General features: G+C 39.0%; 51 protein-coding genes (2 of these 51 cut by a window edge). 22 read left to right on the plus strand and 29 right to left on the minus strand.

The features are described from left to right. The 3 genes in view from IQ236_RS04490 to IQ236_RS04500 are tightly spaced (at most 3 nt apart) and all read left to right on the plus strand, a layout consistent with a single transcriptional unit that may run on beyond the window. Nucleotides 1–4747 carry the 3' portion of a PAS domain S-box protein gene (locus IQ236_RS04490; protein WP_193868152.1) on the plus strand. Its footprint begins 401 nt before the window's first position, so 4747 of the gene's 5148 nt are visible here — the last part of the coding sequence; the start codon falls outside the window, past its left edge; the stop codon is at nucleotides 4745–4747. Between the two features lie 3 nt (nucleotides 4748–4750). Then, a complete protein-coding gene (locus tag IQ236_RS04495; RefSeq protein WP_193868153.1) occupies nucleotides 4751–5764 on the plus strand; it encodes an ABC transporter substrate-binding protein in 1014 nt (337 codons plus the stop codon). After that, a complete protein-coding gene (locus IQ236_RS04500; protein WP_193868154.1) occupies nucleotides 5761–7500 on the plus strand; it encodes an ATP-binding protein in 1740 nt (579 codons plus the stop codon). The genes IQ236_RS04495 and IQ236_RS04500 overlap by 4 nt, the downstream gene beginning before the upstream one ends. Here IQ236_RS04500 and IQ236_RS04505 read toward each other — a convergent pair. Then, entirely contained in the window at nucleotides 7448–10294 is a 2847-nt protein-coding gene (locus tag IQ236_RS04505; protein WP_193868155.1) for a beta strand repeat-containing protein, read from the minus strand. The genes IQ236_RS04500 and IQ236_RS04505 overlap by 53 nt on opposite strands. A 57-nt stretch (nucleotides 10295–10351) precedes the next feature. Beyond that, a complete protein-coding gene (locus tag IQ236_RS04510; protein ID WP_193868156.1) occupies nucleotides 10352–11881 on the minus strand; it encodes an ATP-binding protein in 1530 nt (509 codons plus the stop codon). Between the two features lie 235 nt (nucleotides 11882–12116). Here IQ236_RS04510 and IQ236_RS04515 point away from each other — a divergent pair, with 235 nt between their 5' ends. Next, complete coding sequence (locus IQ236_RS04515) at nucleotides 12117–13025, plus strand: GUN4 domain-containing protein (protein WP_228041419.1); 909 nt, start codon at nucleotides 12117–12119, stop codon at nucleotides 13023–13025. Nucleotides 13026–13283: 258 nt separating this feature from the next. After that, nucleotides 13284–13877, plus strand: a complete 594-nt coding sequence (locus IQ236_RS04520) for an REP-associated tyrosine transposase (RefSeq protein WP_193868157.1) — start codon at nucleotides 13284–13286, stop codon at nucleotides 13875–13877. A 53-nt stretch (nucleotides 13878–13930) separates the two neighbouring features. Here the strand turns inward: IQ236_RS04520 and IQ236_RS04525 are convergent, their stop codons facing one another. The 3 genes from IQ236_RS04525 to gcvH all read right to left on the minus strand — a co-directional run bounded on the left by IQ236_RS04525 (nucleotide 13931) and on the right by gcvH (nucleotide 16054). After that, a complete protein-coding gene (locus tag IQ236_RS04525) occupies nucleotides 13931–15004 on the minus strand; it encodes a class I SAM-dependent methyltransferase (RefSeq protein ID WP_193868158.1) in 1074 nt (357 codons plus the stop codon). A 52-nt stretch (nucleotides 15005–15056) separates the two neighbouring features. Next, nucleotides 15057–15593, minus strand: a complete 537-nt coding sequence (locus IQ236_RS04530) for a hypothetical protein (protein WP_193868159.1) — start codon at nucleotides 15591–15593, stop codon at nucleotides 15057–15059. A 71-nt stretch (nucleotides 15594–15664) separates the two neighbouring features. Further along, nucleotides 15665–16054, minus strand: coding sequence for a glycine cleavage system protein GcvH (gene gcvH, locus IQ236_RS04535; protein ID WP_193868160.1), 390 nt, complete (start codon nucleotides 16052–16054; stop codon nucleotides 15665–15667). 91 nt (nucleotides 16055–16145) lie between these two features. On the opposite strand from gcvH, the gene IQ236_RS04540 reads away from it, so the two are divergent. The 3 genes from IQ236_RS04540 (at nucleotide 16146) to IQ236_RS04550 (ending at nucleotide 17729) form a co-directional block, all read left to right on the plus strand. Then, entirely contained in the window at nucleotides 16146–16967 is an 822-nt protein-coding gene (locus IQ236_RS04540; protein WP_193868161.1) for an alpha/beta hydrolase, read from the plus strand. An 82-nt stretch (nucleotides 16968–17049) separates the two neighbouring features. Next, the gene (locus IQ236_RS04545) at nucleotides 17050–17307 is read left to right on the plus strand and encodes a hypothetical protein (protein WP_193868162.1); all 258 of its coding nucleotides are present in this window, start codon (nucleotides 17050–17052) and stop codon (nucleotides 17305–17307) included. Continuing rightward, the gene (locus IQ236_RS04550) at nucleotides 17304–17729 is read left to right on the plus strand and encodes a type II toxin-antitoxin system VapC family toxin (protein ID WP_193868163.1); all 426 of its coding nucleotides are present in this window, start codon (nucleotides 17304–17306) and stop codon (nucleotides 17727–17729) included. The genes IQ236_RS04545 and IQ236_RS04550 overlap by 4 nt, the downstream gene beginning before the upstream one ends. A 16-nt stretch (nucleotides 17730–17745) precedes the next feature. Here the strand turns inward: IQ236_RS04550 and IQ236_RS04555 are convergent, their stop codons facing one another. The 3 genes from IQ236_RS04555 to IQ236_RS04565 form a co-directional block, all read right to left on the minus strand. Beyond that, nucleotides 17746–18564 carry a hypothetical protein gene (locus IQ236_RS04555; protein WP_193868164.1) on the minus strand — a complete coding sequence of 273 codons (819 nt, stop codon included), beginning with the start codon at nucleotides 18562–18564 and terminating at the stop codon, nucleotides 17746–17748. Between the two features lie 5 nt (nucleotides 18565–18569). Then, complete coding sequence (locus tag IQ236_RS04560) at nucleotides 18570–19919, minus strand: DNA methyltransferase (RefSeq protein ID WP_193868165.1); 1350 nt, start codon at nucleotides 19917–19919, stop codon at nucleotides 18570–18572. Between the two features lie 172 nt (nucleotides 19920–20091). Continuing rightward, a complete protein-coding gene (locus IQ236_RS04565; protein ID WP_193868166.1) occupies nucleotides 20092–20724 on the minus strand; it encodes a glutathione S-transferase family protein in 633 nt (210 codons plus the stop codon). Nucleotides 20725–21097: 373 nt separating this feature from the next. Between IQ236_RS04565 and IQ236_RS04570 the strand changes: the two genes are divergently transcribed. The 5 genes from IQ236_RS04570 (at nucleotide 21098) to IQ236_RS04590 (ending at nucleotide 27617) form a co-directional block, all read left to right on the plus strand. Continuing rightward, nucleotides 21098–22933: an NAD(P)H-quinone oxidoreductase subunit F gene (locus IQ236_RS04570; RefSeq protein WP_193868167.1), complete on the plus strand. Its 1836-nt coding sequence runs from the start codon at nucleotides 21098–21100 to the stop codon at nucleotides 22931–22933. Between the two features lie 53 nt (nucleotides 22934–22986). Next, nucleotides 22987–23691, plus strand: coding sequence for a carbonic anhydrase (locus tag IQ236_RS04575; protein WP_193868168.1), 705 nt, complete (start codon nucleotides 22987–22989; stop codon nucleotides 23689–23691). Nucleotides 23692–23783: 92 nt separating this feature from the next. Next, the gene (locus tag IQ236_RS04580) at nucleotides 23784–24506 is read left to right on the plus strand and encodes a carbonic anhydrase (protein WP_193868169.1); all 723 of its coding nucleotides are present in this window, start codon (nucleotides 23784–23786) and stop codon (nucleotides 24504–24506) included. Between the two features lie 213 nt (nucleotides 24507–24719). Next, nucleotides 24720–26213 (plus strand): NADH-quinone oxidoreductase subunit M, encoded by a 1494-nt coding sequence (locus IQ236_RS04585; protein ID WP_193868170.1) that lies wholly within the window; start codon nucleotides 24720–24722, stop codon nucleotides 26211–26213. A 111-nt stretch (nucleotides 26214–26324) separates the two neighbouring features. Beyond that, the gene (locus IQ236_RS04590) at nucleotides 26325–27617 is read left to right on the plus strand and encodes a CO2 hydration protein (protein ID WP_193868171.1); all 1293 of its coding nucleotides are present in this window, start codon (nucleotides 26325–26327) and stop codon (nucleotides 27615–27617) included. Here IQ236_RS04590 and IQ236_RS04595 read toward each other — a convergent pair. From IQ236_RS04595 to IQ236_RS04615, 5 genes are all read right to left on the minus strand, one after another. Continuing rightward, entirely contained in the window at nucleotides 27614–28819 is a 1206-nt protein-coding gene (locus IQ236_RS04595; RefSeq protein ID WP_228041420.1) for a DNA cytosine methyltransferase, read from the minus strand. The two genes, IQ236_RS04590 and IQ236_RS04595, sit on opposite strands and share 4 nt — an antisense overlap. Nucleotides 28820–28921: 102 nt before the next feature. Next, complete coding sequence (locus tag IQ236_RS04600) at nucleotides 28922–29323, minus strand: fasciclin domain-containing protein (RefSeq protein WP_190521733.1); 402 nt, start codon at nucleotides 29321–29323, stop codon at nucleotides 28922–28924. A 95-nt stretch (nucleotides 29324–29418) separates the two neighbouring features. Beyond that, nucleotides 29419–31104: a hypothetical protein gene (locus tag IQ236_RS04605; RefSeq protein WP_193868172.1), complete on the minus strand. Its 1686-nt coding sequence runs from the start codon at nucleotides 31102–31104 to the stop codon at nucleotides 29419–29421. 35 nt (nucleotides 31105–31139) lie between these two features. After that, nucleotides 31140–32804 carry a hypothetical protein gene (locus IQ236_RS04610; protein WP_193868173.1) on the minus strand — a complete coding sequence of 555 codons (1665 nt, stop codon included), beginning with the start codon at nucleotides 32802–32804 and terminating at the stop codon, nucleotides 31140–31142. A 415-nt stretch (nucleotides 32805–33219) separates the two neighbouring features. Further along, complete coding sequence (locus IQ236_RS04615) at nucleotides 33220–33507, minus strand: hypothetical protein (protein WP_190521730.1); 288 nt, start codon at nucleotides 33505–33507, stop codon at nucleotides 33220–33222. Between the two features lie 246 nt (nucleotides 33508–33753). Here IQ236_RS04615 and IQ236_RS04620 point away from each other — a divergent pair, with 246 nt between their 5' ends. Beyond that, nucleotides 33754–34545, plus strand: a complete 792-nt coding sequence (locus IQ236_RS04620) for an MlaE family lipid ABC transporter permease subunit (RefSeq protein WP_190521728.1) — start codon at nucleotides 33754–33756, stop codon at nucleotides 34543–34545. 145 nt (nucleotides 34546–34690) lie between these two features. Then, complete coding sequence (locus tag IQ236_RS04625; protein WP_193868174.1) at nucleotides 34691–35086, plus strand: DUF3119 family protein; 396 nt, start codon at nucleotides 34691–34693, stop codon at nucleotides 35084–35086. A 107-nt stretch (nucleotides 35087–35193) separates the two neighbouring features. Here the strand turns inward: IQ236_RS04625 and msrP are convergent, their stop codons facing one another. Both msrP and IQ236_RS04635 read right to left on the minus strand, forming a co-directional pair. Further along, nucleotides 35194–36174, minus strand: coding sequence for a protein-methionine-sulfoxide reductase catalytic subunit MsrP (gene msrP, locus IQ236_RS04630; RefSeq protein WP_193868175.1), 981 nt, complete (start codon nucleotides 36172–36174; stop codon nucleotides 35194–35196). A gap of 184 nt (nucleotides 36175–36358) precedes the next feature. Beyond that, a complete protein-coding gene (locus IQ236_RS04635) occupies nucleotides 36359–37591 on the minus strand; it encodes an RNA-guided endonuclease InsQ/TnpB family protein (RefSeq protein WP_193868225.1) in 1233 nt (410 codons plus the stop codon). A 255-nt stretch (nucleotides 37592–37846) separates the two neighbouring features. Between IQ236_RS04635 and IQ236_RS04640 the strand changes: the two genes are divergently transcribed. Continuing rightward, complete coding sequence (locus IQ236_RS04640) at nucleotides 37847–39838, plus strand: serine/threonine-protein kinase (protein WP_193868176.1); 1992 nt, start codon at nucleotides 37847–37849, stop codon at nucleotides 39836–39838. 54 nt (nucleotides 39839–39892) lie between these two features. On the opposite strand, the gene IQ236_RS04645 is transcribed toward IQ236_RS04640, so the two are convergent. The 3 genes from IQ236_RS04645 to IQ236_RS04655 are packed head-to-tail and all read right to left on the minus strand — an operon-like array spanning nucleotide 39893 to nucleotide 42198. Continuing rightward, nucleotides 39893–40690 carry an SDR family oxidoreductase gene (locus IQ236_RS04645; RefSeq protein ID WP_193868177.1) on the minus strand — a complete coding sequence of 266 codons (798 nt, stop codon included), beginning with the start codon at nucleotides 40688–40690 and terminating at the stop codon, nucleotides 39893–39895. 44 nt (nucleotides 40691–40734) lie between these two features. Beyond that, entirely contained in the window at nucleotides 40735–41502 is a 768-nt protein-coding gene (gene hdhA / locus IQ236_RS04650; protein WP_193868178.1) for a 7-alpha-hydroxysteroid dehydrogenase, read from the minus strand. A 45-nt stretch (nucleotides 41503–41547) separates the two neighbouring features. After that, a complete protein-coding gene (locus IQ236_RS04655) occupies nucleotides 41548–42198 on the minus strand; it encodes a permease (RefSeq protein ID WP_228041421.1) in 651 nt (216 codons plus the stop codon). Between IQ236_RS04655 and IQ236_RS04660 the strand changes: the two genes are divergently transcribed. Further along, on the plus strand, nucleotides 42165–43364 hold the full coding sequence (locus tag IQ236_RS04660) for a response regulator (protein ID WP_193868179.1): 1200 nt from the start codon (nucleotides 42165–42167) through the stop codon (nucleotides 43362–43364). The genes IQ236_RS04655 and IQ236_RS04660 overlap by 34 nt on opposite strands. A gap of 327 nt (nucleotides 43365–43691) precedes the next feature. Here the strand turns inward: IQ236_RS04660 and IQ236_RS04665 are convergent, their stop codons facing one another. Continuing rightward, nucleotides 43692–45098, minus strand: coding sequence for a serine/threonine-protein kinase (locus IQ236_RS04665; RefSeq protein ID WP_193868180.1), 1407 nt, complete (start codon nucleotides 45096–45098; stop codon nucleotides 43692–43694). Between the two features lie 100 nt (nucleotides 45099–45198). Between IQ236_RS04665 and IQ236_RS04670 the strand changes: the two genes are divergently transcribed. Further along, complete coding sequence (locus IQ236_RS04670) at nucleotides 45199–45588, plus strand: hypothetical protein (protein ID WP_193868181.1); 390 nt, start codon at nucleotides 45199–45201, stop codon at nucleotides 45586–45588. Between the two features lie 293 nt (nucleotides 45589–45881). Then, nucleotides 45882–47132 carry a tryptophan synthase subunit beta gene (gene trpB / locus IQ236_RS04675; RefSeq protein ID WP_193868182.1) on the plus strand — a complete coding sequence of 417 codons (1251 nt, stop codon included), beginning with the start codon at nucleotides 45882–45884 and terminating at the stop codon, nucleotides 47130–47132. A gap of 205 nt (nucleotides 47133–47337) precedes the next feature. Here the strand turns inward: trpB and IQ236_RS27600 are convergent, their stop codons facing one another. Further along, nucleotides 47338–47868, minus strand: coding sequence for a GIY-YIG nuclease family protein (locus tag IQ236_RS27600; RefSeq protein WP_322744084.1), 531 nt, complete (start codon nucleotides 47866–47868; stop codon nucleotides 47338–47340). Between the two features lie 443 nt (nucleotides 47869–48311). On the opposite strand from IQ236_RS27600, the gene IQ236_RS04690 reads away from it, so the two are divergent. Both IQ236_RS04690 and IQ236_RS04695 read left to right on the plus strand, forming a co-directional pair. After that, the gene (locus IQ236_RS04690) at nucleotides 48312–48833 is read left to right on the plus strand and encodes a CAP domain-containing protein (protein ID WP_193868183.1); all 522 of its coding nucleotides are present in this window, start codon (nucleotides 48312–48314) and stop codon (nucleotides 48831–48833) included. A 186-nt stretch (nucleotides 48834–49019) separates the two neighbouring features. Next, nucleotides 49020–49646 carry a ribonuclease D gene (locus IQ236_RS04695; RefSeq protein ID WP_193868184.1) on the plus strand — a complete coding sequence of 209 codons (627 nt, stop codon included), beginning with the start codon at nucleotides 49020–49022 and terminating at the stop codon, nucleotides 49644–49646. A gap of 460 nt (nucleotides 49647–50106) precedes the next feature. Here the strand turns inward: IQ236_RS04695 and IQ236_RS04700 are convergent, their stop codons facing one another. The 5 genes from IQ236_RS04700 to IQ236_RS04720 form a co-directional block, all read right to left on the minus strand. Next, complete coding sequence (locus IQ236_RS04700) at nucleotides 50107–50382, minus strand: type II toxin-antitoxin system HicA family toxin (RefSeq protein ID WP_193868185.1); 276 nt, start codon at nucleotides 50380–50382, stop codon at nucleotides 50107–50109. 9 nt (nucleotides 50383–50391) lie between these two features. Continuing rightward, nucleotides 50392–50724, minus strand: coding sequence for a hypothetical protein (locus IQ236_RS04705; protein ID WP_228041422.1), 333 nt, complete (start codon nucleotides 50722–50724; stop codon nucleotides 50392–50394). 156 nt (nucleotides 50725–50880) lie between these two features. Next, nucleotides 50881–52047: a DHH family phosphoesterase gene (locus IQ236_RS04710; RefSeq protein WP_193868187.1), complete on the minus strand. Its 1167-nt coding sequence runs from the start codon at nucleotides 52045–52047 to the stop codon at nucleotides 50881–50883. A 141-nt stretch (nucleotides 52048–52188) separates the two neighbouring features. Further along, nucleotides 52189–52497, minus strand: coding sequence for a DUF760 domain-containing protein (locus IQ236_RS04715; RefSeq protein WP_193868188.1), 309 nt, complete (start codon nucleotides 52495–52497; stop codon nucleotides 52189–52191). 128 nt (nucleotides 52498–52625) lie between these two features. After that, nucleotides 52626–53063 (minus strand): DUF2358 domain-containing protein, encoded by a 438-nt coding sequence (locus IQ236_RS04720; RefSeq protein ID WP_193868189.1) that lies wholly within the window; start codon nucleotides 53061–53063, stop codon nucleotides 52626–52628. 251 nt (nucleotides 53064–53314) lie between these two features. Here IQ236_RS04720 and IQ236_RS04725 point away from each other — a divergent pair, with 251 nt between their 5' ends. Then, complete coding sequence (locus IQ236_RS04725) at nucleotides 53315–54871, plus strand: cation:proton antiporter (protein ID WP_193868190.1); 1557 nt, start codon at nucleotides 53315–53317, stop codon at nucleotides 54869–54871. A gap of 182 nt (nucleotides 54872–55053) precedes the next feature. On the opposite strand, the gene IQ236_RS04730 is transcribed toward IQ236_RS04725, so the two are convergent. From IQ236_RS04730 to IQ236_RS04745, 4 genes are all read right to left on the minus strand, one after another. Next, a complete protein-coding gene (locus IQ236_RS04730) occupies nucleotides 55054–55467 on the minus strand; it encodes an AbrB family transcriptional regulator (RefSeq protein WP_190524086.1) in 414 nt (137 codons plus the stop codon). Nucleotides 55468–55683: 216 nt separating this feature from the next. Further along, on the minus strand, nucleotides 55684–56496 hold the full coding sequence (locus IQ236_RS04735) for a radical SAM protein (protein ID WP_193868191.1): 813 nt from the start codon (nucleotides 56494–56496) through the stop codon (nucleotides 55684–55686). A gap of 163 nt (nucleotides 56497–56659) precedes the next feature. Next, nucleotides 56660–57550 (minus strand): CPBP family intramembrane glutamic endopeptidase, encoded by an 891-nt coding sequence (locus tag IQ236_RS04740; protein ID WP_193868192.1) that lies wholly within the window; start codon nucleotides 57548–57550, stop codon nucleotides 56660–56662. Between the two features lie 23 nt (nucleotides 57551–57573). Further along, a protein-coding gene (locus IQ236_RS04745; RefSeq protein WP_072717147.1) for an AbrB family transcriptional regulator crosses the window boundary here: on the minus strand, nucleotides 57574–57671 show its end. It continues 304 nt past the right edge of the window; the window shows 98 of its 402 coding nt (coding positions 305–402); the start codon falls outside the window, past its right edge; it ends in the stop codon at nucleotides 57574–57576.

Here is a 57671-nt window from a genome sequence, read left to right on the forward strand (position 1 = left end):
ATTGGTCGGTTTACTCACCCATCGAGATCTAAGACATTCCCTAGAACCAACGGATTTATTAAAACTCAGAATTATTGAAGAGGTGATGACAACAACCGTTGTGCAAGCACCGACGACAACTTCTTTATTAGAACTGGCTGAATTAATGAGCGCTGCTCAGGTGAGTTGTATTGTTTTAGTTGAGGAAAAAATCTGTAATGAAGAATCCTTAAATATTCCTGTTGGTTTATTGACAGAAGGAGATATTCTCAGGTTTCAAGCCTTGGGTTTAAATTGGAATTTAGAAGCTCAAGTTGTCATGAGTTGCCCCGTTTTTTGCCTCCACCCCCATGATAGTTTATTAGGGGCTCATGTGTTGATGCAGCAACGCTATATTAATCGAATCCCAATTGTAGGCGATCGTGGTGAACTGATTGGAATTATTACGCCCAGCAGTATTTTAAAAGCGATTAATCCCCTTGATTTATTACAGATGGTGGATGTTTTAAAGCAGAAAGTTAATCAATTAGAAGCGGATAAACTTCAGTTACTCCAAAGTCAAAATACCAAACTAGAAGAAAAAATTCACAAACGCACAGAAGCCTTAAGAATTGCGAATCAAAAATTGCAAAGCGAGATCAAAAATCGGAGTTTAATTGAAGCTAAAATTGCTTTTCAAGCTTCTTTGTTAGATCAAGTCAGAAATGCCATTATTGCCACAGATTTCCAGGGTAAAATCATCTATTGGAATCAATATGCTGAACTGTTATATCAGTGGAAAAGGGAAGAAGCTCTGGGAAATAATATTATTAATTTTTTTATTCCGGTAGATTATAAAAATTTAGCCGAAGAAATTGTTAAAGAAGTTCAACATCAAGGATACTGGGAAGGAGAATTTACCATTTCCCGCAAAGATGGTAGCACAGTGCCTATTCATGTTTTTGATACGTTAATTCGAGATCAAGCGGGAAATCCAATCGGTTTAATCGGGATTAGTTTTGATATTAGTGAACGCAAACAAGCAGAACAGAAATTACAGCAGCAGGTACAACGGGAACGGCTATTTTACCAAACGGCACTCCATATTCGTCAATCGTTGAAGTTAACCAATATTCTGAATAATGCCGTCGTTGATATTCGCGCCATTCTCAATTGTGATCGGGTTTTAGTGTATCAATTTGATGCGAAATGGAATGGCACTATTGTAGCGGAATCTATTGCTGAAGGTTTAACTCCTAGCTTGGGAATTTATTTAGAAGATACTTGTTTTAAAACTGGAAAAATTTCACCTTACTTTCAAGGTAAAAAAAGCTTAATTAACAATATTGAGACGGCTGAAATAACAGAATGTCATAAACAACTTTTAGAGCGATTTGATGTTAAAGCAAATCTCGTTGTTCCCATTTTAATTCCCAACAAAAATAGAGAAAACGGAACTGTGCTTTGGGGGTTATTAATTGCTCATCAATGTTTTTCCCCTCGGAATTGGTATCCAACGGAATTAGAATTATTAGATGAAATTGCCGTTCAACTGTCTCTAGGAATTCAACAATCTCAATTATATCAAGCGGTACAAACGGAACTAGAAGAACGCCAGAAAGTCGAACAAGAATTAAGAATTTTAAATCAAGAATTAGAAACCCGAATTCGAGATCGAACCGCTAAATTAGAACGTCAAGAACGCAAATCTCGTTTATTTGCAGAAATCGCTTTAAAAATTCGTCAATCTTTAGATATTGAACAAATTTTACAAACCACTGTCACCGAAGTTCAAAAGATTTTAGGGTGTGATCGCCTCTTAATTTATCGGGTGTTTTCTAATGGCACAGGACGGGCGATCGCAGAAAGTGTATTACCCGGATGGCGTTCTGTTTTGAGTGTTGATTTTCCTGAAGAAGTTTTTCCCCCCGAATATCAACAACTGTATGATCATGGAACGGTAAAAGCAATTGCTGATATTCATCAAACCTATCAAGAGGTAACACCTTGTTTAGTTAATTTTTTGCAGGAATGGTGTGTTAAAGCCAAACTGATTGTTCCGATTTTAAAAAATCATTATTTGTGGGGATTTATGATTGCTCATCAGTGTACTTACCAGCGACAATGGACAGAATTTGAACTGGAATTGATGCGCGAAATTGCCGATCAAGTGGGTGTGGCATTAGAACAAGCTCAATTAGTAAAAACGATTCGAGAACGAGAACAATTTATTGAAAGTATTGCCGATAGTAGTCCGAATATTTTATATATTTATGATTTAGAAGAAAAACGCAGTATTTATAATAGTCGATCCTTAACTCCCATTTTAGGATACACTCCCCTAGACCTCTCGGTCATGGGTGATCATTTCTTAAGAATTTTTCATCCTGATGATCAAAAAGCGGTGTACAAACATCTTCAAAAAACAGCTAAACTCAATGATCGAGAGGTGAGTTATATTGAGTATCGAATTCAGCATCAGAATGGGGAATGGCTATGGTTTTCTAGTCATGCAACTGTTTTTAAACGAGATCCAAATGGAAAAGTTCAACAGATTTTAGGGGTCGCTCAAAATATAACTGATCGCAAACAAACCGAATTAGACTTATATGAAAGTAATCAAATTTTAGAAGCCATTAGCCATGCTCAAGCTCAATTTATTACCAATGGAGATTCCCATCTTCTCTTGGAAAATTTGCTATCTTCAATCTTAAAATTAACCCAAAGTCAGTATGGGTTTATGGCAGAAGTATTCTCTGGCTCTAATGGAGAAAGTTATCTCGAAGACTATTATCTGAAAAAACAAGGAAATCCCCATTTAGAAATCCATCCCATGACTCCTACTGTATGCAGCCTAGAGTGCAACTGTGTTGAGGAGGGGACAAAACAAGCTGAATATTTTAATATAAAAGCCTTTTTTTGTACCGTCATTTTAGCGGGAAAACCCGTTATTATTAATCATTCAATTCTAAGCAACACAAGACACCCAGAATGTTTACCCGACGAAAATCATCTGACTCTAAATAGTTTTTTGGGTCTACCCTTTTATACCCATAAGGAATTATTGGGTGTGGTGGCGATCGCAAATCGACCCGGAGGGTATGACCAAGAACTGATTGATTATTTACAGCCTTTCTTAGCAACTTGTAGTAATATTATTGAAGCCGATCGAACTGAACGTTTACATAAACAAGCCGAAAACAATTTAAAACGTCAATTAGCGGCAGTAGAAGCTTCCATTGATGGAATTTCCATTCTCAAAAATGAAAAATATATTTATGTTAATAATGCTCACTTAGAGCTTTTTGGTTATCGTCATCCTGATGAATTATTAGGGAAAAGTTGGCGACTGCTTTACACCCCCGATGTCGTAGAATGGTTTGAAAATCAGATCTTACCAATTTTAACCCAACAAAAATTTTGGCGGGGAGAAACTATTGCTTTAAGAAAAGATGGCACAACCTTTAATCAAGAAGTGTCCTTGACGTTGACAGAGGACGGGGATTATATTTGTGTTTGTCAAGATATTAGTGAACGCCAAGCGGCTCTCCGGGAACGGAAAAATGCTGAAATTCAACTGCGACAAACCAATGAACAATTAGCGATCGCCAACGCTCAACTTGCTCGTGCATCCCGTCTTAAAGATGAATTTCTAGCCAATATGAGTCATGAACTCCGAACTCCACTCAACTCAATTTTAGGAATGTCAGAAGTTTTGCAAGAAGGAACCTTTGGGGAATTAAATGATAAACAAAATCAAGCTTTAGAGATGATTTACCGCAATGGGAAACACTTACTAGAACTGATTAATGATATTCTCGATCTCTCTAAAATTGAAGCGGGAAAATTAGGCTTAGACTGTTCTCCCGTGTCCGTTAATGAACTTTGTCAACACAGTTTAAGCTTTGTTAAACAACAAGCCCATCAAAAAAATATTCGCCTCAGTTATCAAATTGAAGATGTAACAGAAGCCCTCAATGTTGATGAACGACGAATCCGTCAGGTGTTAATTAATTTACTCAATAATGCCGTAAAATTTACCCCCGAAGGTGGACGGGTGAGACTGGAAGTTCGAGGAGATCTCGACGAACAAACGGTGAGTTTTTCTGTGATTGATAATGGTATTGGCATTGGTCAGGATGATCAAGATCAATTGTTTGAAGCTTTTGTTCAAATTGATAGTCGTTTATCTCGACGTTATGAAGGAACAGGTTTAGGATTAGTTTTAGTTAAAAAACTCGTCGAAATGCACGGAGGGACGGTGAAGATTGACAGTCAATTAGGACAGGGAAGTTGTTTTACGGTGACACTGCCTTGGACTCGTGTATCGTGGAGAGAAACACCCCGATTAACAGCCAGCGAACCGTTAGATCGCTTACCTTTTTCTGGGATAGCTTCTCAGGGATTAAAACGTCCTTTAATTCTACTGGCTGAAGATAATTCTGATAATATTCATACCTTACTCAATTATTTACAAGCCAAAGGATTTGATGTGGAAATAGCCTTTAATGGAATTGAAGCCATTCAAAAAGCTCGGAGTCTGCAACCGCAAGTGATTTTGATGGATATTTCTATGCCAGAAATGGACGGTTTAGAAGCGATGCGCCAAATTCGGCTTGATCCTCAACTCACAACCCTTCCCATTATTGCATTAACAGCTTTAGCTATGCAGGGCGATCGAGAACAATGTTTAGCCGCAGGGGCGAATGAATATCTTCCTAAACCTGTACAACTGCGACAATTAGTTCAGTTAATTCAGAGTCTGATCCATGATTATCACAGGAATTAATTCATGAATTATCACAATATTCACCTGGGAAAAACTCGAAAGCGAATCTATTTCTTTTTAATCGGGATTTTGCTTTGTCTGGGTTTGGGAATCTTAGCCAGTTGTTTTCAACCACCTACAACCCCTCTATTTGTCGGGAGTAATGAGTGGCCGGGGTTCGCTCCTTTATATTTAGCCAAGGAGTTAGGTTACTATCAAAATAGTTCGATTAAAATTGTAGATTATCCTTCCACAACAGAAATTAATCGCGCCATTCGCGGTGGGAATTTACAAGCAGGAGCAATTAGTCTTGATGAAACATTACTATTAGCCGAAACCTTTCCTCAAATTCGGGTGATTCTGCTGGTTGATTTATCCAATGGTGCAGATGTTATCCTGGGAAAACCGCAGTTAAATACCTTATCGGACATTAAAGGAAAAAAAGTCGGGGTGGAAAATACAGCATTAGGAGCTTATCTGTTAAGTCGGGCACTTGATCAAGTGGGGCTTTCAGTGCAAGATATTAAAATTGTTTCTTTAGGGTATTCGGAACATGAAGCTGCCTTTAAACAGGGTGAAATTGATGCCGTTGTTACCTTTGAACCGGTTCGATCTAAGTTAATAGCAACGGGAGCTAAAGTTTTATTTGATAGTAGTAAGATTCCGGGTGAAATCGTTGATGTGTTGGTGGTGCGTCAGGATATTATAGAAACACACTCAAAAGATTTAGAACAGTTAATTCGAGGTTGGTTTATGGCTTTAGATTATCTGAAACAACAACCAGAGAGTGCTGCTCAAATCATGGCAGAACGGGTGGGAATTACACCGAAAGAATTTTTATCTTCTCTGAAACTCCTAAAATTCTTTACTCCGGTTGAAAATCAAACACTCCTCTCCCAAACTGATCCAAGTTTGGTGAAGGCGTCCCAAAACTTGTCTAAATTAATGCAGGAAAAAAAACTGCTCAACTCAGATATCCAATTTTCATCTTTGTTGGATCAGCGTTTTGTGACTCAATTTTATAAATCTAATCCATGAAACGTTTGGCTTTTACTATCCCTCTGCGAGTCGCTATTCCTAGTTTATTACTCTTTTTGGGTAGTGGACTGGGTTTATATGGGTTCATGACAGAGGTAAAAAAAACCTATGAATATCAGGAAACTGAAATTTATCACCAGGCGGATTTTTATAGTGAAAAAACCGTGCAGTTATTAGAATTTATTTTACGCCGATTCACCAGTTATACTAGCAGTTTAGATGGGGCAAAAATCATTATTGGGGAAACAGGAGAACAACCGAATTTAGAATTATCTGCATTTCTGGATGAAAATAATATTATTATCTTTTCCACTCACTATAATTTACAAAAACAAGCTATAAAAGATACTAATTTAGCTTATCTTTACCCCCAGATTAAACAGGTTCAACAAACCCAAATACAACAAAAGATTTGGTCGGATAATCGACAATCGTTAAAATTGATTACTCCCGTTATACTGCCTCCTAAGCCGAATGAATTGCGGTCGAGATTTGGAACTTTTTTATCCATTTATGACCTAACTCAACTCAAAAAAGTCGCTTATCAAGATGCTTTAAATCGATCTCTAAAAATGAATGCTGTAGTCTTAGGCGTTTGTTTGTTAGTTTGGTTATTTTTTGAATTGAGTTTAACGAAACGAGTCTCGCGGTTAGTCTTAGTCAGCCAAAATTTAGCTCAGGGAAATTTAAGCGATCGCAGCCGTTTACCCGGATCTGATGAATTAGCAAAAATTTCTTATGCTTTTGATCAAATGGCTGAAAAAATCGAACAGGATACCTATGATTTACAACAGTCTCAACTCGAATTACAAGAAAAAGCTACCGCATTAGAAACGGCTTTAACGCAATTAAAACAAACCCAAACTCAATTATTACAAAGTGAAAAAATGTCCAGTTTAGGACAACTGGTTGCCGGAATTGCCCATGAAATTAATAACCCGGTTAGTTTTATTTTTGGAAATATTACTTATGCCAAAGAATATACCGATAGTTTACTCCATTTAATTTCCCTGTATCAAACTTATTATCCCCAACCTCTCCCTGAAATTCAAGCCGAAATCGATGATTTAGATTTAGAATTTCTGGAATCTGACCTCCAGAAAATCTTTGATTCGATGCGGGTTGGTAGTCAACGAATTGCGGATATTGTTCAATCCTTACGTTCATTTTCTCGGTTAGATGAAGCCGATCTAAAAACGGTTGATTTGCATGAAAATATTGATAATACCTTGATGATTTTAAAACATCGTCTCAAGGCACAATCTTCTCGCCCAGAAATTAAAGTCATTAAAAATTATGGCAATATTCCCTTAATTAACTGTTATGCAGGTCAACTTAATCAAGTATTTATGAATATTTTAATTAATGCCATTGATGCGTTAGGCTCGGTTCAAGACAATGAGTTTTGCAAAGTCCGAACTTCAACGCCTCCTCAAATTTTAATTCAGACTGAAACCCTGATTGACTCCGAACACAAAACCTGGGTAAAAATTCAGATTTCCGATAATGGTTTAGGAATGTCTGAAACCGTGAGAAACCGAATTTTTGAACCCTTTTTTACGACAAAACCCGTCGGTCAAGGAACCGGAATGGGATTAGCCATTAGTTATCAAATTGTGGTGGAAAAACATCAAGGTCAACTGTTGTGTACCTCTCAAATTGGAGAGGGGAGTACCTTTGTGATCACCTTACCGTTATCGATAATGTCGAACACTGAGGCGGTAACACACCTGTAGGCTGTGGTGTCCCTTGGGGGGGATTGGTGACTAATTCTATCACCCCATGCGCCCTAACAATCCATCCTTGGGCTTCTTGAATTGGGGGGTTAGGGGTTGTTTTTACAGTTCCCGGTAGAGACGCCCCCATAGCCCCCGGTAGAGACGCGCCCATAGCCCCCGGTAGAGACGCGCCATGGCGCGTCTCTACGAGATTAATCCAATTCATGACAGTCGGTTCAGAGGTTAACGCATCATTGGGACTTGGCGGTAAACCTCCCCGTCCGGTAATCACAAATTGATTCCCCTCATTTCCCGAACATCGGGTTGCAATTAAGGTGGTGGGGTCTACTAAATTGGTCGGTAACTCCACTAACCCCGCACTAGGGTCAACTTCTGGACTACTAATTTCCACCGCCCCGCTAAACTCGGCCCCTAACTCACTGGTGGCGGTAATATCACTTTGGGGGGTTTGAAATTCTCGAAATTGTGTGCCAAAAACCCCTTGAGCATTAATAATCACCTGTCCGCCTTTTCCCGCTTCCGCATTCGCCGTAATATCACTATTTTCTAAAGCGACTAAATCCGAAGTCCCCAAGGTAATATTTCCCCCGTCAGCGTTTCCAGCATTGGTGGTAATTTGACTCCCCCGCCGCAGTTCAACGCTTTGCGCTGTGGCGCGAATATTTCCCCCCGTACCCGCAACTGTTGCAGCACTGATGGTTCCTTCATTATCCAATAGAATCTTACCCGCTTGAATTTCTAAGTTACCCGCCGCCCCTGCATTGGTTCCTCGCACCCCAATTTCCGCTCCATTTCGTACCGTTAACCGTCCGGTATTAATCCGCAAATCTCCCGCACTTCCCGCCCCACTGGTATTAGATTCAATGGAACTCGGCACAATTCCATCGCCAACTTTCCCAAAGGAAACCGATTCAACGGATTGATCAATATTAGTGGCAAACCCAACGACATCAATAGATTCCGAAGCATTTAAGGTTAAATTTCCCGCCGACCCTTCTCCTCCGGTGGCTGCGGAAATTTGGGCACCATCCTGTACCACTAACCGTTGGGTATTAACGGTTAAATCCCCAGCGGCGGCTGTTCCTTTTTGTCCCTCGACCGTTAACAGGGAAGAAGAAGTTAATAACCCACTCAAAAACCGTCCATCCTCCGACACTCCCCGCAGTTGTACTGACTCCGCATTTACCGTTAAATTGCCCCCTTTCCCCGCCCCCGCCGCCGATGCAGAGACTTGCGCCCCCTCGGCGACGGTAAGTTGACGAGCGTTAACGGTGAGATCTCCAGCACTTCCGGTTCCCAAGGTAGCGGTAAATAATCCCGTCGGGACGACGACACCAGCACTCACACCCCCAACTTCTACGGTATCGGCATTGAGGTTAAGATCTCCTCCTTTGCCAGCCCCAGAGAGCCCTGGACTGGTAACAATATGGGAATCTTGTAATAGGCGTAATTGGGGAGTAAAAATATTAATCTCTCCGGCGTTTCCCGTACTCACAGTTCCGGTAATCACCAGTGAACCTTGGGTAATATCAGCGAACCGAGAGGCTAACAAGGTAATATTTCCGCCTGACCCACTCCCCAAAGTGGGTGTTAAAATTCCGGCCCCATTCATGATTTGCAATTGGGCAGTATCGAGGGTAACTGTTCCGGCGGTACCTGTGCCCAAACTCAGGCTAAAAATACCATCAGCAAGGCTTTGGGGATTGAACTTTTCTGATACTAATTGTTGTAAAAAAAATTGAGGGCGAGTTCCGACTAAATCAATGGAATTTTTAGCAGTAATATTAATATCACCTGCATTCCCTGTAGCGAGGGTTGATGAGGAGATAAACGCTCGATTATCTAAGCGGAATTGTTCGGCTTGAATTTTAATGCCGCCTCCATTGAGAGAATCATAGGTGTTAGAAAGAATCCGGGAACCATCGGTTAAAGAAACGTCTCCCCCTTGCAGGACAATTAACCCTCCTCCGGCTCCACTGCTATCAATTTGGCTTTGGCGAAACAGTCGAATTGAACCTAATTGAAAATCAGGGGAGGTAAAGACATAATTTGCAGGTTGTAAAGACCAAGTGCTATTTTTTAAGGCGGCTAATTCTATTTTACCGCCAAAAGCAGTGAGATTTCCTTGATTTAAAATGACATCTCCACCAATTAAACGAATATTTTGACCGGGTTGTACTTGTAATCCTGTATTGGCTGCTTTTCCATCTATTCCAATGCCTAATCCTTGGGATTGATTGGTGATGGAACCCGGTTGATTTCCCATCTGTAACCCAATGGGAACGTTAACGGTTAATAAAGGCGGTGCTGCGGGATTTATGGCGCTAAATTCACTGCCATTATCAAAAATAATACTATTGGCGGTACTGGCTGTAAAGGAACCTCCAATATTGAGTTGAGCATTCGGGCCGAATAAAATGCCATTGGGATTAATTAGAAATAAATTGGCAGTTCCATTGGCTTGAATTAATCCTTGTATGTTAGAAATATTATGGCCCGTAACCCGACTAATAATATTTTGAATAGTAACAGAGTTATTGAAAAAGGCGGCACTGCCTTCGGGAATAGAAAACTCTTGGAAACTATGAAATAAATTGATTCCGTTTTGGGTTCCCCCTTCAATCTTCATGATATTACCATCGGGGGTGACAAGGGAATTTTGGGGTAAGGTTTGATCGGGTATGATTTGGGCGATCGCTTTTTGAAAATTTCCAGCATAAATCAAAGAAAATGTCAATAAAATTAATCGTATTTTGGGCAAAAATTTATAATTTTTAAGATGATTATTCATGTTTAATCCTTTTAATTTAGTTTTAAAATTTTTATTTCTTAGCGGTTGTTATAATCCTTAAGACAAAGACTGATGCTCAAACCGAAATCGTGAACTTTTTTCCTCTGTATTCCCGGCTATATTCTTGGGAGTTGGCAGTTCCTGAGTGATGGGAATTTCTATAATAAATTCTGTTCCTTCTCCTGGGGTGGAAATACAGCGTAAACTTCCGTTATGTTTTTCTACTACAATATGTTGACTAATCGATAAACCAATTCCTGTGCCTTTACCAACGGGTTTTGTAGTAAAAAAAGGTTCAAATAAATGATGAATAATATCCTCTGCCATTCCCCCGGCATTATCCTGAATGGTAATCGAAATATTATGATCATTAATAATATCGGTTTTAATCCAAATTGTATTCGGATTAACTTTAAGTTCTTCTAAAGTTTTGTGTTGACTATTTTCTTCAATGGCATCAATGGCATTGGCTAGAATATTCATAAAAACTTGATTCATTTCTCCCCCGTAACATTCGACTAAAGGCAAAGCAGGACTATATTCTTTAATCACACGAATGGCAGGATGATCCGGTTTAGATTTTAAGCGATTTTGTAAAATCATTAAGGTGTTATCAATTCCTTCATGAAGATTAATCGCTTTCATTTTCGAGCCATCCTGACGGGCAAAACTGCGTAAACTTAAAACAATTTCTCGAATGCGTTCTGCTCCCACTTGCATCGATTCTAACATTTTGGGCAAATCTTCCAAAATAAAATCTAATTCCACGGCTTCCGCTTGTTCTTGAATGGTAGGATTAGGTTGCGGATAATACTGTTGATACAGTTCAAAAACCTTTAAAATATCATCAATATATTCTTGAACATACCCTAAATTTCCATAAATAAAATTAACCGGATTATTAATTTCATGGGCAATTCCGGCTAACATTTGCCCTAATGCTGACATTTTTTCGCTATTTACTAATTGATTTTGAATAACTTTAATTTGGCTTAAAGATTCTTCTAAAGCTGTTTTGGTTTTTTGGGATTCTGTAATTTCTTGTTTTAATTTATCCTGCGCTTGAGCCAATTCTTGACAATAACATTCAACTTTTACCTCTAATTTATTATTAATTTCTTTTAACTCCTGATTCTGCTGGGTTTGGCTGGTTAATTCTTCTTCTAATAATTCATAGGTTTTTAGGAGGGCTTTTCGCTCTTTAGCCATTTTACAATAGCTTTTGACTTTCAGAAATAACTCATCTTTTTCTAAATGGGTGGAGAGATAATCAATAATTCCTACACTTAAAGCTTTATTAAAAGAGTCTTTGTCAGGATTGTCTGTAATCCAAATAATGGGAATATGTTGAGTTAGATCGGATATATTCAACTGTTCACAAAACCACAATTGTTTTTCATCCAGCTTGTCAACGGCGATAAAAATCAAATCGGGGAGAGAAAATATCACTGACTTTAGATCTGCTTCCACCGGATTTAAAAACAATAAATCAACCTCTCCTGGGCTGAATAAATTCAATACAGTCTGGAGGTCTTGGAAGTGATTATCAATAATTAAAACAGTGGTTAAGTCAGACTTGTGCATCATTTATTGTCCCCCAATGGATCGGCAAACTTGACAATTGATTGCCTTTGAAACATAACTTAAAGATGGGAGTGGACAACGAACCGCTTCAAAAGAGGTATAATTTATCGTTTCTTTTAACTGGCTTGCCCTAACATTCCCTAAAGATTACCCCGCATAGTTCAATCATACAATATTATGATCAAAAGACAGGAAACAGGGGCGTAAAGTCGCGACGGTGGAGTGCAGATTGTATGAAATGTTAACATACCACCAACTTTACCGGATTGATTCCATGAGCTTTCAATGTCCCGTCTGTAACTCTCCCTATGAAAAACCAATTCCCGAAGCTTGTTTAGTCTGTGGATGGGATTTACAATTTAATCGAGATTTAGAACAGGAACAAAAGCGTTTAGATTGGGCAAAAAAAACATGGGAAAGTTTACAAACTCTTAAACTTTCTCAAAAAAAAACTCGTTCATCGTCAAAAAAAAGATTAACTTTTGCTGATATTTTACCTCGCTTAGAAAGTTTGGAACTTCAACTGCAACAAGCGACGCTAGAACGACAACATTTACAAAATTTGTTAGATTGGATTTTACACTATTTAAAACCGTTAAATTCTGAATTATCTCTCAATCAAGCCTTTGCCTCTGTTACAGATTTAGATTCTAATATCACTTCTACATTTCCCTTATCAGAAGTTGGAATAGATTATAGTTCCCTAATTGAATTATTAGCAAAGGGAGATTGGAAAACAGCAGATGAATATACTTGGCAATTAATTTTATATATTGGAGAACGGGAAGCCGAAAAATGGTTAAGGGTTGAAGATATTGAACAGTTTCCTTGTACGGATTTAAACACTTTAAACTGGCTTTGGGACTATTATAGTCATGGATTATTTAGTTTAACTTGTCAATGGCAAATTTTCTATAATTTAGACGGAGATTATACAAAATTTTGTGAGCAAGTCGGTTGGCGAGTGGGAGACAGTTGGAGTTATTATGAGGAATTAAATTTTACCTTAAATGCACCCCTAGGACATTTACCGATTATTGCTTGGCGAAAACGAGCGTGTTACGGTGTTGGGGCTACAACCCCCGATGAAAATTTATTCTCATTTTTTTCCCGCCTATCTATTTGTAGTAAGCCCTTCAGGGCTTAAAATAATAGTAGTAAGCCCTTCAGGGCTTAAAATAATAGTAGTAAGCCCTTCAGGGCTGAATTCCCTAAAACCTTAAAATATAGGAGGAAGCCCTAAAGGGCTTACTACTTTTTGATGCCCTTCAGGGCTAAATTCCCTAAAACCTTAAAATATAGGAGGAAGCCCTAAAGGGCTTACTACTTTTTGATGCCCTTCAGGGCTAAATTCCCTAAAACCTTAAAATATAGGAGGAAGCCCTAAAGGGCTTACTACTTTTTGATGTATGAATATCGTAAACTCACGCCTGAACAACGAAAAGAATTGGTTAAACAACGGTTAGCGAAAGGATTTCCGCCTCACTCACCTCCCCATCCTATTCAGATTGAAGCCTTTTATTTATTAACCGTTGCTTGTTATGAACATCAACCTTATATTTCAACGCCATATCGTCGTCAAGAATTATTAAATTTAATTTTTGAACAGTTTATTAATACGGGTTTTGATATTCGGGCTTGGGTGATTCTTCCCAATCATTATCATTTATTGGTCTATGTTGATAAATTTGCAGAACTCAGCCGTTTATTTAATACGATTCATGGGAGAACTTCTCGCTACTGGAACTTAGAAGATCAAGTTAAAAAACGGAAGATTTGGTATCGTTTTTCAGACCGGATGGTTCGCAATGATCAACATTATTATCAAATTTTAAATTATCTCCATTTTAATCCTGTTAAACATGATTATGTTCAATCTGCTTATGATTGGGAAGAAAGTAGTATTCATTGGTATCTGGAAGATTATGGTCGCCAATGGTTACGGGATGCTTGGGTTCAATATCCTGTTAAGGATTATGGGAAAGATTGGGATGATTGAGGGGGGAAGAAAGAAAGGAAGAAAGAAAGCCCTGAAGGGCTTACTACGGCTTACTACGGTTTTTTTAGAATTAACATATCTTGGTAGTTAGTTCCAAAATTTCTTCCACACCATAAGCCATTATATTTAGCTGAAACGGTCAATCCTAATGCTTTAATCCACTGCATAACAGAGGATTCCCGATGACCCATTGATGCTTCAGGAATGTCTAAATCTGAACAAAAAGACCCTTCTATTTCATGGATTAAGTTTTGAGAACTTTTCCCGGCTTTTATTAACGCTTCTGATTCTTCATTTAATAAAAAGAATGTACATAAACACCGTCCTCCGGGTTTAAGAACACGATAAACTTCTTGCAGATAATTTTGAACTGCATTCGCATATAAATGGGTAAACACAGAGGTTAGGAAAACAAAATCAAATTGTTCATTTAGATAGGGAAAAGAATAGTCTTCTACTTTAATTGTTCCTTCTGTATTATAGCGTTTATTATAAATATTTGCCCATTGAAAGTTAAAATTCGGTCGATGTTCATGAATAACAGATTGACTCCAGTTAATCCATTTTTCCACAATATCAAACCCTTCATAACGGGCGGTATCATCTAAATAATAGCTGAGAGAATAAGCCATGCGTCCGACTCCACATCCCGCATCTAAAATCGATTCGTGGGGTTTTAATTGCGCTTTATTGACAAAATGACCTAAGAAATCACAAGCCACAAATTTAAAACTTCCACCCACGCCTAAGCGATCTTCTTTTTCAGGAACGGGAAGGGTTGATTCTAATAAATTAAATAAAATTTCTCCTTCTTCTCCCTTTACAATAGGAATTAACTGCACTAAAGTATTAAATTGATTGGGGGCAATTTTGTCTAAAGGGATATAAATAAAAAATCGAGCTTGATCAGAATTGGGTAAAGTCGGAAACAGCTTTTGAACATCAGGACTAGGGAGATTTTTTTCCAGTTTAAAATTAGTAATTTCTTGATTCCCAATAATCAGTTTAAACTGGTCTATGGGTTCTCCTTGAATAGAGGTGATCCATCCTTTCAAACGAGCATGATCAGCTTCTAGGGTAACATCTCCTAAACAGCCTAGGGTTTTAAGGGATTGTGTTAGAGTCATATCGATTTGAGGGCGAGTTAAATAAGGTGAGGTTATCTCGTTCTTAAACAGTTTATAATAAAGGTTGCAAGACTTCGGCGATCACATCTTGTTGTTCTGCATCATATCCCCAACGATCTAAAAATTCTTGATAGGTTCCTTCTCCAGTTTTCGCACTATCAAAAAGTTGTTGAACCCGCGATCGCAACTGGGGAAACTTCAACCGTTGAATTAAATTAGAAGACCGTTGAGAAACTCGTTGAGAACTGCTTTCCATTTCAGTGTTATGATGCCGACGATGATATACAGCCATTGCTGCCGACATGGCTACATTTTTCACCAGTAATTCTGATACAATTTCGGGTGATTTTTGCAGAGCGTGGATAACAGCATCTGTAGGTTGATTACAAAAGGGGCGAGGATCAGTTAAATAGGTGACAAAAAATCCCCTAGCCCCATTTTGAGTTGTCACCAACTGAGCAATTATCGTTTCAATTTCAGCCTCAAATAACTGTTTTTCTTCAATTTTATCGAGTAAGGTTTGAGTAATTTCAATGGCTTGCTCAAACGTGATATTTTCGGGAACCGATAGGGGGGATAAATTCAACATAGATATTGTTTGATAAACTGTTTAATCAAGATTTTGATGACACCCAAAACCCAAAATGCTGTTAAGCGTCTTTATTCTCTGAGGTAGTTTTGATATTCCTCAGCAGACAAGATCTTCTCTAACTCGATGGAATTATTAACTCGAATTTTAACGAACCATCCCTCTCCATAGGGATCATCTGATATCAACTCAGGGGACTCTTCAAGGGTTGTATTGCATTCCATCACTGTACCCCCGATGGGTGCATAAAATTCGGCTACCGCTTTCACAGACTCAATGGTTCCCAATTCTTTACCTTGAGAAACCTCAGTTCCTACACGAGGTAATTCCACAAAGACGATATCTCCGAGTTGATTCACAGCATACTCAGTGATGCCAATAGTGGCAATGTCCCCATCAAGTCTGACATATTCATGATCATCTGTATATCTGAGGTCGTTAGGACAGTCTGCCATAGTCATTCCTCACAATCGATTAACTCTATTCATTGTTCACCAAACCTATTAAACTACAAAATTAGAATCAAAACAGGTTTGCCCTCTGAAAGTCATCATGAACCGCCAGACTTTGATCAAACGCTTTGTTATTGGTGAGTTTTCCCTAAAACGAATGATCCGTTTTCTGATAATTCTCTATGTCGCTGTTGGGGCTTGGGCTTATTTCTACTCAGAACGTTTGATTTTTGTTCCTCAACCTTCGAGTTATGTACAAACTCCAGAATTCTTAACCCTAAAAACAGTCAAGGATGTGAAGATCACCGCGTTATCTTTACCGAACTCAAAAGCAAAATACACGATTCTCTACAGTCATGGAAATGCTGAAGATTTAGGGAATAATCGCTTTTTATTGGAACGATTTCGTCAGATGGGATTTGCTGTTTTTGCTTATGATTATCCCGGCTATGGAACCAGTGAAGGCAAACCCTCAGAACAGGGAAGTTATCAAGCGATTGATGCTGCTTATAATTATCTTACACAACAATTAAAGATTCCCCCTAATCAGATTATTGTTTATGGCCGTTCTGTGGGTGGGGGGCCATCAGTCGATTTAGCGTCCCGTCAACCGGTGGGGGGTTTAGTTCTGGAAAGTACATTTATGAGTACCTTTCGAGTTAAAATAGACTTTCCTTTATATCCTTTTGATCGGTTTGCTAATCTTAGCAAAATTCCTTTCGTTAAAGCTCCCGTTTTAGTGATTCATGGAACCGTTGATCAAGTGATTCCATTTAGTCATGGACAACGTTTATTTGCAGCCGTCAATACTCCTAAATTGTCTTTTTGGGTTGAAGGGGCTGATCATAATAATGTTATTGAAGTTGCAGGCGATCGCTATGAACAAAAATTAAAAGAGTTTATCCAAATTATTAAAAATTAAATTTTTATATGGGGAGTTTCCTTAACCAGCTATTGGATTAATTTATGCTATAATTGATCCAATCTGTTAAAAAATATTGATCATGCTGACCTTAGAATTAGATCCAGAAACAGAACAGCAATTAGCTGAACTCCTAAATCATCACCCCAATACGAATCAAACCGATCTAATTAAACGCTTAATTAGACAGCATTGGTTAACCTTACAACTTGGTAAAACTATTGTTGAAAGACGAGGAGGACACCCTCAATATTTGTTAGAAAATGCTCCTCCTGATTTATCAGAACGAGCTAATCGTAAACGGCAAATCGCCACCTATCTCCAAAACCGCCATCCATGAAACACCATTCCCTCATCCTCATCGATAGCGGTATTTTGTTTGCGTACTATAGCGCCTCTGACTATTATCATCAACAAGTTTGTACTTTTTTTGAAAGCTGTACCAGTCGATTGTTGACAACCTCAAGCTGTATTACGGAGGTGATGTGGCTGCTGAGTTCTTCCTACCCAACCCAAAACGAATTCCTACTAGATGTTGCTAAAGAACTTTATGAATGTGTTCCTCTCCTTCCTGAAGACTTTTTGCGAATTGCTGAACTCAATACTCAGTATGCCGATTTGCCTGGAGATTTTGCAGATTTAACCCTAATCGCTATTTCTGAGCGATTGAATATATCTGGAATTGCTACCCTAGATAGCGATTTTGATGTCTATCGACGTTATCGAAAACAACCTTTTGAACGAGTGTTTTTGCCTCAGTGATATCATCTATATAATTTTAAGCAGTTAAATTTGGAGGAGGATCAAATAAAGTTAAAGAATCAGTAATCAGAAATGCTTCAGTTAAATCATCTAGGCTCATAAATTCAATGGCATCACTAATAGTTTTAAATTCATATCTTTTAACCTCTCCTAAATTTGAATGAAGTTCAATAGAAATTTTATTAACCTCTCTAATGATAGAATCATCTAAAATATTTAACACACTTTGTTCAAGGTTGCTTTGAATAGGAGCCATCATTTCTCTTCCAATTCTAGTTTTTTCATCCAGACTTAGGCTATTATATTCAATCCAAGATTGGGCAGCTATATTTCTATCTTTTTCTCTCCAGTCAAATTCAATATTATGTTCCTGGAGTAATTCACAAATGAGTTGAAAGGGAATCATAAATACATTAATATTATAGCTTGTCATCATAGCTAAAGAAGTCCTTGTCCAGTTTCCTGCCAATACAGCAATTGAACTTCTGATGCTCGAATATCTTCTTCTTAATGCAGAGTGAGTATTGCAAATCCAACTGCCTTTATCCCGATTATGTTTTGTATAGCGAAGATATTTAGATTCAAATAAAATAATAGGTTGCATTGCATGATTAGCAATGACAGCATCAATTTTATACTCTGTCCCAAATAGATCATACATCACTAATACTTTCCTAGAATTTCCCTGCTTTGTTGTTCCTACTCCTTTACTAACAAAGTGGTATCCTTCCTGCTCTGCAACCTGTCTCAAAAAACTATTCAGCGCTTTTTCTAGTTCGGCTCCAATGGCTTCACCTAATGCACTTCCTGGATTTTGTATATTCATATTATTCATCTTTTTTATTCCTTAATTAAGGTAACAATAGATTCTCTTAATTTTTCAGTATGCCGTTGAGGATTTTTTTTCCACTTCTCACCTCTTTGCCTTAAAATATTAATTCTATAGCTAGAAAACCCTATAGCAACTCCTAATTCTCCTATAAATTCATCTGTCGGGATGTGAACTCCATAGGGTGCAGAATCTCCCAATACAAAAATAGCTTTTTTTCCTGGTTTTAAAACACGGTAGCAATCTTTTAAGACTTCAAAAATATCATTAAAATATCCAGCAACAACTAAATCATAATTTTTCTTTCCTCCTTTATTTAAACGAATTATCCCTAATTTTTCTATGGCTGAATCAAGAAAATCATAGGTTTTAGGTGCATCATATTTTATGTCTTGCGAAAGAATATATCGCTCATCACTTCTTGATGTCTGTGTAGTAGCAGAAGTCATTAATTTTTTTCTGACTTGTTCAGTGAGATCTGCCCAGTTTTTGGCATAACCGAAAAAATACATTTCTAATCGAGTTCTATCGGCATAGTCAAAATTATTTAAGTACGGAGGAGAAGTAAATATGTGATCTATAGTATTTTCTTGAATAAAATTTTTAGTATTTCTGGAGTCTATATTAAACAAATTATGTTCAGATAAAAGATAGTTTTTATCAACTTCTCTTAGCATAATTTCTATATCTTTAACCATTTTATAGCTATTGATTTGAAATTCTGAAAATACATCCTTATTATGAGATGTTGTTTTAATTTTATTAGGAGCAATATATGGCCATCCTGTGGCAGCAGTAGAAACCTGTCTCAGTACATTAGTCAAAGATACCAGTAATAATTCTTTTATTTTCTGATCGATTTCAGAATTAAACAAGCTGTCTCGAATCAACAATAAATCAACCAAACTTTCTGGATCATAACACTTTAAAACCAATTCAGGAAAAATTTCTTTTAGGATAGCTGTTTCTTTAATTTTTTTTTGATTTTCATGAATCCATGAAAAAATAGTTTTCATGGATTGTGTAACTTCTGTTATTCCTAGATTCCAGTTTAATTTTGCTTGCGCTATTCTGAAAACAAAAGGATGAGCATCACACCCATAAGAACTAATGCCTAATTTTTTGGCAACAACATTAGTTGTACCGGAACCCATAAAGGGATCATATATCACTTCTAATGGTTTAATTTCATATTGTTTTATACTGGATTCAACAGCTTTATAAGAAAATCCGGCTGGATAGGTAAACCAGCTATGAATAGGAGCTTTTAAGCTGTCTTTAAATGTTCCCCAACTAGATGAATCTAAGACATCAGAATCAAATTGATTTTGTTCTTCAGGAAATAAGGAAAGCTGTTTCATGTATTTAATATTTACACAACATGAATGCCATTATATCATAAGATTTTTATATGATGACACCGTTCATCAATATTCCTCAAATAGCCTGGAAATATTGAACAAGATTGAAAACAGGTAAATACTGATAATGAAGGTTTGTCCTACATAAAAAAGTCTATCTTGATTAGAGAGTTCAGGGTTTAGAATAAAAATCTTCATCTGCTTTTTTCAAGGCAGGACGTTCCATTAGCTGCTGTACATAATCCTTGACCGGAGAGTTTTCAGAAAGCATTCCTAATCGTAACGCCCAGATTAATACACCCCCTGTCACTACATCCGCAGCACTGAAACGATTATCAACCAGATAGGTTTGAGTTCTTAATAATTCGTTGAGAGGTTGGGCAACTTTATTAAACCAAACTAAGGCTTCTTCAGCCGAAACTTTTGTTTTTTCTTTTTGAGGGAGAAGTTTTTCAGGTAAATTCGGTAATACATTAAACATAAATTGTTCAACGGGGGCTTCTAAAGTTAAAGAAGCATAAAATAGCCATTGATAGTAATAACTGCGAGCCTCAGAAGTTGGGCTGGGTGCTAATTGTTTTTCAGGAAATTTATCGGCTAAATAGGCACAAATGGCGGCGGATTCAAACATGATGATATCGCCATCCACTAATACAGGAACTTTTCGGTGTGGATGCAATTTTTCATATCCGGGCTCCTGAGTCATTGCCATCGTCACATAAACTAATTCATAGGATATTCCAATCTCTTCTAATATCCAACGGGGACGCACGGCTCTGGTTGTTGGAATATAATATAACTTCATTTTGATCTGAATTTTTTCTCTACAAAAATACAAAAATTATTTTAATACAACCTGACCAAAAGCTACTATTTTGTATTATTTCTTGACTCTCTTCCTATCAAACTGATGATTCATTTCTGGCTTCTAAAAAAGATGCTTTGTTAAGTATTTGTGCTTATATAATCAAACTTTATTAATAAGATGAGAAATATCTTTTATATTGATATGCCTTGGGGACTATCCATATACTAATATCTATGGTATGTTTGTATTCAACAGTAAAAAATCTATGTGGTCTTCCGGGGTCGATAAAACTCCAAAAAGCTACAAAACCCCAGGAGTAAGGGTTTACTCCATTTCAATCTTTTTGCAAACTGATCAATAGGTCACACCAATGGCTGATTTTTTTCTAAAGACCATTTGGTGGATACCGTGCTACCCATTAATCGGAGCATTATTATCCACCCTCTGGTTTCCCTCGATTATTCGACGCACTGGCCCCCGTCCGGCTGGATATGTCAATATCATTACCTCCTTACTCGCCTTTGTACATGGGTTAGTCGCCCTCACAGAAATTTGGGGTCATCCTCCCCAAGCGTTAATCATTCCTTGGTTTAGCGTCGTTGACCTCAATTTATCGATTCCTCTAGAAATTTCCGTTGTCACCATTGGCGCAACCTTAGTCATTACTGGGTTAAATTTATTAGCCCAAATTTACGCCGTTGGTTATATGGAAATGGACTGGGGATGGGCGAGGTTTTATTCTCTATTAGCTTTATTTGAAGCGGGATTATGTGGATTAGTGTTGTGTAATTCCCTCTTCTACAGTTACATTATTCTGGAAATTCTCACCCTGGGAACCTATTTATTAGTCGGGTTATGGTTTAACCAACCCTTAGTCGTAACCGGGGCGAGAGATGCTTTTTTAACCAAACGGGTCGGAGATTTATTCCTATTAATGGGAGTAGTCGCCCTATTTCCTCTCGCTGGAACTTGGGATTTTACAGAATTAGCTCAATGGTCACAAACCGCCAAAATTGACCCGAATGTTGCCACCTTATTAGGGTTAGCATTACTCGCAGGGCCATTGGGAAAATGCGCTCAATTTCCCCTGCATTTATGGTTAGATGAAGCCATGGAAGGCCCCCTTCCCAGTACAATTTTACGCAATTCTGTTGTAGTTGCATCCGGGGCTTGGGTATTAGTTAAAATGCAACCCGTTTTAGCTTTGTCTCCTGTTGTAATGTCAACGATGGTATTAATTGGGTTAGCAACGGCCGTTGGTGCGAGTTGTATTGCCATGGCTCAAATTGATATTAAACGCGCCCTTTCCTATTCCGTGAGTGCCTATATGGGCATCACCTTTATTGCAGTCGGAACTGGGCAAACTCAAGCGGCTCTTTCTCTGTTATTAACTTATGCTTTTCCCATGGCTTTATTAGTCATGACCACTGGGGGAATTATTAGTAATAATGTCACCCAAGATTTAACCCAATATGGCGGGTTATGGTCACGACGTCCGATTTCAGGATTGTGTTTTTTAGTCGGAATGACGGCCTTAATTGCGGTTCCTCCCTTTGGGGGATTTTGGACAATATTAGAGTTAGCAGAAACCCTTTGGAATACTCAACCCGCCATTGCATTTTGCTTGTTTTTAGTGAATGGTTTAACGGCTTTTAGTTTAACCCGTGAATTTGGATTAATTTTTGCCGGAAAACCCAAACAAATGACCACCCGTTCCCCGGAAGTGTTATGGGCAATGGTATTACCCATGACAATTTTAGCGGGATTTTGTTTGCATATTCCCTTATTATTAAAACAGTGGAATTTGTTACCCCAAGGGCATACCATTAATCTCACCGTTGCTGGATTATTAACCGCTTCAACCTTGGCCGGATGTGGGTTTAGTGGGTTAATTTATCTCAATAACAATTGGCCAAAACCGGTTAAACTTCCCTCTCAAGCGTTACAAGACTTTTTTGCTTACGATTTTTACACGGCAAAATTGTATCGAGTCACGATTATTTTTGTGGTGGGACTCATCTCTAATATTATGTATTGGGTTGACCGCTATATCGTGGATGGTTTTGTAAATTTAGTGGGACTGGTAACGGTTTTTAGTGGACAAAGTTTGAAATATAACGTTTCCGGTCAAACCCAATTTTATGCCCTGACAATTATTGTGGGAGTTACTTTATTATTAGGGTTCTTTTCCCTAAATCTGTTTTAAAGATAGCATTCTTTTGCTAGGTGTTTAAACCTTGGATTAAGTGTGAGGAAATTATGCGCGGAATTGAAAACAATCTCAACGTCTCTCGCCGGAATTTATTAAAATTTGGGGCTGTTGCTGCGGGAACTGCTGCTTTAACCATCGGTTTAGGAACAAAAGCTAATTGGTTAAAAGAGAAACCTGCAATAGCGGGTAATCACATGAGCCCTGATGAAGCCCTAAACCAACTGTTAGAAGGAAATAAGCGGTTTATCGAAAATAAACGCAAAAATCCCAATCAAAGTATGGGACGAATTCAAGAAGTTGCCCAAGGACAAACCCCCTTTGCTGCTATTCTCAGTTGTGCAGATTCACGAGTTCCTTCCGAGATTATTTTTGATCAAGGGTTTGGTGATTTATTCGTAGTTAGAAATGCGGGAAATATTGCTACACCTGAAGAAATTGGCAGCTTGGAATTTGGAACCTTAGTGTTAGGAGCAAAAGTCCTAATGGTGATTGGACATAAAAATTGTGGAGCGGTGCAAGCCACTATTGATGGGAATGCCGTTCCGGGTAAAATTGGCAGTATTTTAGACGCGATTAAACCTGCTATTAAGATGAATCAAACCTTAGAAGAAAGCATCATTTCTAATGTTAAATTAGGAATCAGTCGTTTACAAGCTTCTCCGGTTATTTCCCAATTAATCAAAGAGGCTCAATTAAAAATAGTCGGAGGTTACTATAACCTGGATACGGGAATGGTAAAAGTGGTTGCATAAAGCTGTCTCAAGCAAGTTTATAATAAATTCCATTGCATCAAAGATAAACTTGCTTTTTGAACAGTTTCAATGTCATAACCAGGGAGGACAACATGGCCCCAGATTACGATAAACCCAATTATACCCGCCGTGATTTATTACAATATGGAGTTTGCATTGTGGGAACAGCCTTATTAACGGCTGGAGTCACAACAAAAGTTTTAGACCGAGACAAAAAGAAAATTGTCGCTGAAACTTCGAGTTGTGAACCCCCAGAAATTACCCCAGAAAAAGCCTTAGAAACCTTAATGTTAGGAAATGAACGGTTTATGGAAAATAAACCCAAACATCCTAACCAAAATCGGGAACGCATGAAAGAAGTTACCGCAGGTCAAAAACCTTTTGCTGCTATTTTAGGCTGTGCTGACTCCAGAGTACCCGCCGAGATTATTTTTGATCAAGGGTTAGGCGATATTTTTGTAGTTCGTAATGCGGGAAATGTTGTTACTCCTGAAGAAATGGGTAGCTTGGAATTTGGAGCCTTAGAATTAGGAATTAAAACGATTATGATTCTAGGTCATCAAAAATGTGGAGCCGTTAAAGCTACTCTGGACGGAAATTCAGTTCCCGGTCAGATTGGCAGTATTATTGATGCCATTAAACCTTCCATTAAAGGCAAACCAACGTGGGAAGAAGCGGTTACTGCCAATGTTAAACTCCAAATCACAAAGTTAAAGTCTTCTCCGGTTATTACTCAATTAATTGCCAATGATAAATTAAAAGTCGTCGGTGGTTTTTATGAATTAGAAACTGGAAAAGTTAAACTGATTACCTAAACCCGTTCTAGCAATAGAAATTATATTTACAGAAGAACTCGGCTTCTGATAAATCATTTCTATTGCTATTATCCAAACTTTAAAACTGATCATTTTACTTTTTTTCAACTCGGTAAGTTATGATAAAAAAAGTTTGGAATCTGAATTTAAAACCTACTTTTGGGTTAACTTGAATATTGCTGAGATTACCCCTCATCCTCATACCCTAAGCTTATGTTGAGTGTTTTAATTATTATTCCGGTTTTAGGAGTCCTGTTAATAGGACTATTACCTAAACAATTTTCAACCCAGCAAGTTCGTTCCCTGGCATTAGTCATCACGAGTATCATTTTAGTTTGGACAGTAAAACTTGCCTTTGATTTTGATTTAACTAATCCTCATTTTCAACTGCAAGAATATTTAGCCTGGATTCCCCAATTAGGATTATCTTACAGTTTAGGCATAGATGGTTTATCCTTTCCCTTAATCGGATTAAATGGTTTATTGACCTTAATTGTCATTGCCAGCAGTCATGGAAATATTGACCGTCCTCGTCTTTATTACTCGATGATTTTGTTAGTCAATGCAGGCATAGCTGGAGCCTTTTTATCCGAAAATTTACTGCTTTTCGTTCTCTTTTATGAACTCGAACTAATTCCCGTATACCTTTTAATTAGCATTTGGGGCAGTGAAAAACGCGCCTATGCGGGGATGAAGTTTCTGATTTATACCGCCCTTTCAGGGATTCTGATTTTAGCTGCATTTTTAGGGATGGCTTGGCTCAGTGAAGCCGGAAGTTTTGATTATTCTGCCATTCAAACCCAGAACTTTGCATTAAATACTCAGTTAATTTTACTCACGGTTTTACTGTTAGGATTTGGCATCAAAATTCCCTTAGTTCCCCTGCATACTTGGTTGCCTGATGCCTATGTTGAATCTTCTCCCCCAGTCACAATTTTATTAGGCGGAATTCTAGCAAAATTAGGAGCCTATGGTTTAATTCGATTTGGTTTACAACTGTTTCCTGAAGCTTGGCATATTGTCAGCCCTGGACTGGCAACAATTGGAGTGATTAGTGTGTTATATGGCGCGTTAACGGCTATTGCTCAACAGGATATTAAACGCATGGTGGCTTATAGTTCAATTGGTCACATGGGTTATATTTTAGTTGCCGCAGCAGCCGCTAATGAACTGAGTTTAATTGGGGCAATTGCTCAAATGATTGCTCACGGTTTAATCCTGGCAATTCTATTCCAATTAGTCGGCGTTGTGGAAGAGAAAGTTGGAACCCGTGACTTAAATATTCTCAATGGTTTAATGAACCCCGTTCGCGGTTTACCCCTCACCAGTTCCCTGTTAATTATGGCAGGAATGGCGAGCGCTGGTATCCCCGGTTTAGTTGGATTTGTTGCTGAATTTCCGGTCTTCCAAGGAACATTTGCCGTCTTCCCCATTCACAGTTTATTGTGTATTATTGCTTCGGGTTTAACGGCGGTTTATTTTGTCATTCTCCTCAACCGTACCTGTTTTGGAAAACTCGATAATAGCTTGGCTTATTATCCGAAAGTTAGCTTATCTGAACAAGCTCCCGCCTTAATTTTAGCTGCTTTAATTTTTGTTCTCGGTATCCAACCCACTTGGTTATTCCGATGGATGGAACCCACTGCACAGTCGATGGTTGTGGCTTTAAATAACGCTGTTCCTACTCAAATTGCCATTAAACAATAACCCCCAAGAAACCGGGTTTCTAGCTTAAATTTTTAGATAAAATCAGGATTTTTCTTGAGAAACCCGGTTTCTGTGTCCCCCCTTAACCCCAATTAAAACTAGGAAAAAATCATGACAACAGCAACCTTATCTCAAACCAAATTACCCCCCTCAACCCATGAATTTTCCGAGATTATTCATCGCTTAGAAGCAGGGGGTGCAATGTTACCCGATACCCCAGAAAATTTAATGCAAATTATCGGGATTTATAAAGCTTATGCAGTGCCGATGGATTTTTATTGGCGGGATTTACTCTATATTGCTGAACAGGTGTTTTTAAATCCTTTACCCTTTTTAAAATACTTCATTCCTAAAGAATATTTAGACCTCCATAATCATTATGCGGGAGATGATGCTGACTTAAGAATATGGCGAGGAGAAGCAACAGCACACCCGGAATTATTAGATTTTATAGAAAAGGGTGAAACCCGAAAAATGCCTAAATTATTGCATCATTTATGGCATGATCGCGTTAATATGGAATTTGCAGAAGCTTGTATGCAAGCAATGTTTTGGCATCGAGATATGGGAGGATTATTTGATCCTTATTTAGATACGGATGAATATAAAACTAACGCAGATAAAGCGATTAAAGCTTATTTTAAAAACAATCCGATGATGATGGGATTGTATAAACTTTTCCCTGATTTATTCATCGAACAGGTGAGAATGATGTCCTATTATAGCAATTTAGGACTGTTTTGGGAAGTGATGGCTCCGGTGTTTTTTGAAATGAGCGATCTCTATGATGAAGGCAAAATTACCAGTGTTCCTGAAGCGATGAATTTTCTGGTTAATGGGATTTTTGCGATCGCAGGTCGTCCAATTTATCATCATGTTTATATTGATGGGGAATGTTATGAAATTATCCCCAAATCTAAAGGGTTTATGTGGTTATATGAAGCAGCATTACCCTATGTTGAAGCGGTGTTTTATCGCACTTCTCCCTTCCGAGGAACAAAATCCTATAACGCTCAAGCAAAGCAAGTTCCTGATGATCAAAATGACTTCCATTATGGCATTCTTTATGCTGATATTTTCCCCGTTGGGACAGCAGGAATTCCCCCAACATTATTAATGCAAGATATGTTACATTTCTTGCCTCCTTATTTAGTCGAATATTACCAAAAATATTGTCGAGGTGAGGATGATATGTTGATTCAGTTGGCGAATAGTTTCCAACGGTCAATGTATTGTGTGACATCTGCGGTTATTCAAGCGTTACGCACGGCTTTACTGTATCCTTTAGATGATCAAAATCCTAAACATTTGATGGCAAATCGTCAATTTTTTGAAGCGCAATTAGATCGATTTAAACGTCCCGAAGCTCGATTAAGAGATATTCAACGCTCTGATTATCGTTAAATTAGATGTTGACTGTTGACTGTTGACTGTTGACTCTTAACAGTTAACAGTTGATATCTTTTAGGCGAAATGGTTATCTTTTTTTGCCCAATTCTTTGACAAATCCATTCAATACAAATGGGAACAACAGCATTACCAAATAAAGCATATTGATCATAAATTTTAGCAACTCGACACCAATTATCAGGAAAACCCATTAAACGTGCATATTCTATCGGCGTTAATCGTCTAAATTTATTACCAATTTGATATCGTTCATAATGTCTGGAAGTGGATGCGGTCAAAGTAGAAGCAACTCCATTAACACCAAAAATAGTATACCCTAACCTTGCACCTCCGTCTTGGTTATATAAAATTTCTACACCATTACAATAGCGATTAACTGCTTTACTGTTTTTAATTCGTTCTAAAGTATCTGCGGTAAAATCAAATTGAGGCTCAACTTCTGATTCAGATTGAAGAATATTTTTTAATCGCGTAGGGGGATAGATATCAGGAAATAATGGGAGAGATTGACTATACATTTTATTTTGGTAAGTAATTCCCCAAGGATAATTTTTAACCTTTAAATCTAAAATAGGATATAAATATTTTTCAAACTTCTCGAAATCAAAATTTAAGTATTCAGTCTCGCTTTGATTTAAAAAAATTAAATGATCTTCTAAATTTATAGGGTTAAAATCCGATTTACAGCGAGATCCAAAAATAAAAATACGCTCTCGGTTTTGAGGTATACCGAAATTAATAGGGCTAATAATGCGCCATTCAATTAAATAATTGAGAGACGCTAAAGCATTTAAAATCACTTTAAAATGGTGTCCCTGTTCCATTGTTAAAATACGTTTAACATTCTCCAGTAAAAAATACTGGGGTTTTTTAGTATCTATAATTTCTACAATTTTTTCAAATAAAGTACCCCTAAGCTGATCTCTAATTCCTAATTTTTTTCCCGCCTGACTAAAAGGTTGACAAGGAAATCCTGCGGTTAATAAATCGTGTTCAGGAATATTCCCTAAATTAATAGTTTTAATATCTCCTAACTGAATTGAATTTTTACCAAAATTGCTTTCATAAACTTGACAACACAATTCATTAATATCATTCGCCCAAATCGTTTGAATTCCACTGGCTTCTAAACCCAAATGAAACCCCCCAATTCCAGCAAACAATTCAATTGCTGTGATTTTTTTAAACCGACTCAAAATTTTTTCTCCGAGATGAATAGTTTTTTATAGTTAATCCCTAAAAATGGGTGGGAAAACCCCACCCCTACGGGTTATTGATTGGCTAATTAGAACCTAAAATTAACCCATTAAAATCACCGTATCAATGACGTGAATAATGCCATTATCCGCTTCAATATCGGGGGCGAGAACCGTTGCATTTTTCACTTCAAACCCATCGGAACAGTTAATGGGAATAGGTGAACCTTCTAAAGACGTGACAGAACCCAATTTTTCTAAATCAGCTTTTGAAAGTTTCCCCGAAACGACGTGAAATTTTAAAATTCGGGCTAACTGGGGGGGATTTTGAACTAAGGTTTGTACGGTTCCTGTGGGAAGTTTAGCAAACGCATCATCATTGGGTGCAAAAACCGTAAACGGGCCAGGACTTTTTAAGGCGTCCACTAAACCTGCGGCTTGAACAGCAGCCACTAAGGTTGTAAATGAACCAGCACCTACAGCAATATCAACAATATCTGCCATTGAACAAATTTAACCTAATTAAAAACAAAAGTTCCTCTCAAAATAGTAAACGAATTTTGAACAGAATGAGAACTGATTGTCATTAACAGGTTAGCTTAAATCAACCCTAAGTTAGAAGGGGTTTCAAAGACATTAGAAAAAGTTGGGGTTGGATTAGCAGTGCTGATTAATTCAGACATGGAATTCAGATGACTCATCGCCAACGCCTTAGCATTATTTCTTAATTCATCTTGTGGAATTAAGTTACTCCCAGTAGGGGTTAATTTCCATAACTCATTTCCATGAATTCCATCATCAGCGAGGAGATAAAGTGTACCATTAACATCAACCGGAATCGAAGGACTAGAACCTCTTTTTCCGGGATTAATATCTGCTACCATGATTGTACCTGTTTCTGTACCATCAGTCATCCATAATTCTGTGCCATAATTGGGATCACTTAATGGAAAATAAAGGGTATTATTGATTACTCCTAATTCGTCCTCACTCATGAAACTAGAGTTAGGAAAATCTTGAATGAGTGTTGTCCCGATATCAGTACCGTCAGTCTTCCATAATTGAGTCGTTGAGGTATAGGTACTCGAATCATATCTGGACAGTTGAAAATACAAGTTATTGTCAATAGTTTCCCATTGTGAGAGCGAATATTCTCCTAAATCTTTGAGTAAACTAACATTGCCATTATCTCCATCTATTTCCCATAATTGATAGTTTGATTTACTGGTAAGAGTGTCATAGCTATTAGTTGTAAAATACAGAGTATTGTTAACTGTTGTTAAGTAATCAAAGGAATAATCCCCAAAGTCTTGAACTAAGGTTGTCCCGGCATCTGTACCATCACTTTTCCATAATTCATGGGTTGTTGTATAGGGATCTTCGGAGTCTGTAACCGACACAGAGAAGTAAAAATTATTGTTAAGTTTTCCCAAAAATTCACTGAGATTTTTGAGGCTTCCCAAATCTTTAACCAAAGTTGTTCCTGTATCAGTGCCATCACTTTTCCAGAGTTGAGAAGATGATGAATCCGCGAAGTATGGACTCCGAATTTCAAAGTATAAGGTATTATTGACAATGGCTGTGTTGTCTTGGTAAGAATAATCAAATATAAAATCACCAAAGTCTTTAATTAACTCAACTCCTGTATTTGTAGTATCGGTTTTCCACAACTGAGCCGTAGAGGTAGAGGTTACAGGATTATATTCATTAACATCTAAATACAAACTGTTGTTGATTTCTCTGACATTAGATATAATATTGTCGAAATCTTTAACTAAGACTGTTCCAGTTTCTGTGCCATCGGTTTTCCATAACTGAGTCGCGTCAACGGATGAGCCTACTGTAAAATAAAGGTTATTTTCAATGGGGATAAAACTCTTACTCTTAATATCTAAGGAACTTCCCAAGTCTTTAACTAGCTGAACTCCTGTGTCTGTGCCATCAGTTTTCCACAACTGCAAGCTGGAGGTCATGGTACTAGGATCTGGATTATAAACTTCAAAATATAGGCTATTATTGTTGATATCTAGGAAAGAAGTAGTGTAGTATGATGAACCTTGATCTTTAACTAAATTAGTACCCGTTTCTGTCCCATCACTTTTCCACAACTGTTCCTTGGCTGAATAGGCATAACGATAAGATTCAGTTTGATCGACTTGAAAATATAGGGTATTGTTGAAATTTGTTAGGCTATCAGCCGAAAGGTCAAAAGATGCTGGAAAAATATCTTTAACCAGTTCAGCTTTCCAAGGAGAAATGACTGCTACATCTAAATTAGTTGACATAGAACTATACCTCTTTTTCTGTATTTTTGATATTTTTAAAAAGTTAGGGTTGGATCAGCACTGCTGATTAATTCAGACATGAAATTCAGATGACTCATCGCCAAAACCTTAGCATTATTTCTTAATTCATCTTGTGGAATTAAGTTACTCCCAGTAGGGGTTAATTTCCATAACTCATTTCCATGAATTCCATCATCAGCGAGGAGATAAAGTGTACCATTAACATCAACCGGAATCGAAGCATCAGAACTGGCTTGTCCGGGATTAATATCTGCTACCATGATTGTACCTGTTTCTGTACCATCACTCATCCATAATTCTGTACCATAATTGGGATCAGTTAATGGAAAATAAAGGGTATTATTGATGACTTCTAATCCTGAACCATTGTAGCTCCAAATCCAATCCGAGTTAGGAAATTCTTTGACTAATACTGTACCCATATCCGTACCGTCTGTTTTCCACAACTGAGCCGTTGATGTATAGGTATCGGAGTCAGTTTTTGAGGCTTGAAAATACAAGGTATTATCAATAACTTCCCATTCTTCAATTAAAAAATCTCCAAAATTTTTGACTAAACTGATATTACCATTGCTATCGACTTTCCACAACTCACGGTCGTTAATCTTGGTCAAAGAATCAAAGCTATTAACCGTAAAATATAGGGTATTGTTGACGGTTGTTAAGTAATTAAGAGAAGATTTACCGAAGTCTTGAACTAAGGTCGTCCCGCCATCTGTACCATCACTTTTCCATAATTCGTAGGTTGTGTTAGAGTAATTCTCTGAGTTAGGGATTGATGCAGAAAAGTAAAACGTATTATTCAGATTGTCCCAAAAATTATTAATATCTTTGCTACTGCCCAAATCCTTAACTATCGTTGTTCCCGTATTAGTTCCATCGCTTTTCCACAATTGAGACAGGGCAGGAGAAGGAGATGATGAATAATAACTATAACTCTGACCGATTTCAAAGTATAAGATATCATTAACACTGATCTTGCTATCTTCATAAGCAGTACCAAATGTTAAATTCCCAAAGTCTTTAATTAATTCAACCCCTGTACCTGTACTATCGGTTTTCCACAACTGCGCTGTTGAGGTTGCAGTCATCGAATCGTATTGAGAAATGTCTAAATATAAACTATTATTAACTTCTGTGATATCAGAAATACCATTGCCAAAATCCTTAACTAAAATAGTTCCCGCTTCTGTACCATCGGTTTTCCATAACTGAGTATCATTCCAGTAATTACCAGCCGAAAAATATAGGGAATTGTCAACGGGGATAAAACTATTAATCGTTAAGGAGCTTCCCCAATCTTTTATTAATTGAGTTCCTGTATCTGTCCCATCGGTTTTCCACAACTGAAGGCTGGAAAGATTGGTATTCGGATCTTGAACAAGAACTTCAAAATATAAAGTATTGTTGTTAACCTCTGAGGAAAAAGCTTGATTTTCAAATAATCCTAGATCTTTAATTAAAGTTGTACCCGTTTCTGCCCCATCACTTTTCCACAATTGCTCCTTAGCTGCATAGTAAGAAGAATAATAACTTTGAGTTTGCTGTGATTCAAAATAGAGGGTATTGTTAACGTTGGTTAGATTATTTGCCGAAAGGTCAAAGAAGCCTGGAACAATATCTTTAACCAGTTCAGCTTTCCAGGGTGAAATGACTGCTACATCTAAATTAGTTGACATAGAACTATACCTCTTTTTCTGTATTTTTGATAATTTTAATCTGAGAATTGTAGGGAGAAAACAGGTTTTTTAAAAAGAATAAATTTTGAATTAAGATAATAGAAATCGAGTTCAATTTAAGAAGCTTTTCAATAAAAATCACAGCTTCCAGCTTATATCAAACTCAGAGAATAGAGGACGGTAAAAAACCTGATTTTGGTTGATTTTCCTCACTTTTCTATTTTAGCTAAGTATATATTACCAAGGGTTATAATGAAATCCAAATCTTCTTTTCATTTCTTAACAATTTAGGGAAAAAAATCCGGTAGAACTGTAGAGATTTATAAACTAAACTCAATTAGCGATTTGAATCCGGGTTATAATATTTGTTTAGCCTAATTTTCCCCGGATTACCATTTGATTTTATAATAGCTTTTTAATTGCTCCGTAAGTTTTGGCAACAAGCATAGGTATCAAATAACCCTCCGACCAAACTACAGGTTAGGGCAATGACTAAACATCCCTGCACAGGATGTCCACTGCCAAAGGTGGCAAGAAATTTGAGCATTTGCTTACAGCCAAACTCCCCTAAGCTTTGCATCAAAGGAAGGTGACTCATGAAGACACAAGTAATTAATCCCATCGCGATTAATAATACAGGGGCGATGAAACTAAACGTAATCGCCAGAAGCAAAGAACGAATCAGATGAGGGAAAATACTCATAAATCTATCCCTAGGAGGATCTTATATCTTATATTTGGATGCTAGTATCATTGACCTTTGTTGGATTGGGTATCACTGTCAATCTAACTTGCTAATTTCTAAGATAAGAGCGATCGCGCGTTTTAATCGAATCTGTGAGAAATCTTAAATATAAAGTCAAAAAAATTAAACTTTCTGCTTTATAAATCTTGTTGAAGATTTGTATATTTCTAGTTATTGATTGAACTTTATACAGTTGTTATTCCCTTGAGCAATTCTAACACTCGTTCCAGCTTTGAACTTTGGCTACAACGATTTATTTCCGCCCTGTTATTGGCCGGACAAGTGGTGGTGCATTTACTTCAGGGTAAAATTCACCGTCGTAACACTTTGGAACAAATGGTCACTGTTGGCCCAGAATCCTTAATGATTGCCCTCTTAACAGCGAGTTTTGTGGGGATGGTGTTCACCATTCAAGTTGCACGAGAATTCGTCGCGTTAGGTGCTGTTAATATTGTGGGGGGAGTTCTAGCTCTGTCCTTAGCGCGGGAACTCAGCCCGGTATTAACGGCCGTGATTGTTGCGGGACGGGTTTGTTCAGCTTTTGCAGCAGAAATTGGCACGATGCGGGTTACAGAACAAATTGACGCCCTTTATATGTTGAAAACTGACCCGGTAGATTATTTAGTGATTCCCCGTGTGATTGCTTGTTGTTCCATGTTACCGATTTTAACGATTATTTGCTTAATTACGGGATTAGCGGGAGGGTTATTAATTGCTAACAGTATGTACAATATTTCTCCAACGGCTTTTTTAGATTCAGTCCGAAATTTTATTCAAGTTTGGGATGTTTGTAGTGGGTTAGTCAAAGGGTTAGTATTTGGGGCGACTATTGCCATTATTGGGACGAGTTGGGGATTAACGACAACTGGGGGAGCAAAAGGAGTAGGTCAATCCACAACAACGGCTGTTGTTACGGCTTTATTATCGATTTTTATCCTTGATTTTTTCCTATCTTGGATTATGTTTCAAGGCATGGGAAGTGCTGTTATGGGTTAATTCAGTTATCAGTTATCAGTTATCAGTTATCAGGGCGGAATGGGCAATGGGAAAGAATATGGATGACTGTACGAACCCCAATTTCCTCTTTCTGGGTATAAATTTGGTAATATTAGTTTAAAGTTTTCCGAATCAAGTTGAACCCATGACTCCAACACCTACAACCCAAACCGCTAATACGATTGAATTACCACCCAATTATATTATTCCAATCGTGCTGATGATTACTGCATTTCCCCTATTTTTAATTCAAAGATGGGGAAGTTTAGCACTGGCGTTTTTTGCCTTATTTCTCTTCATCCAAACTGCCCTCATTCGTCTACAATTTACCCCAACGGATTTAGATGTTTATCGTTCGGGTAAGCTCATCCGTCGGTTTCCTTATCAAGAGTGGATGAACTGGGAAATTTTTTGGACTCCTGTACCCATTTTATTTTATTTCCGAGAAGTCAAAAGTATTCACTTTGTCCCGATTATTTTTGATGCTCAATTGTTACAAAGCTGTTTAAAACAATATTGCGGACATTTAAAACAAAATTAAGAATTTCTCAACTTTTAGCTTGTAATGTTGTTGGGCTTTAGCCCCTCTGGTTTGCTACCGCCCAACACCCAACTTGTTTATCGTTTAGATCCCCTCAAACCCTGAATTTAAGAATAAAGATTGCCCACATATTCCTCATACCCATTATACAGTAAAGTGGGCTGTTTTTCCCAAGAAAAACTAGGGCTATTACTGACAATTCGTTCCGTCGCTTGTGACCATCGAGGGTGAGGTTTATTCGGGTTTACATTGGCTTCAAAACCATATTCATCAGGAACTAAGGTATTCCAAAAGGTTGCGGGTTTTTCTTGAATAAATTCAATTTTAACAATCGATTTTGCTCCCTTAAATCCATATTTCCAAGGAGTCACCATTCGTAACGGTGCACCATTTTGCTTCGGTAGCGTTTTTCCATACATTCCAATGGCAAAAAATGCTAACTCATTCGCCATTTCTTCAATTCTTAATCCTTCTGTATAGGGCCAAGGATAACCATTCGCCCAAAATCCCGGCCCAGTGGTAATTTTAGGATCATAAAAAGACGTAAACCGCACAAATTTTGCCTCAGAAGTGGGTTCAACTGCCGCCATTAATTTGTGCATCGGAAATCCCAACCAAGGAACCACCATCGCCCAAGCTTCCACACAACGAAAGCGATAAATTCGTTCTTCCAAGGGGAATTTTTTCTGAAGATCATCTAAAGTGTATGTAGTTGGATTTTTAACTAATCCTGAAACCTCTATTTTCCAATCTTCTAACGGTAATGCTTGGGCTGCTTGCCAAATCGATTTGGAACCGCCATACTCATAAAAGTTATTATATTTTGTCGCTAAATCTTCCGCCGTAACCGGACGATTAACATCAGCAAAATTCGGATTTGGGGTAAAATTCGAGATCACTTGCGTTGAAAAATTATCTTGATTTTTAGCCGTTGAAGAAGATTGACATCCGGTTAACGGTAAAATAGTTGCTGTTAAGCCCGCCCCAATTAAGCTTTTCATAAAGCGACGACGATTGAGAAATACGGACTCTGGGGTAATTTGATGTTCAGAGAGTTGCCAACTGGGAACAATACGAATGAAAGCCATAGGTTAAAATCAGTTAGGATTAATTCAGTTAATCTTGGAAAAGAACCCAGAAAAAATCACGGACTTTCCGTGTTGATCTTCTGACTCCATTTTGATAAAGTTTAAATGCTGAACAGTTTAACACTTGATGTCGTCATCCTCCCAATGATAGAAAATTATCTCAAAGATGTTGCGTTTATGTGAACTACCCACACTTCTCTACGAGTAAGTGTGGGCTTCCAACGTCAACGGGGAAAGCATCTGAAGAAACAGAAGTTTGCTCAGACGACTGACATCCCCTCAGATTGGCAGTAGAGCTAGTTCCTAACTCCAAAACTTGTACTGAGTACAGTCGAAGTATCCGCAAGGCTTCATTTTTGATATTAATTGAAGCGTTGATATCACGGTCATGAGTCGTTTGACAATGTGTACAAGTCCAACTTCTAATATCAAGGGGTAAACTACTCACTTGATTGAGGCAGACATGACAAGTTTTAGAAGAAGGAAAAAACCTATCAATTTCGAGATAGATTTTTCCTTCTTTTTCGGCTTTGTATTTGAGCATTGTACCAAACATACCCCAACCACAATCGCTAATTGCCTTGGCTAATTTATGATTTTTGACCAGATTCTTAACCCCCAAATCTTCTACAGCAATCACTTGGTTTTCGTTAACTATCTTGCGGGATAGCTTGTGTAGAAAATCTTCTCGGCAACGAGCGATTTTAGCGTGGACTTTAGCGACTTTTAATCGTGCTTTTTGTCTACTATTACTTCCCTTTTGTTTGCGAGATAATTTTTGTTGTTTCCGTTTTAAGTTGCGTTGATATTTAACAAAATGTTTCGGATTACTATATTTATCACCATCGCTAGTAATTGCGAAATGAGATACCCCTAAATCAATCCCAATCGCTTTTCCTAGAGTTGATGATTTAGGTATTTCTTTACCATCATCAACTAAAATAGAAGCATAATATTTTCCATCTGGATTTTTTGAGATAGTAACGGTTTTGATCTTCCCTTCAATTTCTCGGTGGCGACGACAATAAATCAATCCCACTTGACCGGGTAACTTGAGGTAATCCCCTTCAAATTTAACATTTTGGGGATAACTGATTGATTGTCTACCGTGCTTGGATTTGAATCGGGGTAATCTAGTTCGTTTCTCAAAAAAGTTCTTGTAAGCTATCGATAAATTGAGAGCGACAACTTGTAAGCATTGGGAGTAGGCATCTTTCAACCAAAGATATTCTTTTTTCAGTTGAGGTAATAATCCTTGAATATCTTTTCGGGATAACCCTTTTCCGGTTGCTTTATAGGTTTCTTGGCATAAGTTCAAGGCATAATTCCAATACCAACGGCAACAGCCAAAGCTTTTGGCTAAGGCGATTTGTTGTTCAGTATTGGGATAAATGCGAAATTTATATGCTTGAAACATTGTTGCTTTCAACTCTTTGATATAATTTAACATAAGATTGTTAATTGGGTCGGGATTTACAAACGCCAAATTAACTTGGGGGAGTCCATGTATCGCTGATTTCTGGTGGTTTTTTGTCAATGTGAAATTCAGCGTGGGACTTATCGCTCCCCCAAACCCCCTCGAATAGTTAAGAATCAGCGATCGCCTTCCCTGAATCAGACTAAAGTTTTGGAAAGACGTATCATAGAAAAAATATACTAAAAAATTCTGGTTATGAGTTACTGCATCAACCCCCAATGTCAGAAGCCTCAAAACCCGACTCACGCCCTTTTGTGTCAGAGTTGTGGCTCACAATTGCGCCTCAAAGACCGCTATCGTGCTATCCGAATTTTAGGTCAAAGTCAATGGAACCGAACATTTTTAGCCGTTGATGAAGATAAACCGTCTCAACCTCGATGCGTGATTAAGCAATGTCTTTATCCGCCATCCCAACCGGACGCCCGTGTTGAGTTCCGTGTTTATACCCGAAAATTAGACGCCATTAGCCAACATCCCGCCCTCCCAGACCTGTTAGCGTCCTTTGAAGAAAAAGATTGTGGTTATATTGTACAGGACTATATTTCAGGGCGAAATTTAGCTGAAGAAGTTAAACAAGAAGGCGTGTTTCAGGAATTGCAAATTTGGTATATCCTCAGTGAAATTCTGCCCTTGCTTCAATTCATTCATGAAAAGGGAATGGTACATGGGGATATTAAACCTGAAAATATTATCCGTCGTTCAGTTTTTATTCCGCCTGCAAAACCGTTTATTTTAGTTGATTTTGCTGGAATTTATCCGCAACAAAATTTCCCAACAACCCTTCAAGGTTCCCCAGAATATGCGGCACCGGAACAACTGCAAGGGGAAATTAATGCTAAAACGGATCTCTATAGTTTAGGGATAACTTGTCTACATCTGTTAACCCAGATGTCTCCGTTTGATTTATTTGACATTAAAACAAATACTTGGGTTTGGAAAGATTATCTCAAAAGACCTATTAGTCAGCGTTTAACCCGAATTTTAAATCAATTAATTGAACGCAACCCCAGCAAAAGGTATCCTTCAGCGATGGCGGTGATGCAGGATTTAAAATCAGGGCCCATTCCGGTTCACTTAACAAAAACTGTCCAACGTAAATGGATTTTAACGGCTTGGGGAGGTGCAGCTTTAGCGTTATTTTCCTTATTCATGAGTTCTCGCCTACCCTCTATTGTCCCTCAAATTTCTTCCCAACCTCCAGAACCCATTTATCAAGTTCCTGATATCCAAATTCCTGTACCCCAAATTGAGAATTTTGCCCCCCCCATTCTTCAAGACCCTGGGACTGTCCGAACTTTATCCAAAAATACGGGCCCAGTGTGGTCGGTGGCCGTGAGTCCCGATGGTCAATTTGTAGTTTATGGGAATACCGATGGCTCAATTAATATTATTGATGCCAATACCGGAGGATTAATTAACACCTTATTGGGACATTCTCAACCTGTGGGAACTTTAGCCATTAGTAACGATGGTCGGACGTTAGTAAGTGGAAGCGGTGACCAAACTATTTTAGTTTGGGATTTGTGGAGTGGTCGTCAGAAAAAAATGCTCTACGGTCATCAAGGATGGGTTTATGCGGTGGCCATTAGTCCCGATGGGGAAACGGTAGCCAGTGTCAGCCGTGACCAAACCATTCGTCTGTGGGATATTTACACCGGACGAACGTTAAGGACGTTAAACGGATATGGAACTGAGGTACAATCTCTCGCTTTTAGTGGGGATAATCAAACCTTAGTCAGTGGCGGAACTAACGGAATTGTTGATATTTGGAATTGGCACACCGGAGAATTATTAAGAACGTTTAAAGCTCATGCTGAGGCGATTTGGTCGGTAGCGATTAGTCCCGATGGTCAAAAGTTAGCTACGGGAAGTTGGGATCATGCCGTTAAATTGTGGGATTTACAACAATTAGAATCCCAATATTTTAATAATACTCCAGAACACATTCTTCTCGGTCATCAAGAAAAGGTTCAATCCGTAGCGTTTAGTCCCGATGGTCAAACCTTAGCTAGTGGTGATTTTGGGGGAGGGGTTAAACTTTGGAACGTGGAAAATGGAGGACTTGTCGGAACCTTTAAAGGACATCAAGCCTGGGTAAATGTGGTATTTAACCCCCAAAATCATACGTTAATTACGGGGAGTTTTGATGATACGTTAAAAATTTGGCCGTTATTCCCCCCAAACTGATTCCAGGTTGCTATCAACCGGGTTTTTCAAGATCAAACCCGGTTATCCTAGGATTTACTCAGGTTTGAGGCGGACGCGCTTGCCCCCACCAGAAACTTGTAAGGTTTGACCACTGACCCAAGACCCAGCCGGAGATGCCAGCCAGAGGAAGGCGTTAGCAATATCCTGGGGTTTTCCAGCACGTCCGGTCAAATTGTCAGGGTGGGCTAAGGCATACTGGGCTTTTTCATCCAAACCTGCTGCGGCATAGCCCTCGGTAATCACCGTACCAATCAACACGGTATTGATGCGAACTTGCTTGGCAAAATAGTGAGCTAGACCCAGCATCAGATGGTTGAGGGCTGCCTTGGCGGCGGAGTAGGCGATAAAGTCAAAAGCAGGTAACACCCCTACCAGAGAACCGGAGTTAGTAATGGTAGCATTTTCAGCTTCGAGTAAATAGGGACGACAAGCGGCGGTCATTCGCATAGCCGATAGGGTATTGAGCTTATAACTCTCGATCATCTCTTCTAAAGGAACATCCAGGGGGTCATCGTAGGATTTGCCCCAGCCAACGTTATTAACTAAAGTTGAAATACCGCCAAAGGCTTCAACAGTTTGAGCGACACATTGTTGAATATCTTCCTCAAGGGTGACGTTACAGCCGATCCCCAACACGTCATTACCCGTTTCCGCCTGGATCGCTGCCGCCGTTGCTTGGGCCTTCTCGCCATTAAGGTCAGCAATCATCACCTTGGCTCCTGCGCCCGAAAAGGTTTTAGCAATGGCTTCCCCGATATTTTGGGCTCCACCCGTAACGATGGCCACATGACCATCCATCCGAAAGTCAGCAAAGGCATCAAAGTTGCTCATAGTGGTTTTGTTTTAGGTTGAATACGGTGAAATACAAGGGGAACTTAATCTAATTCCTGCACACCGCCCCCACTGACGGTGAGCACCTGTCCACTCACCCAACTAGCGGCCGGAGAACACAGGAACAAGGCAGCATAGGCGATATCACTGGGTTCTCCCAACCGAGCTAGGGGGGTATGCTTAAGCATGACTTTTTCAACTTCCGGGGTCAGCACCGTCGCTAAGGCATCGGTTTTAATCGCACCCGGAGCGATCGCATTTACCCGAATTCCCTTTGGCCCCAAATCAAAGGCAATATTCCGAGTCAGGTGGCTGACCGCAGCCTTGGAGGAACTGTAAGACGCCATATTGACGTTTTTATTCTCTGCGGACATCGAGGAGATATTCAAAATGGCTCCCCCCCCTGCTGCTTCCATCTGGGGAGCACACAGTTGGCACAGATGAAATACCGAAAACACATTGAGTTTGTAGGCCCAAATGAAGGTGTCCATCGGCATATCAAAGGGTTTTGGCCCACCGCCCCCAGCGTTGTTGATCAAGAGGGTGATTTTGCCAAAGGCATCCAGGGTAGCCTTGACGAGATTTTCAAGAGCTTGATCATTGGTGACATCGCAGGCTACAGCCAGGGCTTTACCTCCTTTGTCCTGAATGCCCTTAACGACCGCAGCAGCAGTGTCTTCCTTCAAGTCGCTGACAACTACAGCAGCCCCAGCCTGGGCAAACAATTCAGCAATGCCCCGGCCAATACCAGCCCCGCCCCCGGTCACAATAGCGACCTGACCCTCAAGCTTAAATGCGTCTAAAACTGTCATACCGACACAATCTCCATACTGTTAAATACTTAATTCTTCAAAAACCTACTCAGGTCGCAACATCGCTTTCATCACCGCCGCATTAATAAACCAGGAGGCTACCCCTGCGATTATTCCTAAGAGAATGGCACCGCTCAAAGGTGTTACCAGAATTGTTCCTAAAAACTTTTGCAAAAATAGGGCAATCAATGCCGCTGTACCAAAGGCAAACAGAGAATAAAATAGAACCGTTCTCACCCCAAAAAAGAAAAAAGGCCGATCCAAAAGCTCTGGAAATGGCACGGGGAAAGTTTTAGCTTTTTTGCTGAAGGTAAAAAAGGCGATTGTCCCCAAGATCAGCGACAGCATAAACGCTGTCATCACCCCCGTTGAGAAAACTGTTTTTTCATGGGCTGATATGGTATCAACCGTAAGGGGTAGAGCCTCTTTTCCTCGAAACATAAACCAGCCAATCACACCGTTGATGACACCATTGATCACACCACTGATCAAGGCATTCTTTTGAATGAAATCATAGACGTGATGGGAGGCGGGAACCATATAGAGCAACCCTTTCAGAATTTGGTCTGGACTAAAAAACTTGGAGAAAGCATGACACAAAAAGGTGAAAAGTTTGTGTAATTCTGGAGGGATAGCCCTTGTGAAAGCTGAACCGCTAAACCATGAGAATTCTGCTAGTTTCCCCAGACCCAACATTGTGTAGAGTCCTGCATCAGGTTTTATCGCGCCATAGCTTTATTGTTGATATTGCAACCGATGGCGAGGAAGCCTGGGAATTGCTTCAGGCGTTCATGTACGATGGGGTTTTGCTGGAGGCGGTATTGCCTGATATGGATGGAGTGACTTTGTGTTGTCGCTTGCGCGAGGTTGGCAACCCCGTTTTGATTTTGCTGATGCTGGAGCCTGCTGAGGCAGACACTTGTGTCCAGAGCTTAGATAGTGGGGCCGATGCCTGTTTAGTGAAACCGATTCAGCTTCCTGAACTCCTGGCTCAACTGCGTGCTTTGGCGCGGCGGGGCCTTCGTCGGGCCAGCCCTCTGTTAACCTGGGGGCCATTGTCTCTCAATCCTACCGCCCAGCAAATTACCTGTCACGGTCAAGTTTTGAAGGTCAACCGCAAGGAATACCAAATTCTGAAGCTATTTCTCACTTATCCCCGGCAAATGTTTTCTCGCAGCGAGATAGGCGATCGCCTCTGGACATTGGACGATGAGTTACCCAGCGATGCCACCCTCAAGAGCCATATCCGCAGTATTCGCCGCAAGCTTGAACAGGCGGGTCTTCAAGATTTTATTCAAACCCACTATGGTCTGGGGTACTGTCTCGATCCGGTTTATAACAAGGAAACCAAGTTGCTTAACCGAGATCCTTATCTCCTAGAAGGGATGGTTGATTCAATTACCGCCAATATCTGGCAAGAATTGATGGCGGCGAATGCCCGTCTACAGGAGGAAATTGAGCAGCGCAAACACATTGAAGCCCAACTACGACGATCAGAAATGATGTTGCGAAATGCCCAACGAGTGGCTCAAGTGGGGTGTTGGGAGTTCGATGTTATAACTCGTGAAATTTATTGGACGGAGGAGCTTTTTCTGATTCATGGTCTTGACCCGAATCAGTCTGCTCCTTCTCCTGAAGAAATTTTAGCTTTAATTCACCCTGATGATCGCCAACTTCATCAGGAAGCCATTCACTCTCCTGCACTCAGAAGAGAGGCGTTTGAAGCCAACTTACGCATCATTCGCGCCAATGATGGAGAAATTCGCTACATCAACGCCCGAGGCGGCCCCGTTTTTGATCATTCTGGCCAGATCATTAAGTTAACAGGAACGACCTTTGATGTCACCCAATGGCTCCGATAATAGCATCCCTGATACTCAATTAAGAAACCCTTTCTGCTCTCCTCTCCACCCACACCTCCAAGAAACCGGGTTTCTGCCCTAACTTTTGCTATTAACAAAAAGCTCAATTAAGAAACCCGGTTTCTGACCCCCACCCACACCTCCAAGAAACCGGGTTTCTGCCCTAACTTTTGCTATTAACAAAAAGCTCAATTAAGAAACCCGGTTTCTGACCCCCACCCACACCTCCAAGAAACCGGGTTTCTGACCCTATCGGAAACCTGCAACCCTATTAATTCCCTGTAGGGGCGAGGCGCGCCTCGCCCTTACGCTGTCGGGTTAAAAGCTTTATCTGTTACAGTCTACAAGTCTCGACGCGAGAGAAGATATCCTTGCCTCTCCACTATCCATCCTCCATCGTGTAGGGTGCATCCTCCAGTGTAAAATCCTCCCACAAGGGAGGTGACCAACTGGTGCTGTCTGATGAAAATTTAGATCTTTGTAAAACAAAAAGTTTCCATTCACACGCCAACCTACCTGTTCTCCAAACACTTCCCAGACTTTTCGATCAGAACTCCGGGTTCCTCCCAGACTTTGATAGATGCACTTCTGTACTGAAAATCCGAAGCGTCCATTGCTATATTTTACCCAAAGTTGGTCAATTGTTCGTAAATCCTCACAGGGAAAATTATCAATATCTTCAACCCTTAAATATCCCTCCTTTATTCTTCCGGCAACTTCTAACATTTTTTTAGCTGTTTCTTGGTCAGCTTCTTTCCAGTTTCCAGCTTTTAAAAGTTGTTCTAATTTATGATAGTTAACACCTTTAGCTGACTTTAATTCAATATCAGGTTGTGGTGTTGGTTGTGATATCGGTTTTTCGGTTAATTGTAAAGCATCTAAGACTTCTTGAGCAGTTTGAAAACGTTTTTTAGTTCCCTGTTTTAAAAGTTTATCTAAGACTTGACCCAAAGTATTATTGACTTTAACTGTTAAATAATCTCGCCAAACCCAATCTCCTTCACTGACATCAAATAAATCAAAGGGTGTCTTATTCGTTAATAAATGAATACAAGTCACTCCTAAACTATATAAATCACTGGCAAAAGTCGGTTTTCCTAACGCTTGTTCTGGTGCGACATATCCAGCCGAACCAATAACTGTTCCTGTAACTGCTAACGCCGTCCTAGTGGCTGCTTTAGCTGCCCCAAAATCTACTAAAACTAATTTATTATCGCTCTTTCTTCTAATAATATTTTCTGGTTTAATATCTCGATGAATTACTTGTTTTTGGTGAATAAACGCTAAAACAGGTAATAAATCTCCTAACAGATTAACAATTTGAGTTTCTGAAAATGCTCCACTTTTAGATAATTCTTGAGCTAAATTTTCTCCCTCAATATATTCTTGAACTAAATATTGACGATGATCTTGGATAAAATAGGCCAATAATTCAGGAATTTGTTGATGTTTGCCTAACTGTTCTAATTGTATCGCTTCTTGTTTAAAAAGTTCCTCGGCTTTTTGTTGATTATTCGTACCTTGAGCTTGGGGTAAAAATTGTTTAATTACACAATAGGGTTGAGACGGTTTATGCTCATCAACCGCTAGAAACGTTCGACCAAATCCTCCTTGTCCTAATATTTTTAAAGCTCGATATCGATCTGTTAATAGTAATTTAGATCCACACTTTTGACAAAAAATTGTTGTTTGAGAGTTGAGATGGAGGCAATCTGGGTTAAGGCATTGACTCATGGTTCAGGACTGGTGTGATTGAGGTAGAATACTGTTAATTCTATATTATCACAATTACACCGATTGCCTCATTTAGAAAAGCTTACTATTATTAATATTTATGAAAATACCATTAGCAGCTTTAAACCTTACAATGGTTTTATTGAGTCAACTGCCTATTCCTATCCCCGATAGTCAGGGAAATTATTACTTGAATGAAGCACCCGTTAAAGGTCAAGCTTCTCCCCGTTTGATGGCAGGTTCCCTATGGAAAGTCGTGACACCCGCATTAAATTGTCGTCAAACAGCAAACATCAATTCTCCAATTATTCAACAATTTAAACAGGGAGATATTTTACAAGCAGAAGTCTATCGAGGGGGTTCTGATGAAGTTTTAATCAATGCTAAAGATAGTCAACAATTGCCTTGGATGCCTGTTCGGAGATATCCTGAAAATAACCCCTGTTATGTCCGGGCGAATCAACGTTATATTCAACCTGTGTCCCCGTAAAAAAGCTTAATTAGTACAATTAGAATATGTTAATACTCAATATCAATATCATTTAATTTCCAAACAGTGGCTTTTGTTCCCTAACTCATATCAAATCCCATTATAGATGGTACAGATGATCCCCCCTAACCCCTGTAGAGACGTTCCATGGAACGTCTCTACAGGGGTAAATTTGCAGTAAACATTTAGGGATTTTATATCACAACAACTGAGTCAGGTTAGATTCCTAACCTTTTGATTGAGACTCGCTATATAATTAGGAAATTGTTCAATCTTAATCATTTCCCTGCGCCGTGACTACCACTCCCTTACCTCCCAACCCCCAACTCACCGCAACACAACGCCCTGACCTTCTCGGACGCTTCGGACAATTTGGCGGCAAATACGTTCCTGAAACCTTAATGCCTGCCTTAGCTGAACTGGAAACAGCCTATCACCATTATCGTCAAGATCCTGAATTTCAAACGGAACTCCAAAGCCTGCTTAAAGACTATGTGGGACGGCCTAGCCCTCTGTATTTCGCCGAACGCCTCACCCAACATTATGCTAAACCCGACGGTACAGGCCCGCAAATTTATCTGAAACGAGAAGACCTCAACCATACCGGGGCTCATAAAATTAATAATGCTCTCGCCCAAGCGTTGTTAGCGAAGAAAATGGGTAAACAACGCATTATTGCAGAAACCGGGGCGGGTCAGCATGGGGTGGCGACGGCGACGGTTTGCGCCCGCTATGGCCTAGACTGTGTGATTTATATGGGCATTCACGACATGGAACGTCAAGCCCTGAATGTGTTTAGAATGCGGTTGTTAGGGGCGGAAGTTCGACCTGTGGAAGCGGGAACCGGAACGTTAAAAGATGCGACGTCCGAAGCTATCCGCGACTGGGTAACGAACGTGGAAACGACCCATTATATTCTCGGTTCCGTTGCTGGCCCCCATCCCTATCCCATGATTGTACGGGATTTTCATAATGTGATTGGGGTCGAAACTCGCAGCCAATGTTTAGAAAAATGGGGCGGTTTACCCGATATTTTATTAGCTTGTGTCGGTGGGGGTTCAAACGCTATGGGACTCTTTAATGAGTTTGTGAATGAATCTTCTGTGCGCCTTATTGGGGTAGAAGCCGCTGGGTCGGGGGTGGAAACGGGAAAACACGCCGCCACCTTAACTCATGGTCAAGTGGGAGTCTTACACGGGGCGATGAGTTATCTGTTACAAGATGATGATGGTCAAGTCATGGAAGCTCATTCCATTAGTGCGGGGTTAGATTATCCGGGTGTGGGGCCAGAACACAGCTATTTAAAAGATTTAGGTCGGGCAGAATATTATAGTGTGACTGACCAACAAGCGTTAGATGCGTTTCAACGGTTATCTCGTTTAGAAGGTATTATTCCGGCGTTGGAAACAGCCCATGCGATCGCGTATTTAGAAATGCTTTGTCCGCAATTAGAAGGCAGTCCTCGGATTATTTTAAATTGTTCAGGACGGGGAGATAAGGATGTACAAACGGTGCAAAAATTCTTGAATCATCCTAACAGTTAAATTCAGCACTAAAAGCAAAATTGTTTGTCGGATGGGTGACCTCCTCACAGGGTTGTCACCCCGTGAGATGGGTGACATTAGAACGTTATTGATTTCAGTGATGAAGCAGCCCAACTAACAAGCTAACCCACCGCCGGAAGGGAGCAAGAAACGAGCGGACTGTAGGCGGTCGGGTACAGCACCTTGTTCTGCCGTAGTTATGTGATTACTGCTTATGCGGATTGAATTTTTCATCCACTTCATGACAAGCCTCTTCATGAAATAGGTCAGTCGTCATAATTATCGAATAAGGATCAAATTCCTTCACAAACTTGTCAGCGTTAATGGTGACATCATCTGTTGACTTGAAGAAACGACTTTCGTAATCTCCATCACTGATAAAGGCAAGGTCAGTCCGTTTTATTGTCTGATTCTTTAAATAACCTGCTATTTCTTCTTCCTCTGTCACTTCTAGCCAAACTCGCTCTTGAGTTTGGATAATCCTAACCCCTACGATCTCTGGTTTTAGGTAATTTGGGTATTTTTCTCTCAGACGTGAAAGTACATCTTCAGCCACATACGTTGATGTGGAATCCTCATGCAAAGTGTTGAACTTTTGCAAAAGTTGTATTGCTTTATCCAGAGGATAGCGGAAAAACTCTCTATTATCAGAAACGCGGAAATCTTTTAATTCCGTGTGCATCCTTTCTTCCAGTGCCTCATGTTCTTCCGAATACAGAAACTTTCCACCTAACAGACCTGATCAACGATATACGGAAAACTTCTGCATAAAACTCCCGAAATTGTATGTCCTAACCGCGCCTAGCGGTTGCTATATATTTTGTATTGGTATAATTTTAAAATTTAAAACTTTGTCAGGAAATCTTGATATTTTATTAAGAATTCTTCTCAAATAGTTGACGAGATTATAGGGGTTCTGGTACACTTAAGGAAACACCCTTCAAGGGGTTATTGTGTCTAAATGCAAAAATGAAGCCTAAAACCCTTATTCTTTCGTATAATATCAAGGTATCTTGACTAATTTACGACTTTACAATGCACGAATTTTTGGACGAAAACCGAAAGCCACAAATAGGTATATTGACAAAAATCACAATTTGTGCTGTAAGCTAAAAAGTGCTCTCGATTTCCCAGACCTATCGCAACTGTACCGCGTCAACACTATTGCTAAAATCAACTATGTTTAAGTTACCATTCATGGGAATAGTTTTATTATTGGGAGGGTGTACATTTTTAGCAGAAATTAATTCAATTGGAAAGCCCCTACCGCAAGTGACACCCATTGCTACCCCCAATAATTCTAATCTGGCGCAATTGGAATTATCCGTACATCAACAAGTCAATGATTATCGCGCTTCTAAAAATTTACCCCCCTTAAAACTAGATCCTAAAATTAGTGAACAATGTCGTATTCATAGTCAGTTAATGGCTAATGGTCAAGTTCCCTTTGGTCATGGGGGGTCAAAAGCTCGATTTCAAGCTGTTCGTCAAGTCGTTCGTTGGCAAGAAATTGCTGAAAATGTCGCTTTTAATTCGGGTTATGTTGACCCTGGAAAACAAGCTGTAAAAGGATGGATAGAAAGTCCAGGTCATCAACGCAATATGGTGGGAAATTATGAGTTAACCGGAGTGGGGATTGTCAGAAATGCCAAAGGAGAGTATTATTTTACTCAAATTTTTGTAAGAAAAGCATGGCTTTAAATGTAGAATAGGGAATTACGAATTACGAATTACGAATTACGAATGGGGAATAGTTTTATTAAAAACTAATAAAGCTAACAGTCAACCGTCGTAGGGGGGGGTAACCCCGCCCCTACCCATCAACCATCAACCATCAACCATCAACCATCAACCATCAACCGTCAACCGTCAACCGTCAATAATCCTATGTTTAATTTTCAAGTTTGTGATGGGGATATTTCTGAAACGTTATTATCTGAATACCTAACCGCCGATGCGTTAGCCGTTGATACGGAAACGATGGGGTTATTACCTTGGAGAGACCGCCTTTGCTTAATTCAAATTTGTGACCCCAAAGGTCAAGTCACCGCCATTAGAATTGCTAAAGGTCAAACAGAAGCACCGAACTTAAAACAACTGTTAGAAGCACCTCATATTCTCAAAGTCTTCCATTTTGCTCGATTTGATATTGCCACTATTCGCTATTACTTAGGAATAGAAGTTAACCCCGTATTTTGTACAAAAATAGCCAGTAAATTAGCACGAACTTACACCGGGAAACACGGACTGAAAGAGTTAGTCCAAGAATTAGAACAAGTGGAACTCGATAAAACCTCCCAAAGTTCTGACTGGGGAAATGCGAGTAACCTTTCCGAAGAGCAATTAAACTATGCCGCCAATGATGTTCGCTATCTATTGAACGTTCAGAAAAAGTTAGTGTCGATGTTAGAACGGGAAGACCGTTTAGAACTCGCTCAACAATGTTTTTCCTGTTTACCTGTAATGGTCACTTTAGATTTATTACAATTTCAAGGTATTTTTGAACACCATTAATACAACTGACGCAAGAAGTCTTCCCAAGCAAAAACCCCCCAACCGAAGTTGAGGGGGAACTATCAGGGTGCATCTACTCTTGTTTATTCCTTCGCTGTTGATTATCATCGGGAAAATTCTCAAAAAAAATCCCCCAACCGAAGTTGAAGGAAAACCATCAGGGTGCATCTACATCTATTGATTCCTTCGCTGTTGATTCTCATCAGGAAAATTCTCAAAAAAAATTCCCTCAACCGAAGTTGAAGGAAAACCATCAGGGTGCATCTACTCCTGTTTATTCCTCTATCGATGATTCTGTTCAGGAAAATTCTCAAAAAAAATCCCCCAACCGAAGTTGAAGGAAAACCATCAGGGTGCATCTACTCCTGTTTATTCCTTCATCTATGATTCTGTTCAGGAAAATTCTCAAAAAAAATTCACTAACTGCCTTTGGGATAAAGAGAAGACAAAAGATGATTTTTTACTGATGAGGATCATCTTTTAATTTTTTATCAAAACAGTATTCCAGAAAGACTTTTTTGGATACTCCAGCCTGGGAAGCCATGGACTTAACTAGGGTTTTGCTAAATGGAGCTTTGGGACAGTCAACAGTAACTTTGTATAATTTCCCATTAACAATTTTTTTCCACTGTTCATGGGAAGTTCCATCTTGTTTTTGGGGTTCAAAACCCATGTTTTTAAGGGCTGTTTTAACTTGCTTACAGGTTGGCGGCGCAAACTTTGTAAAAAATCCCAAGATCTTCTCCTAAACCACTTGAGACTGTGAAACGCCAGAAAAAATCTGAAAATGGGCAAGGTTAAAAGCAGGCAAGTTTTCAAGCAAAACTGCAAAATAGTATTCTAAAATGAGAGAGAAAGGTGCTTTACGAGATAATAATTGCTCTACATAGTCACTATCTACTGTCAAAGCTTCTTGAACATAGGAATTGATCATCGCTTCTAATTTTAATTTAGCCTCGTTACAGGTATCTGCTTGAGAGGCTAAATTTAGATCGATGCAAACAGCCACCCATTGATTATTTTCTTGTTTTAGAAAACATCTTAATAATGTGTTTTTCATTAGGGTTTCTTTTGACAATGAATAATAATCCTGTTTTTAATAAGATAATCCACACTATATTAACTATAGTATAGAATTTCAGGAAATGTCAACCCCTTAGCCTAAGCCTCTTAAAAACATAAAATTATCCATTCAGTTGAATGCTCAGGAATAACCTGAAACAGATTAAACCTTTTAATCAGGATTCACTAAACGCAATAATTTTTGCTTCACTTGAGCATCAAATACCTTCCATTTCATCTCTGCATAATCTTTATTTTCATTAAAACCCGATAGAAACCCTAACGGAATTTCAAACCCTCCCGCTTGACTTCTTCCCCCTCCAAAAAACTTACCCGTTGCATCGGTTCCAAAGGCTTCCTTAATAAATTCATCCGGGTCAAGGGTGATTTTATTTGTTCTCAAGGAACCGACAATAATCTCCAGTTCATTAAAATCATCATGAACTAATCCATAAACCACCGCCGTATGCACGTTTTCTTCAGTTAATAGAAAATCCGCCGCTTGCGGAATAGCATCTCGGTCAGAAGCGCGTAAAAAACCGACCCCTGAAATTGAAATATTATCTAAAACTTGACGATTTGATAACCCTCGTTCGATGACATCCATCACCCGTTTAGACCGAGAAGAACGCAACACAGAATCTAATAAACTTGCATCATAATAATTACTTAAATAGGCTGCGGCTAAGAAATCCTCACGGGTGGCTTGTCGAAGTTGATTTGTATCCGAACGTAACCCGTGCATTAACGCCGTTGCACAATTAATATGATCAATTTCACTATTATCAAGTTCTAAAAATCCCGATTGCAAATATTGGGTAAAAATAGTTGCAGTTGCCTTAATTTGAGGACGAATATCACAAAATTCAGGATGTAAATCCTTCTGCATACTATGATGATCAATTAATACCGTAATTGGGAGTTTAGCTGCTTGAATTAAAGGGGTGAGTTGACTGGTTGTTCCTTGATTATCAATTAAAACACAACCGGAATAAATTGATAAATCTTTGGTTTTTGCCATTTCTAAGGGCCAGCGATGGACAGGTAATCCTGTTAATTTCACTAAGGCAATATTTTCTTGATGGCTCAGGGTTCCCCCATAGACAATATCACAGTCAATATTATATTGTTTAGCAATTAACTGATAAGCCCAAGCTGAAGATAAGGCATCAGGATCGGGAAAATCTTGTATAATAATTAATTGATGTTCTCCCGAATGACGTTCTAAAACTTGCTGAAAAGCCTGTTTTTTCTGAATGGGTAAAACGAATTCAGAACATAGGTTGAGAGAAGGCTCCCTGGAAACCGTTAACCCATCAGATTGAGTGGAATTGTTCACTGTAAAATATAAATAAAAGTAAGTTCTAATAGACGTTTCCTTCCACACCAATTGGTATGGAAGGAATAAAGCCGAATCATTGGAATTGTTCAAGGTGTTGCAGTGCAACTATGTTTGACTGTAGCAACTTTTCAGTAAAAATCAAGCATCTTGAGAAGGAGATAAAGACTTTTCAAACTCCAGGCGTTGTTTGGCATTGTAGAGGAAATAACCATTCATCATTGCTGATGCTAAAAGACGGCCTAAATCCTCACGGTTTGTCGTAATAGTAACATCAAAATGCTCTGAAGGTAAACCACCTAACATTTGCATCAAGCTATTTTCCATAATTTGAGCAACTTCGGGTTCCGGTTGAGACAGTTTAGCAATAGTTTCCGGTTCCATCGCTTGAACATATTGCCATAATACATTATTTGCAGAGAGTTGACGATGAGATACAGGGTTTGTCATAGTCTTATCAAATAATTTAATCTTGTTATTGCTTTCTGTTCTTATTTTTACTGTAACTAACCTTTTTGAACTTGTTATAGTGTGTAAAACCGAACTTAGAGAACGGGTTATTCGACTCTTAATCAAAATTACGAGCTTATGAATTGTTTTAAAATTGCTTGAGGCGGTCTATCCCAAGTATCTTGATGATAATAAATTAAGCCTTGAGGAGTAAGCTTATAGGTAGAATATCCATTAAAAAATAATCGAGGTTTCCAGGGTAAACGCAAAGTTCCCCGCACTGTCCAGTTAGCAGTAATAATATCGGATGCAGTTTGTTGAACATCATGTAAATCAAAATACAATTCTGTAAAAAACAATTGACCGTGAAACCGTAACGTCCAAAAAATAATCCGATAACTAAACTTGCCTTTAAATCGATTTACTGGGTCAATAAATTCTATATCTGAGGTATAAATATCATAGGAAATATCTTGGTTAAATAAAAGGGGTAAATCTTGGTTTAAGGTATCAATGACGTTTTGAACTTGAGCAGTATAGTCTTGGCTAGTTATTTTAATATTCATCAGTCAAAAAATAGCTAAATTTTATATCCTTGAACACAGACCCAAAGTTCAATGACTGGCTTTGGTTCTTGATTCTCTATCATTTTAACAGTTTTGATGGGGATTGACACTTTTTAAGATTAGGCTAATGTAGAAGGATGAAAATTACATCGCCAAAGAGAGAATGAGCCTCAAGGTATCCGTAACCAGGATAATGTACGAGCCTGAGCAGAAGTTGTTAACCGATTTGAAATTGAAGGAGTTGAAAAAACATGAGTTTAGACGTAGCAAATCCTGAAATGATTACCCAAAACTTGGAGCGTTTTCTATTGGTTCTTTCCGTTTCTTTAACGGTAGCTGCACTGTCACGAGCTTGGGCTATATTTCGTAAAATCCCCTATACATTATTATTAGTTATTGTAGGGATGGGATTAGCGTTTGTAGATGTTCGGTTAGTTAATCTTTCTCCCCAATTAATTTTGGAAATTTTTCTTCCCCCGTTATTGTTTGAAGCCGCTTGGAATTTATCTTGGCGAAATTTAAAGTCGAACTGGTTTCCGATTACTTTATTTGCTATTTTTGGAGTCGTTATTTCTATCGTCGGGATTGGCTTTTCCTTGTATCAATGGGCGGGTTTAACCTTACCCATTGCTTTATTAGTAGGAGCCGCTTTAGCTGCAACTGATCCCGTTTCTGTGATTGCCTTATTTAAAGAATTAGGTGCTAGTAAAAAATTAACCGTTTTAATGGAGGGAGAAAGCTTATTTAATGATGGAGTCGCGGTTGTTGCCTTTATCTTATTAGTAGGGATTCCTTTAGGAATGAATTCCTTTTCTATTTCGGAAGCTTTGGGACAATTCTTAACCGTAGTCGGAATTGGGGCTGGAGTCGGATGTGTGATTGGATTCGGAGTTTCCTTTATTACCCAACGGTTTGATCTACCGTTTGTTGAACAATCTTTAACCTTAGTTTCTGCCTATGGAACTTATCTAATTACAGAAGAATTAGGCGGTTCAGGTGTTATTGCTGTGGTCATTGTTGGCATCATTTTAGGCAATTGGGGTTCAAGAATTGGGATGAATCCTAGAACTCGCTTAATTGTCACAGAATTTTGGGAATTTATTGCATTTTTTGTCAATTCCATGATATTTTTATTAATTGGAGATCAAACTCAATTTGCCAGTTTAGGGAGTCATCTCCCTTTAATTTTTATTGCCGTTGCTGCGGCTTTAGCTACTCGGTGTATTGGAATTTTCGGATTGAGTGCTTTAAATAATAGTATCGGTAATAGTACGATTACAGTTCAAGAACAAACGATTTTATGGTGGGGGGGATTAAGAGGTTCTGTTTCGATTGCTCTAGCTTTAAGTGTTCCTGAAATAATTGCTGAAAAACAAGAGATTATTGATATTGTTTTTGGAATGGTTTTATTTACGCTTTTAGTACAAGGGTTAAGTATTCAAGTATTGCTGAAAGGCTTGAACTTAATTGGAGATCAACCTATTCGTCAAGAATATTCTCAATTAGTTGCTCGTCAAATTGCTCTACAGCGAGTTTTACAGTATTTAGATAATTCTGATCGCTTCCCTGATCTTGATTCTGAATTCTATCGGTATAAAAAGCAATTAGTCCAAGGAGAGCTAAACAGCGTTAAACAGAAATTCCATCAGTTACTCAACGAATATCCGCAATTACAAGAAGTCGCTAGGGAAGAATTTGAAGAAACCTTATTAGACATTGAAGCAGATACCTATGCAGAATTAATTCGGCTGGGTAGGCTGAATGAGAATTTAGCCCCAGTTTTAATTGAAGTTGTTGGGGAAGAATAAAAATCATTTTTTTTCTAACTGTCCGGTGGAGGACAACAAAAAATTGTGTTAGGAGGTAAGGTTAGCTTGTGAGTCGATTAAACGTTTTATGTTTAATTAAATGTGGAATTACAGTAGCTTGTGGATGCGGGTTTTTAAAATTAGACAAGCCAACCTTGACCCCTTAAATCAGAGTTAAGCGGTTATTCTTCATCGAGGACATCTTCTTCAGATTTCTCCCCAACTTGAATCAAATGGATGTGTTTTGAACCTAAGCGAATTTCAAATTGATCTCCGGCTTCTAATCCCATGGATTCAGTATAGTTCGCACCAATAACCAGGGAACCGTTTTTATGCACACAAGCCCGAAAACTTGCTTCCCTTCCCCGTCCATCTTTGCTGCGACCTGGATCTAAGGCAATGCCCTTTGCTGCCAGTAACGCATCGTAAAATTCTGTCATATTGGCGCGAGTTTGGCTATCTTTTGTTTGGGTATAATACCCGCACAAACGAGCCGCTTCCCGACGAGGTAAGTTGCCCAAAGCTTTAACTTTCTGTAATAAGGCTTTACCTGTTAGTGGAGTAGTTGAAGGCTTTTCTGTGATTGTTTTTGCCATAAATATTCTCCAAGTGTAACTAAATTTTATTTTATCATATTTATTTTATTTTCTTCTATAACAATTTGGGTATCGTTAACATTTCAATACATTTTAGGAACCTGAAGAATCATTTTTGAAAAAAGCCTTTTTTGATCTCCATTACCTATCAGATTGATAGATTGAAGTTTTAATCAAGATACAATCCCTGACCCCAGAGCAACGCAAACTTGAGGATCAATTAGAGACGGGAGGATAGCGGACAGGAATTCCGGTTTGCGCTTGAATTTCTTGAGCAAAATCTTGTAAGATAGAAGGCTGAACCGATTTGAGTTTCCGAGCTTGATAGGGAAGATTTTCAGGGGAGGGATGATTTTCTCGTCCGGCTAATTCATGTTTTAACGGTTTGGGACGAGTGGGAGTATTCAGTTGAATTTCAGTCGGTGCGATCGCTTTGATCCAACGTTGATATTCCTGGCGATCTGATAATGACCAAGGCGATAAAATCATCGTTTGGATTCCCAATTCTCCAGGGAAGATGCGACGAAATTCTTGCAGATCTATGAGTAGCTGTGTTAAATTAATTTCCCTGACGGGTTGATTCACTCGTTGAAGTTGGGCGGTTGAAATACCATCGAGTTTTACAGATACCCGATCGGCTAAAGTTAATTGTTCTCGAACTTGAGAATCTGATAAGGTTGTCCCGTTGGTTAATACCAAAGTTGGACGCTGTGTGAGGGTTTTAATTCCGATTAAAATTTCCCCTAAATTTGCGGCTAAGGTTGGTTCTCCACTTCCACTTAAGGTAATTACATCCACATCCCAAGGCGCAAACTGAGCTAAGGCTTGTAAAATTTGCTCAGTCGGAACATAAATTTGACGCTCTTGGGTTTTAAGTTTAATTTCTCCGAGTTGACAATAAACACAATTAAAAGAACAGGTAGAAATCTCACCAATGGGATCAATTCCCAAGGATTTTCCATAGCGCCACGACCACACAGGGCCATAGACCGGGGTAAATTCTGGAGTAGAAATTGTTGCGGTTGTCATATTTTTTCAAGGGGGCAAAATGCCGCCAGAAGATATAGAAATCCCAAATAGATTGTAATAATTTACAATTGACATAAAACAGCCAGAAGTATTATCTGGTATTTCCTATGTCCTATTCCCCATTCGTAATTCGTAATTCGTAATTCGTAATTCATGTAGCACCCTAGCTTAAAGGGTAAACGATTTCTAATAAACCCGCGACCACTAACAACATTACTATTCCCAACATACCCGCTAAGGGTTTTCCCCCTAACCCTGTGACCCATTCAGGAACTTTCTGGGTGGGGTCAACGCCTCCCAGGGTATCCAAACTGGCTATTCCCCAAATCCAACCTGCGTGTAGTCCAATGGCTAGACCTAAAGACCCCCCCTGACCCAAACAGGCGAAAGTCAACACCATTCCCATTAATCCTAATCCGGGTAATTGGCGTAATGTGTTGCGGACGTCCCAGAACAGATGGGTCAGGGCAAAAATCCCACTGGCGAGCACGGCGGCGATAAAGGCTGAATATTCTTGCTGTAATTGTTTTTGTAAAAATCCTCGAAAGATTAACTCCTCGGTACTACTAATCCACAGGGCTATCAGCAGAATTGGCCCGAAAACTAATATTTTTTCCCATATTTTAATCCATCCCTTTATAGGGTGACGCCCAAAATTTAGGGAAGAGGACTGTTCACCTATATTTTCCCAGTGTTGTTGTCGCCAATTGAGCCAACCCAGGATAAATTGAAAACCAAATAAGGCGATCAGGCTGATAACAGCCAGACCGAAACCAATGGCAATTGATCTGAAAAACTGCGATCGCCAAGCTAAACCATAATCAAAGAAGGATCGACCCTCAACTTGGCTAACTTTCCACAAAACTATCGGAGCAATTCCATAAAGCGACGCCAGCAACGTCAATTTTTGGGTTTCATTTAGGGGTTCAGAAGGACGCCAATTGAGAGCGAATGCACTGACAACAGCAATTGGCATCCATAAACCCATCCACACCCCAAAAAAAACAGCAATTTTAATCAGGGTTGGCGCATTTGCAAGCCATGAAAATATCATTCTAATGGCTCAAGTGAGCGAATTTACTCTTCTTCATCGCCACTGCTGGCGTCTTTTCCATTTTCGACTTGAATCAGGTGAATATGCTTGTATCCGAGCTTGATATCAAACTCATCACCGG

Source organism: Planktothrix mougeotii LEGE 06226 (genome assembly GCF_015207485.1).
In the GTDB taxonomy this organism is placed as follows: domain Bacteria; phylum Cyanobacteriota; class Cyanobacteriia; order Cyanobacteriales; family Microcoleaceae; genus Planktothrix.

Excerpts from the sequence above, each read along its gene's own strand:
- IQ236_RS04495 (WP_193868153.1), top strand. The coding sequence starts at position 4,751 with ATGAATTATCACAATATTCACCTGGGAAAAACTCGAAAGCGAATCTAT.
- IQ236_RS04500 (WP_193868154.1), top strand. The coding sequence starts at position 5,761 with ATGAAACGTTTGGCTTTTACTATCCCTCTGCGAGTCGCTATTCCTAGT.
- IQ236_RS04505 (WP_193868155.1), bottom strand. The coding sequence starts at position 10,294 with ATGAATAATCATCTTAAAAATTATAAATTTTTGCCCAAAATACGATTA.
- IQ236_RS04510 (WP_193868156.1), bottom strand. The coding sequence starts at position 11,881 with ATGATGCACAAGTCTGACTTAACCACTGTTTTAATTATTGATAATCAC.
- IQ236_RS04515 (WP_228041419.1), top strand. The coding sequence starts at position 12,117 with ATGTTAACATACCACCAACTTTACCGGATTGATTCCATGAGCTTTCAA.
- IQ236_RS04520 (WP_193868157.1), top strand. The coding sequence starts at position 13,284 with ATGTATGAATATCGTAAACTCACGCCTGAACAACGAAAAGAATTGGTT.
- IQ236_RS04525 (WP_193868158.1), bottom strand. The coding sequence starts at position 15,004 with ATGACTCTAACACAATCCCTTAAAACCCTAGGCTGTTTAGGAGATGTT.
- IQ236_RS04530 (WP_193868159.1), bottom strand. The coding sequence starts at position 15,593 with ATGTTGAATTTATCCCCCCTATCGGTTCCCGAAAATATCACGTTTGAG.
- gcvH (WP_193868160.1), bottom strand. The coding sequence starts at position 16,054 with ATGACTATGGCAGACTGTCCTAACGACCTCAGATATACAGATGATCAT.
- IQ236_RS04540 (WP_193868161.1), top strand. The coding sequence starts at position 16,146 with ATGAACCGCCAGACTTTGATCAAACGCTTTGTTATTGGTGAGTTTTCC.
- IQ236_RS04545 (WP_193868162.1), top strand. The coding sequence starts at position 17,050 with ATGCTGACCTTAGAATTAGATCCAGAAACAGAACAGCAATTAGCTGAA.
- IQ236_RS04550 (WP_193868163.1), top strand. The coding sequence starts at position 17,304 with ATGAAACACCATTCCCTCATCCTCATCGATAGCGGTATTTTGTTTGCG.
- IQ236_RS04555 (WP_193868164.1), bottom strand. The coding sequence starts at position 18,564 with ATGAATAATATGAATATACAAAATCCAGGAAGTGCATTAGGTGAAGCC.
- IQ236_RS04560 (WP_193868165.1), bottom strand. The coding sequence starts at position 19,919 with ATGAAACAGCTTTCCTTATTTCCTGAAGAACAAAATCAATTTGATTCT.
- IQ236_RS04565 (WP_193868166.1), bottom strand. The coding sequence starts at position 20,724 with ATGAAGTTATATTATATTCCAACAACCAGAGCCGTGCGTCCCCGTTGG.
- IQ236_RS04570 (WP_193868167.1), top strand. The coding sequence starts at position 21,098 with ATGGCTGATTTTTTTCTAAAGACCATTTGGTGGATACCGTGCTACCCA.
- IQ236_RS04575 (WP_193868168.1), top strand. The coding sequence starts at position 22,987 with ATGCGCGGAATTGAAAACAATCTCAACGTCTCTCGCCGGAATTTATTA.
- IQ236_RS04580 (WP_193868169.1), top strand. The coding sequence starts at position 23,784 with ATGGCCCCAGATTACGATAAACCCAATTATACCCGCCGTGATTTATTA.
- IQ236_RS04585 (WP_193868170.1), top strand. The coding sequence starts at position 24,720 with ATGTTGAGTGTTTTAATTATTATTCCGGTTTTAGGAGTCCTGTTAATA.
- IQ236_RS04590 (WP_193868171.1), top strand. The coding sequence starts at position 26,325 with ATGACAACAGCAACCTTATCTCAAACCAAATTACCCCCCTCAACCCAT.
- IQ236_RS04600 (WP_190521733.1), bottom strand. The coding sequence starts at position 29,323 with ATGGCAGATATTGTTGATATTGCTGTAGGTGCTGGTTCATTTACAACC.
- IQ236_RS04605 (WP_193868172.1), bottom strand. The coding sequence starts at position 31,104 with ATGTCAACTAATTTAGATGTAGCAGTCATTTCTCCTTGGAAAGCTGAA.
- IQ236_RS04610 (WP_193868173.1), bottom strand. The coding sequence starts at position 32,804 with ATGTCAACTAATTTAGATGTAGCAGTCATTTCACCCTGGAAAGCTGAA.
- IQ236_RS04615 (WP_190521730.1), bottom strand. The coding sequence starts at position 33,507 with ATGAGTATTTTCCCTCATCTGATTCGTTCTTTGCTTCTGGCGATTACG.
- IQ236_RS04625 (WP_193868174.1), top strand. The coding sequence starts at position 34,691 with ATGACTCCAACACCTACAACCCAAACCGCTAATACGATTGAATTACCA.
- msrP (WP_193868175.1), bottom strand. The coding sequence starts at position 36,174 with ATGGCTTTCATTCGTATTGTTCCCAGTTGGCAACTCTCTGAACATCAA.
- IQ236_RS04635 (WP_193868225.1), bottom strand. The coding sequence starts at position 37,591 with ATGTTTCAAGCATATAAATTTCGCATTTATCCCAATACTGAACAACAA.
- IQ236_RS04640 (WP_193868176.1), top strand. The coding sequence starts at position 37,847 with ATGAGTTACTGCATCAACCCCCAATGTCAGAAGCCTCAAAACCCGACT.
- IQ236_RS04645 (WP_193868177.1), bottom strand. The coding sequence starts at position 40,690 with ATGAGCAACTTTGATGCCTTTGCTGACTTTCGGATGGATGGTCATGTG.
- hdhA (WP_193868178.1), bottom strand. The coding sequence starts at position 41,502 with ATGACAGTTTTAGACGCATTTAAGCTTGAGGGTCAGGTCGCTATTGTG.
- IQ236_RS04660 (WP_193868179.1), top strand. The coding sequence starts at position 42,165 with ATGAGAATTCTGCTAGTTTCCCCAGACCCAACATTGTGTAGAGTCCTG.
- IQ236_RS04655 (WP_228041421.1), bottom strand. The coding sequence starts at position 42,198 with ATGTTGGGTCTGGGGAAACTAGCAGAATTCTCATGGTTTAGCGGTTCA.
- IQ236_RS04665 (WP_193868180.1), bottom strand. The coding sequence starts at position 45,098 with ATGAGTCAATGCCTTAACCCAGATTGCCTCCATCTCAACTCTCAAACA.
- IQ236_RS04670 (WP_193868181.1), top strand. The coding sequence starts at position 45,199 with ATGAAAATACCATTAGCAGCTTTAAACCTTACAATGGTTTTATTGAGT.
- IQ236_RS04690 (WP_193868183.1), top strand. The coding sequence starts at position 48,312 with ATGTTTAAGTTACCATTCATGGGAATAGTTTTATTATTGGGAGGGTGT.
- IQ236_RS04695 (WP_193868184.1), top strand. The coding sequence starts at position 49,020 with ATGTTTAATTTTCAAGTTTGTGATGGGGATATTTCTGAAACGTTATTA.
- IQ236_RS04715 (WP_193868188.1), bottom strand. The coding sequence starts at position 52,497 with ATGACAAACCCTGTATCTCATCGTCAACTCTCTGCAAATAATGTATTA.
- IQ236_RS04720 (WP_193868189.1), bottom strand. The coding sequence starts at position 53,063 with ATGAATATTAAAATAACTAGCCAAGACTATACTGCTCAAGTTCAAAAC.
- IQ236_RS04725 (WP_193868190.1), top strand. The coding sequence starts at position 53,315 with ATGAGTTTAGACGTAGCAAATCCTGAAATGATTACCCAAAACTTGGAG.
- IQ236_RS04730 (WP_190524086.1), bottom strand. The coding sequence starts at position 55,467 with ATGGCAAAAACAATCACAGAAAAGCCTTCAACTACTCCACTAACAGGT.
- IQ236_RS04735 (WP_193868191.1), bottom strand. The coding sequence starts at position 56,496 with ATGACAACCGCAACAATTTCTACTCCAGAATTTACCCCGGTCTATGGC.
- IQ236_RS04740 (WP_193868192.1), bottom strand. The coding sequence starts at position 57,550 with ATGATATTTTCATGGCTTGCAAATGCGCCAACCCTGATTAAAATTGCT.